The 57,671-nt window shown below is 62.8% G+C and carries 52 protein-coding genes and 1 pseudogene (2 of these 53 only partly in view); 38 read left to right on the top strand and 15 right to left on the bottom strand.

Annotated features, from left to right (window positions below; translation table 11 throughout):
• From accB to P3T22_RS15185, 4 genes are all read right to left on the bottom strand, one after another.
• Nucleotides 1–313, bottom strand: partial view of an acetyl-CoA carboxylase biotin carboxyl carrier protein gene (gene accB, locus P3T22_RS15200; RefSeq protein ID WP_063497373.1) — the 5' portion only. The gene continues 158 nt to the left of window position 1, outside the view; only the first 313 of its 471 coding nucleotides appear in the window; it begins with the start codon at nt 311–313; the stop codon falls past the left edge of the window.
• 69 nt (nt 314–382) lie between these two features.
• Complete coding sequence (gene aroQ / locus P3T22_RS15195) at nt 383–838, bottom strand: type II 3-dehydroquinate dehydratase (protein WP_063497372.1); 456 nt, start codon at nt 836–838, stop codon at nt 383–385.
• Nucleotides 839–1,032: 194 nt separating this feature from the next.
• Nucleotides 1,033–1,581: a TlpA family protein disulfide reductase gene (locus P3T22_RS15190; RefSeq protein ID WP_429325364.1), complete on the bottom strand. Its 549-nt coding sequence runs from the start codon at nt 1,579–1,581 to the stop codon at nt 1,033–1,035.
• Between the two features lie 11 nt (nt 1,582–1,592).
• Nucleotides 1,593–2,246 (bottom strand): hypothetical protein, encoded by a 654-nt coding sequence (locus P3T22_RS15185; protein WP_063497370.1) that lies wholly within the window; start codon nt 2,244–2,246, stop codon nt 1,593–1,595.
• Between the two features lie 212 nt (nt 2,247–2,458).
• Between P3T22_RS15185 and mpl the strand changes: the two genes are divergently transcribed.
• The 15 genes from mpl (at nt 2,459) to pyrF (ending at nt 19,712) form a co-directional block, all read left to right on the top strand.
• Entirely contained in the window at nt 2,459–3,853 is a 1,395-nt protein-coding gene (gene mpl, locus P3T22_RS15180; RefSeq protein ID WP_063497369.1) for a UDP-N-acetylmuramate:L-alanyl-gamma-D-glutamyl-meso-diaminopimelate ligase, read from the top strand.
• Nucleotides 3,850–4,452, top strand: coding sequence for a YqiA/YcfP family alpha/beta fold hydrolase (locus P3T22_RS15175; protein WP_429325363.1), 603 nt, complete (start codon nt 3,850–3,852; stop codon nt 4,450–4,452). Before mpl ends, P3T22_RS15175 begins: the two co-directional genes overlap by 4 nt.
• 181 nt (nt 4,453–4,633) lie before the next feature.
• Nucleotides 4,634–6,742, top strand: a complete 2,109-nt coding sequence (locus tag P3T22_RS15170) for a ribonuclease catalytic domain-containing protein (protein ID WP_429325362.1) — start codon at nt 4,634–4,636, stop codon at nt 6,740–6,742.
• On the top strand, nt 6,739–7,602 hold the full coding sequence (aroE, locus tag P3T22_RS15165; protein ID WP_429325361.1) for a shikimate dehydrogenase: 864 nt from the start codon (nt 6,739–6,741) through the stop codon (nt 7,600–7,602). The genes P3T22_RS15170 and aroE overlap by 4 nt, the downstream gene beginning before the upstream one ends.
• Before the next feature lie 88 nt (nt 7,603–7,690).
• Nucleotides 7,691–8,413, top strand: coding sequence for a monofunctional biosynthetic peptidoglycan transglycosylase (gene mtgA / locus P3T22_RS15160; RefSeq protein WP_429325360.1), 723 nt, complete (start codon nt 7,691–7,693; stop codon nt 8,411–8,413).
• A gap of 755 nt (nt 8,414–9,168) precedes the next feature.
• Entirely contained in the window at nt 9,169–10,164 is a 996-nt protein-coding gene (locus tag P3T22_RS15155; protein WP_429325359.1) for an IclR family transcriptional regulator, read from the top strand.
• On the top strand, nt 10,161–11,222 hold the full coding sequence (locus P3T22_RS15150; protein WP_429325358.1) for a 2-dehydro-3-deoxygalactonokinase: 1,062 nt from the start codon (nt 10,161–10,163) through the stop codon (nt 11,220–11,222). Before P3T22_RS15155 ends, P3T22_RS15150 begins: the two co-directional genes overlap by 4 nt.
• Before the next feature lie 36 nt (nt 11,223–11,258).
• The gene (locus P3T22_RS15145; RefSeq protein WP_429325357.1) at nt 11,259–11,939 is read left to right on the top strand and encodes a 2-dehydro-3-deoxy-6-phosphogalactonate aldolase; all 681 of its coding nucleotides are present in this window, start codon (nt 11,259–11,261) and stop codon (nt 11,937–11,939) included.
• On the top strand, nt 11,936–12,862 hold the full coding sequence (locus tag P3T22_RS15140; protein ID WP_429325356.1) for an SDR family oxidoreductase: 927 nt from the start codon (nt 11,936–11,938) through the stop codon (nt 12,860–12,862). Before P3T22_RS15145 ends, P3T22_RS15140 begins: the two co-directional genes overlap by 4 nt.
• Before the next feature lie 235 nt (nt 12,863–13,097).
• Nucleotides 13,098–14,096: an arabinose ABC transporter substrate-binding protein gene (locus tag P3T22_RS15135; protein WP_429325355.1), complete on the top strand. Its 999-nt coding sequence runs from the start codon at nt 13,098–13,100 to the stop codon at nt 14,094–14,096.
• A 228-nt stretch (nt 14,097–14,324) separates the two neighbouring features.
• On the top strand, nt 14,325–15,866 hold the full coding sequence (araG, locus tag P3T22_RS15130; protein WP_429325354.1) for an L-arabinose ABC transporter ATP-binding protein AraG: 1,542 nt from the start codon (nt 14,325–14,327) through the stop codon (nt 15,864–15,866).
• Between the two features lie 54 nt (nt 15,867–15,920).
• Entirely contained in the window at nt 15,921–16,937 is a 1,017-nt protein-coding gene (gene araH, locus P3T22_RS15125) for an L-arabinose ABC transporter permease AraH (RefSeq protein ID WP_063497359.1), read from the top strand.
• A gap of 52 nt (nt 16,938–16,989) precedes the next feature.
• A complete protein-coding gene (locus tag P3T22_RS15120; protein WP_429325353.1) occupies nt 16,990–17,790 on the top strand; it encodes an SDR family NAD(P)-dependent oxidoreductase in 801 nt (266 codons plus the stop codon).
• A complete protein-coding gene (locus P3T22_RS15115; RefSeq protein WP_429325352.1) occupies nt 17,787–18,761 on the top strand; it encodes an aldose 1-epimerase in 975 nt (324 codons plus the stop codon). Before P3T22_RS15120 ends, P3T22_RS15115 begins: the two co-directional genes overlap by 4 nt.
• A 135-nt stretch (nt 18,762–18,896) precedes the next feature.
• Nucleotides 18,897–19,712 carry an orotidine-5'-phosphate decarboxylase gene (pyrF, locus tag P3T22_RS15110; RefSeq protein ID WP_063497356.1) on the top strand — a complete coding sequence of 272 codons (816 nt, stop codon included), beginning with the start codon at nt 18,897–18,899 and terminating at the stop codon, nt 19,710–19,712.
• 98 nt (nt 19,713–19,810) lie between these two features.
• On the opposite strand, the gene P3T22_RS15105 is transcribed toward pyrF, so the two are convergent.
• The 4 genes from P3T22_RS15105 to thiL all read right to left on the bottom strand — a co-directional run bounded on the left by P3T22_RS15105 (nt 19,811) and on the right by thiL (nt 22,485).
• Nucleotides 19,811–20,332 (bottom strand): cupin domain-containing protein, encoded by a 522-nt coding sequence (locus P3T22_RS15105; RefSeq protein ID WP_429325351.1) that lies wholly within the window; start codon nt 20,330–20,332, stop codon nt 19,811–19,813.
• A gap of 43 nt (nt 20,333–20,375) precedes the next feature.
• Entirely contained in the window at nt 20,376–20,876 is a 501-nt protein-coding gene (locus P3T22_RS15100) for a CinA family protein (protein WP_063497355.1), read from the bottom strand.
• A gap of 84 nt (nt 20,877–20,960) precedes the next feature.
• Complete coding sequence (locus tag P3T22_RS15095) at nt 20,961–21,497, bottom strand: phosphatidylglycerophosphatase A family protein (RefSeq protein ID WP_429325350.1); 537 nt, start codon at nt 21,495–21,497, stop codon at nt 20,961–20,963.
• Nucleotides 21,487–22,485: a thiamine-phosphate kinase gene (thiL, locus tag P3T22_RS15090; RefSeq protein ID WP_063497354.1), complete on the bottom strand. Its 999-nt coding sequence runs from the start codon at nt 22,483–22,485 to the stop codon at nt 21,487–21,489. Before thiL ends, P3T22_RS15095 begins: the two co-directional genes overlap by 11 nt.
• 207 nt (nt 22,486–22,692) lie before the next feature.
• On the opposite strand from thiL, the gene P3T22_RS15085 reads away from it, so the two are divergent.
• From P3T22_RS15085 to P3T22_RS15075, 3 genes are all read left to right on the top strand, one after another.
• Nucleotides 22,693–25,032 carry an NADP-dependent malic enzyme gene (locus P3T22_RS15085; RefSeq protein ID WP_429325349.1) on the top strand — a complete coding sequence of 780 codons (2,340 nt, stop codon included), beginning with the start codon at nt 22,693–22,695 and terminating at the stop codon, nt 25,030–25,032.
• A gap of 416 nt (nt 25,033–25,448) precedes the next feature.
• Nucleotides 25,449–25,865, top strand: a complete 417-nt coding sequence (locus P3T22_RS15080) for a ribonuclease (RefSeq protein ID WP_028196427.1) — start codon at nt 25,449–25,451, stop codon at nt 25,863–25,865.
• 7 nt (nt 25,866–25,872) lie between these two features.
• The gene (locus P3T22_RS15075) at nt 25,873–26,442 is read left to right on the top strand and encodes a barstar family protein (protein WP_181448381.1); all 570 of its coding nucleotides are present in this window, start codon (nt 25,873–25,875) and stop codon (nt 26,440–26,442) included.
• 101 nt (nt 26,443–26,543) lie between these two features.
• On the opposite strand, the gene P3T22_RS15070 is transcribed toward P3T22_RS15075, so the two are convergent.
• From P3T22_RS15070 to speE, 3 genes are all read right to left on the bottom strand, one after another.
• Nucleotides 26,544–27,284, bottom strand: coding sequence for a 16S rRNA (uracil(1498)-N(3))-methyltransferase (locus P3T22_RS15070; protein ID WP_063497352.1), 741 nt, complete (start codon nt 27,282–27,284; stop codon nt 26,544–26,546).
• A 19-nt stretch (nt 27,285–27,303) separates the two neighbouring features.
• On the bottom strand, nt 27,304–27,717 hold the full coding sequence (locus tag P3T22_RS15065; RefSeq protein ID WP_063497351.1) for a VOC family protein: 414 nt from the start codon (nt 27,715–27,717) through the stop codon (nt 27,304–27,306).
• Nucleotides 27,718–27,831: 114 nt separating this feature from the next.
• Nucleotides 27,832–28,929 (bottom strand): spermidine synthase, encoded by a 1,098-nt coding sequence (gene speE, locus P3T22_RS15060; protein WP_429325348.1) that lies wholly within the window; start codon nt 28,927–28,929, stop codon nt 27,832–27,834.
• Nucleotides 28,930–29,416: 487 nt separating this feature from the next.
• Here speE and tkt point away from each other — a divergent pair, with 487 nt between their 5' ends.
• A complete protein-coding gene (gene tkt, locus P3T22_RS15055; protein ID WP_063497350.1) occupies nt 29,417–31,438 on the top strand; it encodes a transketolase in 2,022 nt (673 codons plus the stop codon).
• Between the two features lie 95 nt (nt 31,439–31,533).
• Nucleotides 31,534–32,544, top strand: a complete 1,011-nt coding sequence (gene gap, locus P3T22_RS15050; RefSeq protein WP_063497349.1) for a type I glyceraldehyde-3-phosphate dehydrogenase — start codon at nt 31,534–31,536, stop codon at nt 32,542–32,544.
• Between the two features lie 86 nt (nt 32,545–32,630).
• On the opposite strand, the gene P3T22_RS15045 is transcribed toward gap, so the two are convergent.
• Nucleotides 32,631–33,323 carry a FadR/GntR family transcriptional regulator gene (locus P3T22_RS15045; protein WP_063497348.1) on the bottom strand — a complete coding sequence of 231 codons (693 nt, stop codon included), beginning with the start codon at nt 33,321–33,323 and terminating at the stop codon, nt 32,631–32,633.
• 228 nt (nt 33,324–33,551) lie between these two features.
• Between P3T22_RS15045 and P3T22_RS15040 the strand changes: the two genes are divergently transcribed.
• The 3 genes from P3T22_RS15040 (at nt 33,552) to P3T22_RS15030 (ending at nt 36,550) form a co-directional block, all read left to right on the top strand.
• Entirely contained in the window at nt 33,552–34,880 is a 1,329-nt protein-coding gene (locus P3T22_RS15040; protein ID WP_063497347.1) for a C4-dicarboxylate transporter DctA, read from the top strand.
• A 133-nt stretch (nt 34,881–35,013) separates the two neighbouring features.
• Nucleotides 35,014–36,024 (top strand): allantoicase, encoded by a 1,011-nt coding sequence (gene alc, locus P3T22_RS15035; RefSeq protein ID WP_429325347.1) that lies wholly within the window; start codon nt 35,014–35,016, stop codon nt 36,022–36,024.
• 13 nt (nt 36,025–36,037) lie between these two features.
• A complete protein-coding gene (locus P3T22_RS15030) occupies nt 36,038–36,550 on the top strand; it encodes an ureidoglycolate lyase (RefSeq protein WP_063497345.1) in 513 nt (170 codons plus the stop codon).
• Nucleotides 36,551–36,720: 170 nt separating this feature from the next.
• Here P3T22_RS15030 and fur read toward each other — a convergent pair whose 3' ends face one another.
• The gene (fur, locus tag P3T22_RS15025) at nt 36,721–37,155 is read right to left on the bottom strand and encodes a ferric iron uptake transcriptional regulator (protein WP_063497344.1); all 435 of its coding nucleotides are present in this window, start codon (nt 37,153–37,155) and stop codon (nt 36,721–36,723) included.
• Nucleotides 37,156–37,313: 158 nt separating this feature from the next.
• On the opposite strand from fur, the gene bamE reads away from it, so the two are divergent.
• From bamE to P3T22_RS14970, 11 genes and pseudogenes are all read left to right on the top strand, one after another.
• Nucleotides 37,314–38,150 (top strand): outer membrane protein assembly factor BamE domain-containing protein, encoded by an 837-nt coding sequence (bamE, locus tag P3T22_RS15020; protein WP_063497343.1) that lies wholly within the window; start codon nt 37,314–37,316, stop codon nt 38,148–38,150.
• 203 nt (nt 38,151–38,353) lie between these two features.
• Entirely contained in the window at nt 38,354–39,151 is a 798-nt protein-coding gene (gene dapB / locus P3T22_RS15015) for a 4-hydroxy-tetrahydrodipicolinate reductase (protein WP_429325346.1), read from the top strand.
• A gap of 96 nt (nt 39,152–39,247) precedes the next feature.
• Nucleotides 39,248–39,976, top strand: a complete 729-nt coding sequence (locus P3T22_RS15010) for a MotA/TolQ/ExbB proton channel family protein (protein WP_429325345.1) — start codon at nt 39,248–39,250, stop codon at nt 39,974–39,976.
• Between the two features lie 24 nt (nt 39,977–40,000).
• Nucleotides 40,001–40,438, top strand: coding sequence for an ExbD/TolR family protein (locus P3T22_RS15005; RefSeq protein ID WP_429325344.1), 438 nt, complete (start codon nt 40,001–40,003; stop codon nt 40,436–40,438).
• A 270-nt stretch (nt 40,439–40,708) separates the two neighbouring features.
• Nucleotides 40,709–43,303: a leucine--tRNA ligase gene (gene leuS / locus P3T22_RS15000; protein ID WP_429325343.1), complete on the top strand. Its 2,595-nt coding sequence runs from the start codon at nt 40,709–40,711 to the stop codon at nt 43,301–43,303.
• A 92-nt stretch (nt 43,304–43,395) separates the two neighbouring features.
• On the top strand, nt 43,396–43,947 hold the full coding sequence (gene lptE / locus P3T22_RS14995) for an LPS assembly lipoprotein LptE (protein ID WP_063497338.1): 552 nt from the start codon (nt 43,396–43,398) through the stop codon (nt 43,945–43,947).
• Between the two features lie 85 nt (nt 43,948–44,032).
• Nucleotides 44,033–45,154 (top strand): DNA polymerase III subunit delta, encoded by a 1,122-nt coding sequence (gene holA, locus P3T22_RS14990; RefSeq protein ID WP_429325342.1) that lies wholly within the window; start codon nt 44,033–44,035, stop codon nt 45,152–45,154.
• A 282-nt stretch (nt 45,155–45,436) separates the two neighbouring features.
• Entirely contained in the window at nt 45,437–46,708 is a 1,272-nt protein-coding gene (locus tag P3T22_RS14985) for a glutamate-5-semialdehyde dehydrogenase (RefSeq protein ID WP_429325341.1), read from the top strand.
• Nucleotides 46,709–46,833: 125 nt separating this feature from the next.
• Nucleotides 46,834–47,250, top strand: coding sequence for a CopD family protein (locus P3T22_RS14980; protein WP_429325340.1), 417 nt, complete (start codon nt 46,834–46,836; stop codon nt 47,248–47,250).
• A gap of 553 nt (nt 47,251–47,803) precedes the next feature.
• Nucleotides 47,804–47,914, top strand: a pseudogene (locus P3T22_RS14975) (ESPR domain-containing protein); the annotation flags it as partial.
• A gap of 6 nt (nt 47,915–47,920) precedes the next feature.
• Nucleotides 47,921–51,118: a YadA-like family protein gene (locus tag P3T22_RS14970; protein ID WP_429325395.1), complete on the top strand. Its 3,198-nt coding sequence runs from the start codon at nt 47,921–47,923 to the stop codon at nt 51,116–51,118.
• Between the two features lie 194 nt (nt 51,119–51,312).
• Here the strand turns inward: P3T22_RS14970 and P3T22_RS14965 are convergent, their stop codons facing one another.
• Nucleotides 51,313–52,158 (bottom strand): MurR/RpiR family transcriptional regulator, encoded by an 846-nt coding sequence (locus P3T22_RS14965; RefSeq protein ID WP_429325339.1) that lies wholly within the window; start codon nt 52,156–52,158, stop codon nt 51,313–51,315.
• Between the two features lie 291 nt (nt 52,159–52,449).
• On the opposite strand from P3T22_RS14965, the gene edd reads away from it, so the two are divergent.
• The 4 genes from edd to P3T22_RS14945 all read left to right on the top strand — a co-directional run bounded on the left by edd (nt 52,450) and on the right by P3T22_RS14945 (nt 57,178).
• On the top strand, nt 52,450–54,354 hold the full coding sequence (edd, locus tag P3T22_RS14960) for a phosphogluconate dehydratase (RefSeq protein ID WP_429325338.1): 1,905 nt from the start codon (nt 52,450–52,452) through the stop codon (nt 54,352–54,354).
• Between the two features lie 26 nt (nt 54,355–54,380).
• Nucleotides 54,381–55,022, top strand: coding sequence for a bifunctional 4-hydroxy-2-oxoglutarate aldolase/2-dehydro-3-deoxy-phosphogluconate aldolase (eda, locus tag P3T22_RS14955; protein WP_063497331.1), 642 nt, complete (start codon nt 54,381–54,383; stop codon nt 55,020–55,022).
• Between the two features lie 256 nt (nt 55,023–55,278).
• Entirely contained in the window at nt 55,279–56,664 is a 1,386-nt protein-coding gene (locus tag P3T22_RS14950) for a gluconate:H+ symporter (RefSeq protein WP_063497330.1), read from the top strand.
• Between the two features lie 10 nt (nt 56,665–56,674).
• On the top strand, nt 56,675–57,178 hold the full coding sequence (locus P3T22_RS14945) for a gluconokinase (RefSeq protein WP_429325337.1): 504 nt from the start codon (nt 56,675–56,677) through the stop codon (nt 57,176–57,178).
• Nucleotides 57,179–57,287: 109 nt separating this feature from the next.
• Here the strand turns inward: P3T22_RS14945 and purB are convergent, their stop codons facing one another.
• A protein-coding gene (gene purB / locus P3T22_RS14940; protein WP_063497328.1) for an adenylosuccinate lyase crosses the window boundary here: on the bottom strand, nt 57,288–57,671 show its end. Its footprint extends 1,005 nt past the window's final position; only the last 384 of its 1,389 coding nucleotides appear in the window; its start codon lies beyond the right edge, outside the window; the stop codon is at nt 57,288–57,290.

The raw sequence follows: 57,671 nt of genomic DNA, 5'->3' as shown, positions 1-57,671 counted from the left end.
CCTGGACGAACGGCTCGGCGCCCGGCGAAGGCGCGCGGTAGAAGGTGCCGACCATCGGCGAGGTCACCACGTGGCCTTGCGGCGCGACGGCGGCCGGCGTAGCCGGGGCGCCCACAGCAGCGGCCGGTGCTTCGCCGCCCGGCAACGGGGCCGGCTGGGCATATTGCGGGGCATACGAAGCGGACGGTTGTACGTAAACCGGCGGCGCATTCTTGACGATGCGGACCTTGCCTTCGCCTTCGGTCACTTCGAGTTCGGAAATACCGGACTCCGAGACGAGGTCGATCAGAGTTTTCAGTTTACGTAGATCCATTAGAAGCCCCTTTCAATGCGTAAGGTGCCGGCGCGTACGCAGCCGGCGCAAATTAGACGTGTTTTGGAATCAGCCGCGCGACGAGCCAGCGGACAGCCGGTCGAGCGCGAATTCGAGCGCGTACAGATATCCCTTCCAGCCGAGGCCGCAAATCACGCCCTCTGCCTGGTCGGAGAAATACGAGTGATGCCGGAACGGTTCGCGGCGATGTACGTTCGACAGATGAATCTCGACGAACGGGATGCCGACCCCCGCCAGTGCGTCCCGAATGGCCACGCTGGTGTGCGTGTACGCGGCGGGATTAATCAGTATGAAATCGGTTTTTTCAGTTCGTGCGGATTGGATACGATCGACGAGAGCGCCTTCATGATTGCTCTGGAACGACGCGAGTTCAACGCCTGCGTCCGCTGCGCGATCCGCCAGTGCCTGATCGATCTGCGGTAACGTCACCCGGCCGTAGACCTCAGGTTCCCGGGTGCCGAGAAGGTTGAGGTTGGGGCCGTGCAGTACCAGCAGTCGCGTCATGGTCGCTTCTTTTTCCGTGGAATTGGGCGCACTTTAGCGCTGATTAGAGAAACTTGTCTAGTTTCCTGCGCGTTGGAAACGATCCTGGCGACCTTTTGCCGCTTCTCCGGACGCCCATCTTCTCTCAAATTCGAGCAAATTGCGCGCAATTTCGCGCCTTTTGCCCCTATCTGATCGTCAAGAGAATGTGAAACTTAGAGCGCGTCGAGCGTCTGTTTCAGCGCTTGCGGGTCGATTTGCCCTAATTTTGTCGAGCGAATGTTGCCCTTTGCGTCGATTACTACGGTAAAGGGCAGGCCACCGGCCGTATTGCCGAACGCGCGAGCGAGGTCGGCGCCGCCGAACCCGGTTACGTAGACCGGGTAGGCTACTTTCACCTTCTGCAGGAACGCCTGAACGTTTTTATCCGAATCAACGCCAAGTCCCACGAACTGGATCCCTTTCTTCGCATATTCGCGCTGAAGCTGCGAAAGAGCCGGCATCTCTTCGACGCACGGTCCGCACCACGACGCCCAGAAGTTGACGACGACCGGATGACCTTTAAGCAAACTGAGCGATTGCGGCTTGCCGTCGACGTTCGTGACGGGCGCGGCCCAAAGTTGCTCAACCGGGTTTTGCGTGAAACCGGGTTGCGACGCGTGGGCGAGTTCCGGGCCGCCATTTAGCCAATGATTGGCCAGCACCCCGCCGCCCGCAGCGGCGATCGCGACAAGCGCGCCGGCCAGAATCCGTTTCGTATTCATTCCAGGTCTGTCTAATTGGTTGAAGGGGTGACGTCGCTACTGTCGAGCAGCGCCTGAACCGCCTGCTGATTCGCCCGGGCAGTGCGGCCGCGCGCATCGGCCCGTACCGCGCCGCGCAAGTCGTCGGTCTCGTACAAGGCGACGTGGATGCCGGCCGGCTCCGCATCGCGCCCTTCGTTTGTGGGACGCCAGAGGAAGCTCAGCGTCTCGACGTAGCCGCGACCGGCAAAATGCCGCGTTTCCGAAACGTCATACTGAATGTTGGCGTTCAGAAAGTAGATCGCGACTTCTTTCGGGTTGTCGCAGAACACCTGAAGGTGAATATCCGAATGTTCGCCGGCTGTGCCGCCGAGCACCGCGCCGGTCAGATACGGGTTGAACGGCGCGAGCCGCTCCATCCAGTCGATCGCAATGCGGCGTAGGCGCCGTAACAGCGCCGGCTGGCTGTCACCCTGGAAAAGCGATTGATATTCACGGATTTCTTCTTCGATCTGGTCGTTATCCGGCAGCCATTCGCCGGCAACACGACTCTCGCCGACTACCTGCCGTGCCGCTTTACGCTTGGCCGTTGCGTAGTCCAGACCGTCTTCAGCGATCATCCGGGCAGCCGCGATGGCGATTTCCTCGCGCACGCGCTGCGGATCGAAATGTGATTTGCGAACCATCTCTCAATCATACTAGAGATTGATGACAGTCCTTTCCGGGCGGCGCGCGCCCGGTGCTTTGCGTGGGCGAGGCGGGCGGCCATTCTGGCGGCCCCGTTCATAGGGCGATTCGGAGGCGTCGGTTACAATAGCGTCCTTTGCAGACGGTCGTTTCGACCGCTCCTCTGCGCTCCCATCCCTCGCAAAATACGCCCGCGCGGCACGACAGGCTTATGCACATCCACATCCTCGGTATCTGCGGCACGTTCATGGGCGGACTCGCGGTCCTTGCGCGCGGCGCGGGCCACACCGTGACGGGCTGCGACGCCGGCGTCTATCCGCCGATGAGCACGCAGCTCGAGGCGCAAGGCATCCGTCTGATCGAAGGTTATGGCGCCGAGCAGTTGAACGGCCTCAACGCCGACCTGTTCGTGATCGGCAATGTGGTCTCGCGCGGTAACCCGCTGATGGAAGCCATTCTCGATCGCGGCCTGCCTTACGTCTCCGGTCCGCAGTGGCTCGGCGAGCATGTGCTGAACGGCAAGTGGGTGCTGGCGGTGGCCGGCACGCACGGCAAGACCACCACCAGTTCGATGCTGACCTGGCTGCTCGAAGACGCGGGTCTCAATCCGGGCTTCCTGATCGGCGGTGTGCCGCTGAATTTCGGCGTCTCGGCGCGGCTGACCGATTCCAGCTTCTTTGTGATCGAAGCCGACGAGTACGACACGGCCTTCTTCGACAAGCGTTCCAAATTCGTGCACTACCGGCCGAAAACCGCGGTCCTGAACAATCTCGAGTTCGATCACGCCGATATTTTCCCTGATCTGGCGGCGATCGAAACGCAGTTCCATCACCTGATCCGCACGGTGCCGGGCATCGGCCGCATCGTCACGAACGGTCGTGAAGACGCGCTGGAGCGCGTGCTGACGCGCGGTTGCTGGAGCGAAGTCGAGCGCTTCGGCGTGCAAGGCGGCTGGGAAACCTTGCCGGCGGAAGATGGCGTGCCGGTCGACGAGCGTTTCGCCGTGTATCACAACAGTGAGCGCGTCGGGGTAGTCGACTGGCAGGTGCAGGGCGAGCACAACCGCATGAACGCGCTGGCCGCGATCGCCGCCGCGCGCCATGTCGGCGTGCCGCCGGCGCAGGCCGCGAAATCGCTGGCGAGCTTCCGGAATGTGAAGCGCCGCATGGAAGTGCGCGGCAGCGTCGACGGCGTGACCGTCTACGACGATTTCGCCCATCACCCCACGGCGATCGAGACTACGGTGGGCGGACTGCGCGCACGCGTCGGCCACGACAACACGCGAATCCTGGCCGTGCTGGAGCCGCGCTCGAACACCATGAAGCTCGGCGTGATGAAAGCGCAATTGCCGACCAGTCTGGCCGACGCCGACCTGGTGTTCGGCTACGGCGCGCCGGCCGGCCGCGACGCACTCGGCTGGGATCTAGGCGAAGCGCTCGCGCCGCTCGGCGGCAAAGCGCAGGCTTTCGACAATATCGAGGCGCTGGTCAAGGCTGTGGTTCACGCAGCGCGCCCCGGCGACCAGGTTCTGGTGATGAGCAACGGCGGCTTCGGCGGCGTGCATCAGAAGCTGCTCGACGCACTTTCCGCACGAGGCGATTTGTGATCCTTTATCTGCACGGTTTCCGCTCGTCGCCCGATTCGTTCAAGGCGCGCGTGCTGGCGGCACGCCTTGCCGAACTCGGCCGCAGCGACGAATGGTGCTGCCCGATGCTGCCGGTCTCGCCGTTTGAGACCGTGGCGCTCGCCGAATCGCTGGTGGCGGCCGCGCAACCGAACAACGTGACGGTGATCGGCAGTTCGCTCGGCGGCTACTTCGCCACGTATCTTGCCGAGAAGCACGGCTGGCCGGCGGTGCTGCTGAACCCGGCGGTCGTGCCGCAGCGCGATCTGAGCGCCTATCTCGGCGAACAGCCGTTATGGCATGGCGGCGGCAGCATTACGGTCGAGCCCCATCATCTGGACGAGCTCCGCGCGCTCGGCGTCGCGTCGATTACGCGGCCTGAACGCTATTATTTGATGGCCGCCACCGGCGACGAAGTGCTCGATTACCGCGAAATGCTTGCGCACTATCCGGGCGCGCGCACTACGCTGATCGAAGGGAGTGACCACGCGATCAGCGAATTCGCACAATACGTCGACGAAGTGCTGGCTTTTTGCGATGCCGAAGACGTCGAGCCGCCGGCGCCGCGCGAAGCGGCCTGAAGACCCCGACCGACGATCCAGCGGCGAGACTGTTGCGGATCACCAGATTCATGCCGCTGGCGCGCGCGTATCGCGCTGCGGATCCACCACCACGAACACGTTGCCGTGCCGCGCACGCAGTGACCGATAGCTGAACCCAATCGGGCGCGCCGGCGGATGCAAGTCAGAACGAGAGTATTGAGTGAACGTTTTCTTCGAGGAATCGGGCAGTTTCAAGGCGGGCAGCGTGCTGTCGCGCCAGGGCGATGCTTTTCAGGTCGAGTTGCCGGGCGGCCGGCGCGCCAAGGTGCGCGCGAAAGATGTACTGATCGAATTCGAAAAGCCGACCGCCGGCGAGTTGATGCAGCAGGCCGACGCCGCCGCGCAGGACATCGATCTGGACTTCCTGTGGGAATGCGCGCCGGATGACGAGTTCCCGTTTGCCACGCTGGGCGCCGAGTACTTCGGCGAAGCATTCGGCGCCATCGAGCGGGCGGCGCTGGTGCTGCGCATGCACGGCGCGCCGGTGTACTTCCGCCGCAAGGGCCGCGGCATGTACCAGCGCGCGCCGCAGGAGCAACTCAAGATGGCGCTCGCCGGGCTGGAGCGCAAGCGTCAGCAGGCGCTGGTGCAGGCCGGTTACGAAGATGAGCTGAAGGCGGGCCGTCTGCCGGAAGGCTTCAGCGGCAGCAAGGCACTGGCTTTGCTGACCAAGCCGGACAAGAACACGATCGAATACAAGGCGCTCGAAGGCGCGGCAGCGGCGCGCGGCATTTCGCAGGCGCGGCTGATGCTCGAATGCGGCGGTATTCCGTCGGCCCGCGCGTTGCACGAAGCGAAATTCCTCTCCGAGTTTTTCCCGCACGGCACTGGTTTTCCACCGGTGACGGTCGGCGCGTTGCCGGAAGATCTGCCGGAAGCCGATGTCGAGGCGTTCTCGATCGACGACATCACCACCACTGAGATCGACGATGCGTTCTCCGTCGAGCATCTGGCCGATGGCCGCGTGCGGATCGGCGTGCACATCGCCGCGCCGGCACTCGGCATTGCGCGTGGCGACGATGTCGATGCGATCGCGCGCACGCGGTTGTCGACCGTCTATATGCCGGGCGACAAGATCACGATGCTGCCCGATAGCGTCGTCGAAGCGTTTACGCTGGCTGAAGGCGGCTTGCGGCCGGCATTGTCGCTGTACGTGATCATCAATCGCGAAACGCAGGAAATCGTGGCGAGCGAAACGCGCGCCGAGCGCGTGTTCGTGAAGAACAATTTGCGCCACAACACGTTGGACGAACTGGTCACCGAAGAGGCGCTTGCCGCCGGCACGGGCGACTATCCGCACAAGGAAGACATCGCCGTGCTGTGGCCGTTCGCGCAGGCGCTGTTTGAAAAGCGTCAGACCGCGCGCGCCGGTTACGGCCTGCGGCGCGAAGTGCAGCGCAACACCGATTTCAATTTCTATGTCGAGGGCGAGCACATCACGATCACGCCGCGTCGGCGCGGGTCGCCGCTCGACACGATCGTCGCGGAGCTCGCGATTCTCGCCAACTCGTCATGGGGCGCGTTCCTGCACGACCATGGCGTGCCGGGCATCTATCGTTCGCAACGCGCGTTCGGCGCGCCGACCGGCCCGAAGCGCACCCGCATGCAGACCAACGCCGCGCCGCATGAAGGCTTGGGCGTCACGCAATACGCGTGGAGCACATCGCCGCTGCGCCGCTATGTCGACCTGGTGAATCAGTGGCAGTTGCTCGCTTGCGTCCAGCATGGCGTGACCGCGAAACTGGCTGCGCCGTTCAAGCCGAAGGACGCCGATCTGTTCGCCGTCGTGCAAGGTTTCGACGACACCTACACCGCGTATGCCGATCACCAGCGCCGCATGGAGTACTTCTGGTGTCTGCGCTGGCTGAAGCAGGAGAACAGGAAGCAGGTGGTGGCGTCGGTGGTGAAGGGCGATCTCGTGCGTCTCGAAGAGATTCCGCTGCTGTTGCACGTGCCGGGTCTCGGCGTGCACGCACGTGGCACCCGCTTGCAAATGGAAGTGATGTCGATCGACGAACTGACCGTCGAAGCGTCCGTGCGCCTGTTGCACGTGCTCGACGCACCGGCCGTGGCGAGCGGCGGCGAGCCTGAAGAAGCCGACGAGGGCGAAGAGGAAATCATCGACGTGGCGGATGAAAGCGCCGAAGGCGAAGCCGAGGCCCAGGCGGAAGCCGATCTCGACGGCGGCGCGGCTGAACCGGGCGACGCAGAAAATGGCGCCGGCGACGCGGCACCCGATCAGCAGCATGTCGCGGAGCCAGGACGATGAGCGCCAACGAATCACGCGACCGCTACGCGGTCATCGGCAATCCGGTCGGCCATAGCAAATCGCCGTTCATTCATGGCCGCTTTGCTGCGCAGACCGGCGAGCCGATCGCGTACGGCCACCTGTTGGCACCGGTCGATGCCTTTGTGCCGCACGTGCGGGCTTTTATCGAAGCGGGCGGACGCGGCATGAACGTCACCGTACCGTTCAAGCTTGACGCGCACGCTTTTGCCGACGTGCTGTCGCCGCGCGCGGCGGCTGCGGGCGCGGTAAACACACTGCGGTTCGACGCGAGCGGTGTCTACGGCGACAACACGGACGGCTTTGGTCTGGTGCGCGATATCGAAGTGAATCTCGGCGTTTCGTTGAAGGGGGCGCGGATTTTGCTGCTCGGTGCTGGCGGTGCCGCGCGCGGCGTCGTGCTGCCGATGCTGGACCGCGCGCCACATACGCTGACCATCGTCAACCGAACGGCGGCGAAGGCCGACGTGCTCGTCGACCAGTTCGCGCAAGCCGCGCGCGACGCCGCTTGCCGTCTGACCGGCGGCAGCGCGCGAGCGATCGAAGCAGGCACGTACGACGTGATCGTCAATGCGACGGCGGGCAGTCTGGATGCTTCGTTGCCTGAGTGCGACGACCGCGCGTTCGGCAGCGGCACACTCGCTTACGACATGATGTACGGCGCGCATCCGACGGTGTTCATGGAACACGCACAGAAGCTGGGTGCGCGCGGCGCCGATGGTCTCGGCATGCTGGTCGAGCAGGCGGCCGAATCGTTTTACGTATGGCGAGGCGTGCGGCCCGACGGCGCGCCGGTGCTGGCGGAATTGCGAGCGTTGTTGACGGCGCCGTCGCACGCCTAGACTGCTTTCTGCTTTCCGGAACACACCGACTCACCGATTCACCGACTCACCGACTCACCGATTCACCGACTTGAGGACTCCAGGCACGATGACAGCAACGCGGCGCGCGAGCCGGCCAGGTCCGGGGCGATGGGTGTTCTATCTGGGCGCTGTGGGGGCGATTGCGTGGCTTGCGACGCAGGCGTTTTACTTCGCGCAGATCGCGGTGTGGAATTACGTGAATCCTCAGTCGACGGCATTTATGCGGTCGGATGCGTGGCGGTTGGCGCAGGATCGGCCTGATCTTTCGGTGCAGCATACGTGGGTGCCGTATGAGCAGATTTCACACAATCTGAAGCGCGCGATTATCGCTTCCGAAGACGCGAACTTCGTCAATAACAATGGCTACGAGACGGATGCCATTTTGCAGGCGTGGGAGCGGAATAAGGCCAAGGGCAAGATTGTTCGCGGCGGTTCGACGATTACCCAGCAGTTGGCGCGGAATCTGTTTTTATCGCGGGAGAAGAGTTATATCCGGAAGGGTCAGGAATTGATCATTACGTGGATGCTCGAGACTTTGATGGATAAGCAGCGGATCTTTGAGATTTATCTCAACTCCGTTGAGTGGGGGAATGGGGTTTATGGCGCTGAGGCGGCCGCGCATTATTACTACAAGACTTCTGCGGCTAAATTGACTGCGGGGCAGTCGGCCCGGCTGGCTGTGATGCTGCCGCAGCCCAAGTATTTTGATGAGCACAGGGGATCGGGGTATCTGGCTCAACGGTCGCGCGTGATTGCACGGCGGATGGGGGCGGCGGAATTGCCCGAATAAGGTTCTTTTTGCCTACGGCGTTGGGGTTTGCCTGGGTTGGTTGCCTGCTCGGCGCTTGTTTGTCTGTTTGCCTGCGGTATTGGCTCTTCCTTGATCTGGCTTTGGTGCCTTTCCTTGATCTGGCTTTGGTGCCTTTCCTTGATTTGTTAGTGGTTTATTAGCGTTCGCCCCTGTGCGGGGCAGGCACTTACTTTCTTTGCCGCCGCAAAGAAAGTAAGCAAAGAAAGCGGCTCAAACCGCTAATGCTAAGCGGGCGCCGTGGTTTGCAAAGGGTCGTGGTGCATCTGGAATCGGTGTTCGCGCACCCTCAAGCGTCAGTGACAAGGGCGTCATATTTCCGGCGGCGCTGCGCGCGCCGAAGAGTACTTCACAAAACCGATCACTACGTTTCCGCACTTGCATAAACAAGGCAAAGACCAGCGGCTATAGGCAAACAAACAAAAACCACCCCATGGGGCAATCAAACCCAGCCCCCGGTAGGGCCAAATCCCATTATATGAATCAAGCATTCACATATTGGAGCTTTCCCAAAAGCCGCCCTACAATCGAATCCAACACGCACCGTGAGCCAGAAAAACTGCCCGCGACCAGCGAAAGCAAGTAAAAAACCGGAGACAAGCCAAACCATGCCCAAGCCTCAAAGGCAGCACCCGCGTGCCCGCGCCACCGGCAACACGCACTGCGCCGCACGCAAAGGAAGCCTCCTCTCCGGCCCCGCGCTGTAAGCGCAAAAAACCACCGAAAAGCCAATCGCCATGAACAAAGCGATGCCTACTCACGCCGCCGGCGCGTCCGAAACCGATCTGGCGCCGTCAGCCGATCACGCGACCCGCGCAGCGCCGCAACCGGCCGCGAACGCCGTCAATAGTGCGAACGCCGCCAAAACCCCCCGCGCCAGCGCGCAACTGCCGGTGACCGACGAAATCGCGCTGCCAAGCACGCTGCTAGACATCACGCCGCAACAAGCCGGCACGCAAACGCTCCTGCGCGGCCTGGCAATTCTGGAAGCCGCCGCCGCCGGCGTGCGCGATCTGCGCACCTTCGGCGCCGCGCTCGGCACGACCCGTAGCACCACGCACCGGCTAGTGAGCAGCCTCGTGCAGGCGCGCTATTTGCGGCAAGTGCAAGGCGGCTATCTGCTCGGCCCGAAGCTGATCGAACTCGGCACCATCGCGCTCGAGCAGATGCCGCTCACCGCCGTCGCGCGCCCGCATCTCGAATCGCTCGCTGAACAGACACTCGATACGATCCACCTCGGCGTGCGAGACGGCGATGACGTGCTGTACATCGACAAGATCCCCGGCACCCGTGGCCTCGAAATGCGCTCGCGCGTCGGTCACCGGATGCCGCTGGCGTCGACGGGTATCGGCAAAGCCATGATGCTCGACCTCGCGCTGGACGCATGGCAATCGCTTTTCGAGGCATCGCGGCGCGCGCTCGCCAGCGTCAGTTTCAAGCCGGATAACCGCCCCGACGCGCAGACCTTCATGCAGCGCATGACCAACTACGCCGCGGGTGGCTACACCTTCGACCTCGAAGAAAACGAAGCGTCGATCCGTTGCGTCGCGGCGCCGGTGCGCGATGCGTCAGGCGCAGTGGTGGCGGCGCTGTCGGTGGCGAGCACGATTCCGTATATGCCGCTCGAACGCATGGATGAACTGATTCCGGTCGTGCAGCGCGAGGCGCGTGCGATCTCGGAAGAACTCGGCTGGCGTGCCCCGCAACCGGCAACCCGCAGGATCAAGCGATGAAGCAAGCGGGTTCTCGCACGCGAGCGGTCAATCCGGTGAACCCTGCCGCGGCCGCCGACGCCGGCATCCAGCACGCAGCGCTCATTGCGCTCGACTGGGGTACGACGTCGCTGCGCGCATATCTGTACGACGCGGCCGGCGAAGTGCTGGCGACGCGGGCGTCGACGGCCGGCATCATGAATTTGCCGAATAGCGACGTCGAGCAAGGCGGCTTCGACGCCGCTTTCGACGACGCGTGCGGCGCCTGGCTGAAACAGGCGCCCGCTGTGCCGGTGATCGCGGCCGGCATGGTCGGCAGCGCGCAAGGCTGGGTCGACGCACCGTATGTCGAGGCACCGGCGAATGCCAATGCGCTGGTGGCTGGCATCGTGCGCGTCAAAGCTGCCTGCGGCGCGACGCTGCACATCGTGCCAGGCGTCCTGCAGCGCGGCGACCTGCCGAATGTGATGCGCGGCGAAGAAACACAGATCTTCGGTGCACTCGGTCAGGAGACCGGCGCCGTGGAGGGCGGCAAGCGTGCGCTGATCGGTTTGCCGGGTACCCACGCGAAATGGGCCGTCGTGCAGGCGGGCCGCATCGAACGTTTCCATACTTTCATGACCGGTGAAGTGTTCGCGGCATTGCGCGAGCACACCATCCTCGGCCGCACGATGGTCACGCCGGATCGTCCGGACACCGATGCATTCCTGCACGGCGTGAAGATCGCCCGCGACAAAGGTCAGGCGGGAATGCTGGCCACGGTATTCAGCGCTCGCACGCTTGGGCTCACCGGACAACTTTCGCGCGAACAGCAGCCGGACTATCTGTCGGGCTTGCTGATCGGGCACGAACTGGCCGGTCTCGAAGCCTTGCTCACGCAACAGCAAAACTCGCTCGCCGGGCAGCACTTGCGCCTGATCGGCAATGAAGCGCTGTGCGAGCGCTATCGCGTGGCGCTTGCGCAATTTGGCTGCACTCACGCGGAGCTGGTGAAGCACGCCACCGAGCGCGGCCTGTGGCGCGTCGCCACCCAGGCGGGGCTTGTCAATCCCGCGCCCCAAGCGGTGCACGCCGGCTAACGCGAAGCGCCGCTGCTCACGAAACAAGGAACCGACATGCAACCTCACATCAATCTGCCCGCCCCGTACATGCCGCACGCGGGTCTGATCGCGGCGTTCGAGGTCTGTCCACTGATCGCGATCATGCGCGGTGTGACACCCGCGGATGCCGCCGAGCACGGTCTGGCGCTGTACGAGGCCGGCTTTCGCATCGTCGAAGTGCCGTTGAATTCGCCGCAGCCGTTCGACAGCATCGCGGCGATCCGCAAGGTGTTGCCGGCCGATGCGATCGTCGGTGCGGGCACGGTGCTGCATGCGAGCTTTGTCGACGACGTGAAGTCGGCGGGTGGCGAATTGATCGTGATGCCGCATAGCGACCCGGAGGTCGTCGGCGCCGCGAAAGCACAAGGCATGGCCTGCGTACCGGGCGTGGCGACGCCGAACGAAGCCTTCATCGCGCTGAAAAACGGCGCGGATGTGCTGAAGATGTTCCCTGCGGAACAACTCGGCTGCCAGGTTGTGAAGGCGTGGCGCGCGGTGATCGCGGCGGAAGTGCCGCTGGTGCCGGTCGGTGGGATCACGCAGGACAACATGGGACCGTTTCTGAGTGTCGGCGCGAACGGTTTCGGCCTCGGCTCGGCGCTGTACAAGCCGGGGCAGAGCGTGGCGGCGACGGCCTCGCATGCGAAGGCGTTCATCAACGGGTTGCGCATCGCCCGAGCAGGCGCGAAGAAATGAAACGGCTCGCCGGCAAAGTCGCGTTGATCACCGGTGCCGGGCGCGGCATCGGTGCGGCGATCGCGTTCGCCTTTGCGCGCGAGGGCGCGGCGGTCGTACTCGCGGAGCTGGATATCGAAACGGCCGAGCGCACCGCGCGCGAAATTCGGGCCGCGCTCGGTGCCAGTGCAGATGAAGGTGCAGGTGCAGGTGCAGATGCCGGTGCAGGTGCAGGTGCAGGTGCCGGTGCAGGTGCAGGTGCAGGTGCCAGTGCCAGTGCCAGTGCAGGTGCAGGTGCAGATGACGCGCGTGCACCGCACGGATCCAGCGGAGCAAAAGTGCTCGCGGTGCAAACCGATGTGACGCAGTCAGCTTCGGTTCAGCACGCGGTGAGCGAGGCGGAACACGCGTTCGGCGCGCTCGATGTGCTGGTCAACAACGCCGGCATCAACGTGTTCTGCGACCCGCTGACGATGACCGACGACGACTGGCGCCGTTGCTTCGCGGTCGATCTCGACGGCGTATGGAACGGGTGTCGCGCGGTGTTGCCGGGCATGATCGAACGCGGGGCGGGCAGCATTGTGAATATCGCGTCGACGCATGCATTCAAGATCATCCCGGGATGTTTTCCATACCCGGTGGCGAAGCACGGCGTGCTCGGATTGACGCGTGCGCTCGGCATCGAATACGCGCCGCGCAACGTGCGGGTCAACGCGATCGCGCCAGGATACATCGAAACGCAATTGACGCACGACTGGTGGAACGAACAAGCCGATCCGGCCGCAGCGAAACAGGCGACGCTCGATCTGCAACCGATGAAGCGCATCGGCCGCCCGGAAGAAGTGGCGATGACGGCGGTGTTTCTCGCCTCGGATGAAGCACCGTTCATCAACGCCACCTGCATCACCGTGGATGGCGGCCGCTCGGCGCTGTATCACGACTGAACGTAGTTGTCGGCCAGTGGATCGGGCCCGTAACGCAAGGCGCTACGGCAAGGAATTAGCGGCGGCGTCCAGCTACGGTTGAGCAGCACGCAACAGGAAGCAGGACCGGCAGCAAGAACGAGCAATAACTGGTAGTCAGGTTTCGCCGGACGACGCGCTGGCCGCGTGTGTCACAACCGGTACAAGAAGACGCGGCCGACACCTTCTCGTATCAATTAGTCAGGAGACACGCATCATGAATCGAAGAATTTTCCTCACGCTGGCAGCAGCGGCGGCGGGTGTGCTCTTCAACGCACCGGTGGCGCAAGCCGCGGATCCGGTCAAGATCGGCTTTCTCGTGAAGCAGCCGGAAGAGCCATGGTTCCAGGACGAATGGAAGTTCGCGGAAATCGCCGCCAAGGAGAAGGGCTTCACGCTGGTCAAGATCGGCGCGCCCTCGGGCGAGAAGGTGATGAGCGCCATCGACAACCTGTCGGCTCAGAAAGCGCAAGGTTTTGTGATCTGCACGCCTGACGTCAAGCTCGGACCGGGCATCGTCGCCAAAGCCAAGGCCGACGGCCTGAAGATGATGACGGTCGACGACCGCCTCGTCGACGGCGCGGGCAAGCCGATCGCATCGGTGCCGCATATGGGCATCTCGGCCTATAACATCGGCAAGCAAGTGGGCGACGGCCTGGCTGCGGAAATCAAGAAGCGCGGCTGGGACATGAAGGACGTCGGCGCGATCGACGTGACCTACAACCAGTTGCCCACCGCGGTTGACCGCACCACCGGTGCAACCGACGCGCTCGTCGCCGCCGGTTTCCCGAAGGCGAACATCGTCGCCGCGCCGCAAGCGAAGACGGACACGGAAAACGCCTTCAATGCCGCCAACATTGCGCTCACCAAGAACCCGAATTTCAAGCACTGGGTCGCTTACGGTCTGAACGACGAAGCCGTGCTCGGTGCGGTGCGCGCAGCGGAAGGCCGCGGCTTCAAGGCGGACAACATGATCGGTATTGGCATCGGTGGTTCGGACTCGGCATTGAACGAGTTCAAGAAGCCGTCGCCGACCGGCTTCTACGGCACGGTCATCATCAGCCCGAAGCGTCACGGAGAAGAAACCTCGACGCTGATGTACGACTGGATCACGCAAGGCAAGGAACCGCCGATGCTCACGCTGACGACCGGCATGCTGGCCACGCGCGACAACGTGGGTGAAGTGCGCGAGAAGATGGGCCTCGCATCGAAATAAGCCGCTGTTTTGCCGCGGTGCAGTGAAATGAACGGCCGGTGCGTCATTGTCCATGGAGTGGACGCACCGGCAGCAGCAATATCGGAGTAGCGCGCTAAAGCGCTAACTCCGGTCGATAACTTTGTATGGGACGGGAGTAAGTGCTTTGCATGGGATCGGAGTAGCGCGCTAAAGCGCGAACTCCGATCGACAGCTAAAGCGCTAACTCCCGTCGACACGGGAGGCGAAGTGTCAGCGACGCTACGTTTTGACAATATCGGCAAAGTCTTTCCAGGCGTGCGCGCGCTCGACGGTGTGTCCTTCGACGTCAACGTCGGCCAGGTGCATGGCCTGATGGGCGAAAACGGCGCAGGGAAATCGACCCTGCTGAAGATTCTCGGCGGTGAATATCAGCCCGACTCCGGCCGCGTGATGATCGACGGCAACGAGGTGCGCTTTGCGAGCGCGGCGGCGTCGATCGCGGCGGGGATCGCGGTGATTCACCAGGAACTGCAATACGTGCCCGATCTGACGGTCGCGGAAAACCTGCTGCTCGGCCAGTTGCCGAATTCACTCGGCTGGGTCAACAAGCGCGAAGCCAAGCGCTTCGTGCGTGAACGCCTCGAAGCGATGGGCGTGGCGCTCGATCCCAACGCGAAGCTGCGCAAACTCTCGATCGCGCAACGGCAGATGGTCGAAATCTGCAAGGCGTTGCTGCGCAACGCGCGCGTGATCGCACTGGATGAACCGACCAGCTCGCTGTCGCATCGCGAGACCGAAGTGCTGTTCAAGCTGGTGCGCGATCTGCGTGCCGACAACCGCGCGATGATCTATATCTCGCACCGCATGGACGAGATTTACGAGTTGTGCGACGCCTGCACGATCTTCCGCGACGGCCGCAAGATCGCCTCGCATCCGACGCTCGGAGGCGTGTCGCGCGACACCATCGTGAGCGAGATGGTTGGACGTGAAATCGCCGATATCTACAACTATTCAGCGCGTCCGTTGGGCGACGTGCGCTTCGCGGCGAAAGCGATCGAAGGCCATGCGCTCGCTCAGCCGGCCAGCTTCGAAGTGCGCCGTGGCGAGATCGTCGGCTTCTTCGGTCTGGTGGGCGCAGGACGTAGCGAACTGATGCACCTCGTGTACGGCGCCGATCACAAGAAGGGCGGCGAAATCGTGCTCGATGGCAAGCCGATCAAGGTGCGCAGTGCGGGTGAGGCGATCAGGCACGGCATCGTGCTGTGCCCGGAAGACCGCAAGGAAGAAGGCATCGTCGCAATGGCGACCGTGTCGGAGAACATCAATATCAGTTGCCGCCGTCACTATCTGCGCGCGGGGATGTTCCTCGACCGCAAGAAGGAAGCGGAAACCGCCGACCGCTTTATCAAGCTGCTGAAGATCAAGACGCCGAGCCGCCGGCAGAAGATTCGCTTTCTGTCGGGCGGCAATCAACAGAAGGCAATTTTGTCGCGCTGGCTGGCCGAGCCTGACCTGAAGGTGGTGATTCTCGACGAGCCGACGCGCGGGATCGACGTCGGCGCGAAGCACGAGATCTATAACGTGATTTATCAGCTTGCCGAACGCGGCTGCGCGATCGTGATGATTTCGTCTGAATTGCCGGAAGTGCTCGGCGTGTCCGACCGGATCGTCGTGATGCGTCAGGGCCGGATTTCCGGCGAACTGTCACGCAAGGACGCAACGGAACAAACGGTGTTGAGCCTCGCGTTGCCGCAAAGCTCGACCGCACTGCCGGGAGCCGGAACCGCAGCCACCGGGCAAGCGGCCTGAACATTATCTGGACGAAAGTCCGGCAACCCGTGGGGAACGGGAGGAGTCTTCAAAATGCAAGCCAGAGAAAACCTCGCGCAACAAGCCGCCAAAGGCGCGGCCGAAGCGCTGATCCCGCAGTCGAACGACAAGGCGAAATGGTGGCAGCAGATCACCGAGTACAGCCTGATTCTGATCTTCATCGTGATGTTCATCACGATGTCGCTGACGGTCGATCACTTCTTCTCGATCGAGAACATGCTCGGTCTCGCGCTGTCGATCTCGCAGATCGGCATGGTCGCGTGCACGATGATGTTCTGTCTGGCCTCGCGCGATTTCGATTTGTCGGTGGGTTCGACGGTCGCGTTCGCGGGGGTGCTGTGCGCGATGGTGTTGAACGCGACCGGTAACACGTTCATCGCGATCGTCGCCGCGGTGGCGGCAGGCGCCGTAATCGGATTCGTCAACGGCGCGGTGATCGCGTATCTGCGCATCAACGCGCTGATCACGACGCTCGCGACGATGGAAATCGTTCGCGGTCTCGGCTTTATCGTGTCGCACGGGCAGGCCGTGGGCGTGTCGTCGGATACGTTTATCGCGCTGGGCGGCTTGAGCTTCTTCGGCGTGTCGCTGCCGATCTGGGTCACGCTGCTGTGCTTCGTCGTGTTCGGCGTGATGCTCAATCAGACCGTGTACGGCCGCAATACGCTGGCAATCGGCGGTAATCCGGAAGCTTCGCGTCTTGCCGGTATCAATGTCGAACGCACGCGCGTTTATATCTTCCTGATTCAGGGCGCCGTCACTGCGCTGGCCGGTGTGATTCTGGCTTCGCGGATTACGTCGGGTCAGCCGAATGCGGCGGAAGGCTTCGAGCTGAACGTGATTTCGGCTTGCGTGTTGGGCGGCGTGTCGCTGCTCGGCGGCCGCGCGACGATCTCCGGTGTCGTGATCGGCGTGCTGATCATGGGTACGGTCGAGAACGTGATGAACCTGATGAACATCGACGCGTTCTATCAGTACCTCGTGCGTGGCGCGATTCTGCTCGCCGCTGTGCTGCTCGATCAGTTGAAGAACCGCGGATCGCGGGACTAATCCCGCGGCTCGATCCGCGACTTATTCACTTTGCTCTAGAAGGAATCGAACGATGTCGTCTCCGGCCAATGCAAACGACCGTCTCGCGGACAACGCGTTTGCCCGCTATCCGAGTCTTGTCGACCGAACCGTGCTCATTACGGGCGGCGCGACCGGTATCGGCGCATCGTTCGTCGAGCATTTCGCGGCGCAGGGTGCGCGCGTCGCGTTCTTCGATATCGATGCGACCGCGGGTGAAGCGCTTGCCGACGAACTCGGCGATTCGAAACACAAGCCGCTGTTTTTGCCGTGCGATCTGACCGACATCGACGCGCTGCAGAAAGCGATCGCCGACGTGAAGGCTGCGCTCGGCCCGATTGAGGTGCTGCTGAACAACGCGGCGAACGACAAGCGCCACACGATTGGTGAAGTGACGAGCGAGTTTTTCGACGCAGGCATCGCGGTGAATATTCGTCATCAGTTCTTCGCGGCGCAAGCGGTGATGGAAGACATGAAAGCGGCCAACAGCGGCTCGATCATCAACCTCGGCTCGATCAGCTGGATGCTGAAGAACGGCGGCTATCCGGTGTACGTGATGTCGAAATCGGCAGTGCAGGGTTTGACGCGTGGCCTCGCGCGCGACCTCGGTCACTTCAACATTCGCGTCAACACGCTGGTGCCGGGTTGGGTGATGACCGAAAAACAGAAGCGTTTGTGGCTCGACGACGCGGGCCGCCGCTCGATCAAGGAAGGCCAGTGCATCGACGCTGAACTGCTACCTGCCGATCTTGCCCGCATGGCGCTGTTCCTCGCCGCCGACGACAGCAGGATGATCACCGCGCAGGACATCGTTGTCGACGGAGGCTGGGCGTGAATACCCCCAGTACGTCGGCGGTTGCGCTCGGCGAGACAAGCGGCGGCGAGCTCGCGTGCATCACGCTTGCCAACGCGCATTTGCGCCTCGACGTCGCGCCGACGCTCGGCGGTGGCGTCACCCGTTTCGACTGGCGCAACGACGGTGCGCTCACGCCGATTTTCCGGCGCTGCCGCCACGTCGCGGCCGATACTCAGCCGAACCAGCTGGCCTGCTATCCGTTGCTGCCGTATTCGAACCGCATCGGCGGCGGTCATTTCAACGTGGCGGGGCGGCGTGTCGAGGTGCCGCAAAATCGCGCCGACGAACCCTTGCCGATTCATGGCGACGGTTGGCTCTCTGCCTGGCAGGTCGCGGAGGCGGACCGTGAGAATGTCCGTCTGACGCTCGATCGCCATGACGGCAAACCCTATGCGTTCCGCGCGACGCAAACCTATGCGCTGGACGGTCCCACGCTCGTCATCACGCTGGAAATCGAGAATGCCGGCCGTGAGGTGTTGCCTTTCGGGCTTGGCGTGCATCCCTTTTTCGTGCGTGATGCGGACACCGAACTGTCGGCGGCGGCCGGCGGCCTGTGGCTCTCAGGCGGCGACTGGCTGCCGGTGCGTCACGTGCCGGCACCGCCCGCGTGGCAATTCGGCGTGGCGTATCCGCTGCCGGAAGCCATCGTCAATCACGCATTCACGGGCTGGAGCGGGCAAGCGGCGGTGGTGTGGCCGAAGCGGCGCCTGTCGCTGAATATCGCCGCCGACACCGACTACTACGTGCTGTATACGCCGCCGGGCGAAGACTTCTTCTGCTTCGAGCCGGTCGATCATCCGATCAACGCGATGAATCTGGCGGGCGGCGCGTGCGAGAACGGCATGACGATGCTGAAACGCGGCGAGTGCCTGACGCGCATGTTCCGCTTCAGCGTCGAGCGTACCGGTTTGCGCTCGATGCCGGGTGCGCGTGGGTCGCGGCGGCAGTAGCCGGCGAGCCGGGCGGAGCGGCACGGCGCACCCGTCACGCCCCGGCCCAAGCCGGTATGACGCCTGGCCGCGGGCTGCGGCACAGGACGGGTAAAATACGCGCCTCTTCCGTTATCGGCTCGCCGCGAGCTCACCATGTCCAATTTCATCCAGACACTCAACGACGCCTGGCAGCGCACGAACTCGCTGCTGTGCGTCGGCCTCGATCCCGAGCCCAGCAAATTCCCGGGCGCGCTCGCGGGCCGTCCCGAAGCGATTTTCGACTTCTGCCGCACCATCGTCGATGCGACCGCGCCGTACGCGTCGTCGTTCAAGCCGCAGATCGCGTACTTCGCCGCTCATCGCGCGGAAGACCAACTCGAGCAGCTGATCGCGCATATCCATGCGAACCATCCGGGCTTGCCGGTGATTCTGGACGCGAAGCGCGGCGACATCGGCAGCACCGCCGAGCAGTACGCGCGCGAGGCGTTCGAGCGCTATCAGGCCGATGCGGTGACGGTGAATCCGTATATGGGTTTCGACTCGATCGAGCCGTACCTGGCGCACGCGGGCAAGGGCGTGATTGTGTTGTGCCGGACTTCGAACGCGGGCGGCTCGGATCTGCAGTTTCTGGAGACGGGCGGGCGTCCGCTGTATCAGGTCGTTGCACAACTGGCGGCGGACAAGTGGAACGCGAGCGGCCAATTGGGTCTCGTGGTCGGCGCGACCTTCCCGAAAGAGATCGAAGCGGTGCGTGGCATCGTCGGCGACATGCCGCTGCTGATTCCGGGTATCGGCGCGCAAGGCGGCGATGTTCAGGCGACGGTCAACTCTGGCCGTACGGCGAACGGCACGGGCATGCTGATCAACTCGTCGCGGGCGATTATTTACGCCGGCAAGGACGATGATTTCGCTGAAGCCGCAGCGAAAGCCGCGATGGAAACGCGTGACCGGATCAATGCATTCCGGTGATGGAGGGGGGCCGTTTTGAACGACGGCCTGTGAATCGGTTTCTGCTTTTGTTCCGGCTGGTCAAACGTTGCCTGAATCTTTGCCTCTGTCGAGGCCGGTCAGGCAAACGGTCCCAGCCGCTCAATCAACGCCGCATGCTGTGGATGTTGCGCCTTCAGCGCATGCATATCCGCCAGCTCGAATTCGCTGAATTCAAACCCCGGCGCCACCGTGCAGCCCACCAGCGCGAACGCAGCCGGGTCCGCGCATTCCGCGGCAAACCACAGACCTGCGGGCACCACCGCCTGAAACACTGCGTCCGAATGCGTCAGCGCATTGCCCAACTTGTGCGTAGTCAGCGAACCCGCTTCGTCGAGCACGTGGACGTTCAACGGCTCGCCGGCATAGAAATGCCAGACTTCGTCGGACTTGATCCGATGCCACGCCGAATGCGCGCCGTCGCAGAGCAGGTAGTAAATCGCAGTGGACGCCGAGCGCGTCTGCGTTGAACCGTCATCGCGGCGGACGGCCTCCGCCGACCGATACGTCTCGCTGAAAAATCCGCCTTCCGGATGCGGCTTCAGATCGAGGCGACGGATCAGCTCGTCTTTGGCTGAGTGTGGCGTAGACGTGTCGGGCATCGTGGGCGGCACTTCAGGTTTTGAACCGCAAGTTAACCGAACGTTAATGTTCGCGCTCGTCGAGCAGGGCCAGCATGCCGCGCAACGCGTGTGCGGCGGCCTGCACGCGGATCTTCTCGCGGTCGCCCTTGAAGACCTTGGTTTCTACCGACGTATGCAACCGATTGCTCCAGCCGAACGACACCATGCCGACCGGCTTGGTTTCAGTGCCCCCGCCCGGGCCGGCGATGCCGGTAATCGACAGCGACACCTGCGCACGACTGTTGCGCAGTGCGCCCTCGGCCATCGCGCGCGCCACTTGCTCGCTAACGGCACCGTGCTTGTCGATCAGGTCGGCCGGCACGCCGATCATTTCGGACTTCGCCTGATTCGAATACGTAACGAAGCCGCGTTCGAACCAGCCGCTGCTGCCGGAAATATCGGTGATCGCGGTCGCTACCATGCCGCCTGTGCAGGATTCGGCGGTGACGAGCATCAGGCGCTCGTCGCGCAGACGGTTGCTCACGCGAATTGCGAGCTGGTGAACCACGGAATCGGTAGGCATGACGTCAATCCGGAAAACGAGGAACTGCTGCGGAGGCGGCCGGCTGCTGGCAGCGGTTGGCCCGCACCGGCGAACCGGCGACGGCTAAACCGACATGCGCCAGAGCGCAATCACGAGCAGTGTGAAAAACGCGGCGACCAGGTCATCGAACATGATGCCAAAGCCACCTTTCAGTCGGCGGTCGAAATAGCCGATCGGCGGCGGTTTTACCATGTCGAAGAAGCGGAACACGATGAACGCGGCAAACTGCCCGGTCAGCGTGACCGGCGTGACCATCAGCAGCACCAGCCAGAACGCGATGATTTCGTCCCAGACGACCGGCGACGGATCGTCGATGCCCAGTTTCTTCGCGGTAAAGCCGCAAATCGCAATGCCGCCGAAAAAGCCGGCGACGATCAGCACGCCCCACTCGACCACGGTCAGATAGCGGCTCAGGACGGCAAACGATGCCCATGCGAACAGCGTGCCGATCGTGCCCGGCGCAACCGGCGACAGGCCGCTGCCAAAACCCAGCGACAGAATATGCAGCGGGTGCGACAGCATGAAGCGCGCGGTGGCGCGGCGCGGCTGCGGATGGCCGATGAGGTCGTCGGCGGGGACCAGCGGGGGATCAGTCGGCATGGAAATGATCGAAGCCTTGCAACGTCAGAGTAAGGGGCGCGCCGGCGGCATTCTGCCAACCGATCGCCGGGCGGTCAGCCGCCGATTGAAGAGCGCTTATTGTACCGATGCGGGTGACCGGTATCGCGACCTCGCGGCCGGCTGCTTCGACCTTGGCGCGCGCCGCAGCTGGCGCGGTGAAGCACAACTCGTAGTCGTCGCCGCCGGTTAGCGTGCAACGTTGCTGGATCTCGGGTGGGAGGCGGCATAGCGCGGCTGAACGCGGTACGGCGTCGACGTCGACACTGGCGTGCACTTTCGAACGTTCCAGGATGTGCAGCAGGTCGCCGGCGAGCCCATCCGACAGATCGAGCGCTGCATGCGCGATGCCCCGCAACGCGAGACCAAGGGAGACGCGCGGTTCTGGACGTTCGAGGGCGCGACTAAATGTCGCAGTGTCGCTCGCATCGGCGGACCACTCGCCGCGCTGCACGCCTAGCCCTGCACGTGCGTCGCCGAGCGTGCCGGAAATCCAGATGTCATCGCCCGGTTGCGCGGCGTCGCGGCGCAGCGCAACTTGCGGCTGCACGCTGCCGAATACGGTGATGCACAGATTCAACGGCCCTCCGGTCGTGTCGCCGCCGATCAGATCGCAGCCGTAGCGCTCAGCCAGCGCGAAGAGGCCGTCGCTGAAGGCGGCGAGCCATGCCTCGTCGGCCTTCGGCAAGGAGAACGCCAGGGTGAACGCCTGCGGCCGCGCGCCCATCGCAGCCAGGTCCGACAGGTTCACCGCCAGCGCCTTGTGACCGAGTGCCTCGGGATCGATATCAGGAAAGAAGTGACGGCCTTCCACCAGCATGTCCGTCGATATCGCCAGCATTTCTCCGGGGCGCGGCGCGAGCAGGGCGCAGTCGTCGCCGATGCCAAGCTCGCCTTCAGCCGCAGGGGATGACGCAGCGGCTGCGCGGCGGGCGAAGAAGCGATCGATCAGCGAAAACTCGGAGAGCATGGTGGCAATGGGTGAACGGATAAGTGCAACGAAAAGCCGCTAACGGCGGGCATTGTACGGGGATGTTCGCGGGTAAACGCTCTATTCGCACTCAACCCCGATTCAACGAGTAGTTGGCCTGGAGCGTGCCACATCTGCCTTTCGCTATGTTTCAGTCGCGGCAGTTGTACCCGTATTGAAGGAATTGCGCCGGCAATTGGGGCTACAATGCCGTCGAACATCTATTCTAATCCGCCCTTCGAAGCCCGCCTTATGTCGACTCCCGTCAATAGCAAACTCCGCGAAGCCGCCCTCGATTATCACGAGTTCCCGACCCCCGGGAAGATCGCGATCGCCCCCACCAAGCAGATGATCAACCAGCGCGACCTCGCGCTGGCGTACTCGCCGGGCGTCGCGTTCGCGTGTGAGGAAATCGTCGAAAACCCGCTGAACGCCGCCCGTTTCACCGCGCGCAGCAACCTGGTCGGCGTCGTCACGAACGGCACCGCGGTGCTGGGTCTCGGCAACATCGGGCCGCTCGCCTCGAAGCCGGTCATGGAAGGCAAGGCCGTCCTGTTCAAGAAGTTCGCCGGCATCGACGTGTTCGATATCGAGCTGAACGAGTCCGATCCGCACAAGCTGGTCGAGGTGATCGCCGCGCTGGAGCCGACCTTCGGCGGTATCAACCTCGAAGACATCAAGGCGCCGGACTGCTTCATCGTCGAACGCGAATGCCGTAAGCGCATGAAGATTCCGGTTTTCCACGACGACCAGCATGGCACGGCCATCGTCGTCGCGGCGGCCATCACCAACGGTTTGAAGGTGGTCGGCAAGGACATCAAGAAGGTCAAGCTGGTGGCGTCCGGCGCGGGTGCGGCAGCGCTGGCGTGTCTGGATCTGCTGGTCGACATCGGCCTGCCGCTCGAAAACATCACCGTCACCGACCTGGCCGGCGTGGTCTACAAGGGCCGCGTCGAACTGATGGACCCGGACAAGGAACGCTTCGCACGCGAAACCGACGCTCGCACGCTCGCTGAGGCGATCGGCGGCGCGGACATTTTCCTTGGCCTGTCGGCCGGCGGCGTGCTGAAGCAGGACATGGTCAAGCAAATGGCTGACAAGCCGCTGATCCTGGCGCTGGCTAACCCGACTCCGGAAATCCTGCCGGAACTGGCGCTCGAAGTGCGTCCTGACGCCATACTCTGCACGGGCCGCACGGACTACCCGAACCAGGTGAACAACGTGCTGGTGTTCCCGTTCCTGTTCCGCGGCGCGCTGGATGCGGGCGCGACGACGGTGACGCGTGAAATGGAAATCGCCGCGGTCAATGCGATCGCCGAACTGGCCCGCCAGGAACAGAGCGATATCGTCGCGACCGCGTACGGCATCCAGGATCTCTCGTTTGGTCCGGCCTACCTGATTCCGAAGCCGTTCGACCCGCGACTGATCGTCAAGGTCGCGCCGGCAGTGGCGAAGGCCGCGATGGATTCGGGCGTTGCCGAGCGTCCGATCGAGGACATGGAAGCGTACGAACAGCATCTGCAGCAGTTCGTGTATCACAGCGGCACGACCATGAAGCCGATTTTCCAGCTGGCGCGTGGCGTCGAGCCGGAGAAGAAGCGCATTGTGTTCGCGGAAGGCGAAGAAGAGCGCGTGCTGCGCGCCATGCAGATCATCGTCGACGAAAAGCTCGCAAAGCCGATCCTGATCGGCCGTCCGGCGGTGATCGAACAGCGCATCGCGCGTTATGGCCTGCGTCTGGTCGCAGGGCAGGACTACACGGTCGTCAATACCGACCACGACGAGCGTTACCGCGCTTTCTGGCAGGAATATCACAAAATGATGTCCCGCAAGGGCATCACCGCGCAGATGGCGAAGCTCGAAATGCGCCGCCGCACCACGCTGATCGGCGCGATGATGGTGGAAAAGGGCGAGGCGGACGGCATGATCTGCGGCACGGTGTCCACCACGCATCGCCACCTGCACTTCATCGATCAGGTGATCGGCAAGAAGGAAGGCGCGAAGGTCTATGCGGCGATGAACGCGCTGGTGTTGCCGAATCGCCAGATTTTCCTGGTCGACACGCACGTGAATGTCGATCCGACGCCGGAACAGCTCGCTGAGATTACGATCATGGCAGCCGACGAAGTGCGCCGCTTCGGTATCGAACCAAAGGTCGCCCTGCTGTCGCATTCGAACTTCGGCTCGAGCAATGCGCCGACCGCGCAGAAAATGCGCGACACGCTGGCGATCCTGCGCGAGCGCGCGCCGGAGCTGCAAGTGGACGGCGAAATGCACGGCGACCTCGCGCTCGACGCGAATCTGCGCCGCGAGGTGCTGCCCGACTCGACACTCGAAGGCGACGCGAACCTGCTGGTGCTGCCGAACATCGACTCCGCCAACATTTCGTACAACCTGCTGAAGACCGCCGCGGGCAACAACATCGCGATTGGTCCGATGCTGCTCGGCGCGGCCAAACCGGTGCATGTGCTGACGGCTTCGGCCACGGTTCGCCGCATCGTCAACATGACGGCGCTGCTGGTGGCAGACGTGATCGCCGCCCGCTGATCCTTGATCCGGGACTGAAGCGTGGCGTTGTGACTAAAGCGCCATGTAAAAAAAAGGCGTGCCCGCAACGGGCACGCCTGCGGGTGAACAGGGGATAGCCACCCTAAAAAAGGCTGAATGAGACCATTCCGCCTTCGAGAGACCGCCGGAACCGCAAGGCTTTCACTACAGGGAATGGGCTGCGCAATGGGTGGCCCGTGGGTTTGGGCCCGCCAAATTTGCTTCGTTAGGTTAATTTTAGCTTACACGAGATAAATATTCTGTCAAAAGTCGTCAAAGCCTGTTCCGTGGCTCTTTCCCGCGCGATTGGAAGCTTTTGCCTGTCCGGTGAACGTTGATTCTGTGGGGTTTTAGCGATACCCTTACGACTTTCATGGTCGTCAAACTCGTGATCTAACAGCGGGGAACCTTGATTCATGGCACGCAAGTGGCAACGCATCAAAGGCGTGCTGATCGGTGCTTTGACGCTCTGCGCTTTGTCTGGCTCCGTGCCTGGCGCGTTTGCGCGCGACTACACGGCACCCGCCGATACACAAGCACAGGTGCAGGGCACCATCGCGGCGGCGCAGTTGCCGCGCGAAGCGGTCAATACGTTGAACTTGATTGCCGCGGGTGGGCCTTACCCGTATGAGAAGGACGGCATCGTATTCGGCAATCGCGAACGGTTGCTACCGCCGCATCGGCGCGGCTATTACCACGAATACACCGTCCCCACGCCTCGCTCACGAAACCGCGGGGCGCGTCGCATCGTCTGCGGAGGTCCGCTACAGCGGATCGACAACTGTTACTACTCGGACGACCATTACACCAGTTTTAATCGTATTGTTGAATGACATCGGGATGAACGGCATGAGCGACAACGTCTACGCGCACGACACCGGAGTCGCGACGGATCTTTTCGCGGCTGGCGAGGGCAATTTGTTCCAGCGCGTCATGCGGATGCGCGCCGGCGACCAGGACCGGGATAACCAGAGCGAAGCTGGCACTGTGCTTTCTTCGAACGAGGAGCCCATGAGTCTTTTCAAGACCGTACGACCGAACATCGTACAGTCGATCCGCGCGTTTCGCGTGCAGGATCTAGCTGACGAGGCCCATCAACTCGGCCAGCATTTTCTGTATGCGTACTGTGCGAATGCGCAGTCCAAACAGGAAGTGCTGGAAACCATTGCTACGTCGTTCCTGTTTCCGAAACATTTCGGCAAGAATTACGACGCGCTCTACGATTGCCTGACGGATCTGGTCCAAAAGGCAGGCGCGCAACCCGGGTTCGTGATTGTTCTCGAGCAACTGCCGGTCGCACAAAAGTTCGACAAGGAAGGGCGCGAGACGCTCCTGGACGTGTTCCGCGAAGCGTCCGAGTTCTGGGCCGAGCGCAAGGTCGCGTTCCGGGTGTTTTATTCGTTTGCGTAAGGCATGCCTGAAAGGTTGCCCGAGCGGTTTCCCCGAACCCACTGCCAGCCGTAGCAAAACAAAGAGAAAGGCCCGCCGATCGGCGGGCCTTTGCTTTTGGCTTACCAGCCGCCCCAGCGTGCTGCCAGCGCCGAAAGTACGGCGATGCCCGCGGTTTCAGTGCGCAACACACGCGGACCGAGACCGACTGCGGCAAATCCGTGATCGGTCGCAGCGGCTTCTTCCGCGGCCGAAAAGCCGCCTTCCGGGCCGACCAGCACGGTCACGCGCCCGAACGGCGGATTGGCGGGCAGCGCGGAAAAACTGATACTGGCGCGCGGCGACAGCAGAATGCGCATTTCGCCTTCTTCAGGCGTGCGAGGCAGCGCGCCGAGCCAGGTGGCGATCTCACGCACCGGCATCACTTCCGGCAGGCGATTGCGCCCGCATTGTTCGCACGACGCCCGCACGATGCCCTGCCAGTGCACATGACGCCGCTGCGCGCGGTCGCCGGAAAGGCGCACGACGCTGCGCGTGGTGGTCAGCGGCACGAAACACGAGGCTCCGAGTTCGACTGCCTTCTCGATGAGCCAGTCCATCTTGTCACCGCCGGCAATGCCCTGCGCGAGGGTGAGGTGGTACGGCGCTTCTACTTCGATATTGCGAAATTCGTGAATTCTCACCTTGGCTGAGCGGCGCTCGACCTCGACGAGTTCGGCGCTGTATTCGCCGCCTTCGCCGTTGAAAAGCACGATCGAATCGCCGGGCTGCAAACGCAGCACGAGGATGTGGCGCGTGACGTCATCGGGCAACTGCATGATGTCGTCGGGCTTGAGAGGCGTACCGACGAAGAAGCGAGGCATCAGAAAAATACTCATTGGTTCAGGAAAGGTGGCGAGCGAGCGCCCAACGGTAGCCGTCCAGATCTTCGACCTGGGCGAACCGGTCGCCCCAGAACTGATCCTGTGGCTCGCTCAGCGATTTTGCGCCGGCGGCTAGTGCCCGCGTGTAAACCGCGTCGACATCGTCGACATAGACATAGAACGATTGCGGCGCAATCGCGCCCGCGCTTTTGGGTGTTTTCGCCGCCGAGCCGAACGCGCCTTCCGGCGCGAACATCACGATCAGCTGGCCTTGATAGGTCATCTCGACATGCATGACGACACCGTCGTCCTGAACGCTATCGCGTACCTCGAAGCCGAATGCCGCTTCGAAGAACGCGGTCGCGGCACGTGCGTCGCGCACCGTCAGATAGGGGGTCAACCAGGGCACACCGGCTGGGCGGGGGGCGGTCATGGGGTTCTCCGGATCTATTGGGTTTGCGGGATGCATGCTGCGAGGCCAGGTGGTCGGTCGCGTATCGATGCACCGATAGCGCGCGCCGACCGAGCCGTGCATTTTGCCCACGCGTTAGCTTGATGGCTTTAAGAATTGACTTAGTTTATCGCGCACGGAGCGGGAAGCCGAGAACAGTCCGGCGTGCAGGGCTGGGTCGTAATGCTTCAGCGAGGCGATTCGGCGCGCGGCAAGGCGCTCAGCGAGTGTTTCGACGGCGAGGGCGGCGGGGTCGAGCGTGTCGCTGGCGGTCGCCATCATCCAGAGTGAGCCATAGAGCGGGATGAAGGTGTGCATCGTGCGCACGACGGCGAATGTGTCGCGCAGATCGTCGAGCAGGCCGGCGACGCGTTCAGCGTGGAAATACGGCGAGCCGAGATGCAGGGAGAGCACGGTGGCCGGACTCATGACGCGTTTGAGCTGCATGTAGAAGTCGGGTGTGTATAGGCCTGCGGCGGGCGAGTCAGGCGGCGTCAGGTCGAAGACGACCAGATCGAACTGCATAGTGGCCGTGGCCGCCGCCGAAGCCGCCGCCGAAGCCGCCGCCGCCGAAGCCGAAGCCGAAGCCGAAGCCGAAGCCGAAGCCGAAGCCGAAGCCGAAGCCGTCGTCGCCGCGTGTGCCTGTGCCACAGCCTGTCCTGCCGCGTGAGCCGAATCCGATGCCCTTGCGGTCTCCGCAGTTGCCAAGGCGGTCGTCGCATGGGCGGTCCCTGCTTGGGCAGCCCCCCCTTGGGCGGCCCCCGCGACATAATGCGCAGCGTCGCCGATCACCAGCTCGACGCGCGGATCGTCGAAAGCACCTCCCTGTACCTCGGGTAGATACTCGCGGGTCATGCGCACGACTTCGGCGTCGAGCTCCGCCACCACGATCCGCTCAATGCTGGGGTGCTTCAGCAATTGCCGCACGGCGCCGCCATCGCCGCCGCCCAGCACCAGCGCTGTTTTCGGCGAAGGATGCGCCAGAGCGGCGGGATGCACCATGCATTCGTGGTAGATGAACTCGTCACCGGTCGAGGTCATCGGGCGGCCATCGAGTGTGAATAGCTGGCCGAGCTGCGGCGTGTCCCACACCTCGATACGCTGGTAGGGCGAATCGACGCGCGCAAGCAGCCGCGCGTTCGGAAATCCGTAGACTGCGTCGGCGGTTGGTTGGAACAGCAGGGGAGCGCTCACGGATGGCGGGCTCCTTTCGGAGCGCGGTGGGTTGGTGTCGCTCAATTGTAAAGGCGCATGCGCGGCGTGACCCCCGTCCGCATGCAGCGCCGGCTCGAACTGGCGCGGCCACCCAAGAACCAGCGTGCGGCCACCCCAGAACCAGCTCGCAGCCAGCCAGGACCCAGCGCAGACCCAGCTAGGGCCCAGCCCGGACCCAGCCCGGACCCAGCCCGGACCCAGCCCGGACCCAACCCGGACCCAACCCGGACCCAACCCGGACCCAACCCGGACCCAACCCCGACCCGGCCACGAACCAGGCAGCGAGGCTGGCGTCCCCGCGAGGGGGCCGGTGAACGTTCTGTTAGAATGTCACGCTTTCAGCCTTGTCCGTTTGCTCTGCCCGCCTCGCGTCTCCCGGCGCCGCACCGTGCGCCGAAGTGGACTGGCATTCGAGCAGCCGGGCCTCAAGCGCGTACCGCTTTCTGACTCTGTCTCCGGACTCGACATGACGACCCCGTCTCCCGCACCCACTTCCCTGATGGCCAACGCAATCCGCGCGTTGTCCATGGACGCTGTTCAAAAAGCGAATTCCGGCCACCCCGGCATGCCGATGGGCATGGCCGAAATCGGCGTGGCGCTGTGGTCGCGCCATCTGCGCCACAATCCGAAGAACCCGCAGTGGGCCGATCGCGACCGTTTCATTCTGTCGAACGGCCACGGCTCGATGCTGCTGTATTCGCTGCTGCACCTGACCGGCTACGACCTGCCGATGGAAGAGCTGAAGAACTTCCGCCAGATGCATTCGAAGACGCCGGGCCATCCGGAATACGGCATCACGCCGGGCGTCGAAACGACCACCGGCCCGCTCGGCCAGGGGCTGGCAAACGCGGTCGGCATGGCGCTCGCCGAGTCGCTGCTCGCCACCGAATTCAACAAGCCTGACGCGACAATCGTCGACCACCACACGTACGTGTTCGTCGGCGACGGCTGCCTGATGGAAGGCATCTCGCACGAAGCCTGCTCGCTCGCGGGCGTGCTGAAGCTGAACAAGCTGATCGCGTTCTACGACGACAACGGCATCTCGATCGACGGCGAAGTGGTCCACTGGTTCCACGACGACACGCCGAAGCGCTTCGAAGCGTACGGCTGGAACGTGATCCCGAACGTGGTCGGCCATGACGTCGACGCGGTGGACGCCGCGATCAAGCAAGCCAAGCTGTCGGACAAGCCGACGCTGATCTGCTGCAAAACCGTGATCGGCGAAGGCGCGCCGACCAAGGCCGGCAGCCACGACTCGCACGGCGCGCCGCTCGGCGACAAGGAAATCGCAGCAACGCGTGAAGCGATCGGCTGGAAGTGGGAGCCGTTCGTGATTCCGCAGGAAGTCTACGCAGCATGGGACGCGAAGGAAGCCGGCGCGCGCATCGAGTCCGACTGGGACAAGGCGTTTGCAGCGTACGCAGCGAAATACCCGCAGGAAGCCGCGGAATTCAAGCGCCGCGACGCGAAGCAATTGCCCGCCGACTGGAAAGAAAAGGCCAAGGCCATCATCGCCGGTGCGAACGAACGCGCGGAAACCGTCGCGACACGTAAGGCTTCGCAACAAGCTATCGAAGGTTTGTCGGCCGTGTTGCCGGAACTGCTCGGCGGTTCCGCCGACCTGACCGGTTCGAACCTGACCAACTGGAAGGCCGCCAAGCCGGTGCGGGTGAACGCTGAAGGCAAGGCAGCCGGCAACTACGTGAACTACGGCGTGCGCGAGTTCGGCATGAGCGCTGCGATCAACGGCATCGCGCTGCATGGCGGCTTCAAGGCCTTCGGCGGCACGTTCCTGACGTTCTCCGACTACAGCCGCAACGCGCTGCGCGTCGCCGCGCTGATGAAGGCGCCGTCCATTTTCGTGTTCACGCACGACTCGATCGGTCTGGGCGAAGACGGCCCGACCCACCAGTCGATCGAGCACGTCGCGAGCCTGCGTCTGATTCCGAATCTGCAAGTGTGGCGCCCGGCCGATACGGTCGAAACGGCGGTGGCCTGGACCCACGCGGTCGAGCACCACGGCCCGTCGTGCCTGATCTTCAGCCGTCAGAACCTGCCGTTCTCGGAGCGTACCGACGCGCAGATCGCCAACATCGAGAAGGGTGGTTACGTGCTGCGCGACTGGAACGACGAGATCGTCGCGCGCAAGGTCATCCTGATCGCCACCGGTTCGGAAGTCGAACTGGCGTTGAACGCGGTCGAGCCGCTCGCTCGCGAAGGCATCGCGGCACGCGTCGTGTCGATGCCGTCGACCACCGTGTTCGACAAGCAGGACGCCGAATACCGTGAACGCGTGCTGCCGCATGGCGTGCGCCGCGTCGCGATCGAAGCGGGTGTCACGGATTTCTGGCGCAAGTACGTGGGTCTGGAAGGCGGCGTGGTCGGCATCGACACGTTCGGCGAATCGGCCCCGGCTGGCGTGCTGTTCAAGCATTTCGGCTTCACCGTCGAGCACGTGGTAGCGACGGCCAAAGCCGCCTTGGGCTGATCTGCATTCGCGGCTGCCGCGCGGACCCCACGCGCGGCAATCCCCGCAAATCAGACCCACATGGAAGATTTTTTTCAGCCATCAGGAGATAGACCATGACGATTCGCGTCGCAATCAACGGCTACGGCCGGATCGGCCGCAACACGCTGCGCGCCTTCTATGAAAACGGCAAGAAGCACGATATCGAAATCGTCGCCATCAACGATCTTGGCGATGCCAAGACCAACGCTCACCTGACGCAATACGACACCGCGCATGGCAAGTTCCCGGGCGAAGTCTCGGTGGACGGCGACTACCTGGTCGTCAACGGCGACAAGATCCGCGTGCTGGCTAACCGCAATCCGGCAGAACTGCCGTGGGGCGAGCTGAACGTCGACGTCGTGATGGAATGCACGGGCTTTTTCACGACCAAGGAAAAGGCTAGCGCGCACATCAAGGGCGGCGCAAAGAAGGTCATCATCTCGGCGCCGGGCGGTAAGGACGTCGACGCAACGATCGTCTACGGCGTGAACCACAACGTCCTGAAGGCATCGGACACGGTGATCTCGAACGCATCGTGCACGACCAACTGCCTGGCGCCGTTGGTGAAACCGCTGAACGACAAGATCGGGCTGGTGAACGGCCTGATGACGACGATTCACGCTTACACGAACGACCAGGTTCTGACGGACGTGTACCACGAAGACCTGCGCCGCGCGCGCTCGGCCACGCACAGCCAGATCCCGACCAAGACCGGTGCTGCCTCGGCAGTGGGTCTCGTGCTGCCGGAACTGAACGGCAAGCTGGACGGCTACGCGATCCGCGTCCCGACGATCAACGTGTCGGTCGTCGACCTGTCGTTCATCGCCGCGCGCGACACGACGGTCGAGGAAGTCAACGCGATCATGAAGGAAGCGTCGGAAGGCTCGCTGAAGGGCATCCTCGGTTACAACGACGCACCGCTGGTCTCGATCGACTTCAACCACAACCCGGCTTCGTCGACGTTCGACGCGACGCTGACCAAGGTGTCGGGCCGTCTGGTGAAGGTGTCGAGCTGGTACGACAACGAGTGGGGCTTCTCGAACCGCATGCTGGATACGGCTGTGGCGCTGGCCAACGCGAAGTAAGCTTGGTCTAGCTTCGTGTGCCTCTGCTGCTGGTCTTGGGCCGGTGGCAAGGCAACTGCAAAAAACCGCTCCTCGGAGCGGTTTTTTTACGCCTGCGGCGTCGGGAAATAGACGCCGGCGCGCTGCGCGGCGTTCGAAATATGGGTTTCGATCGCCTTGCCGGCGGCTGCGGAATCGCGTGCCTTGAGCGCATCGAGAATCGCCCGATGCTCGGTGTACGTGGACAGCACCAGTTCACGCCGGTAAAACGGCATCCGCTGGCTTTCCTTCATGATTTCCGCGGCGCTGCTCAGGATCGACTCGATCGCCGCGTTGCCGGCAATGCTCACGATGCGCATGTGGAAGTCGTAGTCGAGGCGGGCGGCTTCGTCGAGTTCATCGCAGGCGAGCGCCGTTTGCATGGCCGTGATGTTGTCTTCGAACCAGGCGAGGTCGGAATCGGTGACAGCCAGCGCCGCCATGCGCGCGATAAAGCCTTCCAGTGCGAAGCGCATCTGGTACGTATCCGGCAGCGACGACTGCGCCGCGAAGCGCCACGGTTGCGCCGCCGCGGCCTGCGCACTCTCAACATAAACGCCCTTGCCAGGACGGATCATCAGCAGACCGAGCGCTTCGAGCGTTGAGAGCGCCTCGCGCAGCGAGGCACGGCTGATCGCCAGTTCCTCGGAGAGCTGGCGCTGCGCCGGCAGCAAACTGCCCACCGGATAGACGCCCCCTTCGATCCGTTCGCGGATGGTCGCAATGGCGGCATCGGTGACGGTATGCGGAACGTTTTTCATCGTGGCTCACCTGGGTGTTTGCGGTCTGACCAGCATTGTAATACGCGTTCTGAACGCCCGTACGGGCGTCGTGACACGCGCACAATCCGGCCCCGGAACGCTGGGAAAGGAACGGGTAAACACCGTGATTAGAATCCTTGACGCCAGTATATCGGCTTCCTACTATTCGAGATAACAGAACTGGTCGGACCAGTCTGAACAGATGTGTATCGTAACCAGGAGGAAGCCGTGTTGAAATTCTTCAATTCGCTGTTTGGCCGGGTCGTCATAGCGCTGGTGGCAGGTATCGTGGTCGGCGCCGTGTTCCCGCATTTCGCCCAATCGCTGCGCCCGCTCGGCGACGGCTTTCTCAAGCTGATCAAGATGGTGATCGGTCCGATCGTCTTCTGCGTGGTGGTGAGCGGTATGGCGCATGCCGGCGATCTGCGCAAAGTCGGCCGCGTCGGCCTGAAGGCGGTGATCTACTTCGAGGTCATGACGACGATTGCGCTCGTGATCGGCGCGCTGCTGGCCTACGCCACGCGGCCCGGTGTCGGCATGAACATCAACCTGCATTCGCTCGACCCCGCTTCGCTGTCGACCTATACGGAGCACGCGAAGAGCCTCAAGGACACGGCCGGCTTTCTGCTGAAGATCATCCCCGACACGGCGATCAATGCCTTCGCGACCGGCGACATCCTGCAAATCCTCGTGTTTTCGGTGCTGTTCGGCTCCGCGCTATCGCTGTTGGGCAATAAAGCGCAGCGCGTCAGCAGCCTGATCGACGAGCTTTCGCAGGTGTTCTTTCGCGTGATGGGTTTCATCATCAAGCTCGCGCCGCTCGGCGTGCTCGGCGCGATCGCGTTCACGACCGGCACCTACGGTGTCGAGTCGCTCAAGCAACTCGGCATGCTGGTGCTGGTGTTCTACGCGAGCTGTTTCGTGTTCGTGGCGGTCGTGCTGGGCATCGTGATGCGTCTGGCCGGTTTCAGCGTCTTCAAGCTGATCCGCTATCTGCGCGAAGAGCTGTCGATCGTGCTCGGTACGGCTTCTTCAGATGCCGTGCTGCCGCAGATCATGCGCAAGCTCGAATGGATGGGCGTCAAGGATTCGACTGTCGGGCTTGTCATTCCGACGGGTTACTCCTTCAATCTCGATGGCTTCTCCATCTATCTGACGCTCGCTGTGATTTTCATCGCGCAGGCGACCAACACGCCGCTGTCCATCCATGACCTGATCGTGGTGGTGCTGGTGTCGCTGGTGACGTCGAAGGGCGCGCACGGCATTCCCGGCTCGGCCATCGTGATTCTGGCCGCGACACTGTCCGCGATTCCTGCGATCCCCGTGCTCGGCCTCGTGCTGATTCTGCCGGTCGACTGGTTCGTCGGTATTGCCCGCGCGCTGACCAACCTGATCGGCAACTGCGTGGCGACGGTGGTGGTTGCCGTGTGGGAAAACGATATCGACCGGGCGCGCGCTCATCGCGTGCTGAATGGTGACAAAGCGCTGCGCTACGTGCCCGCGGGCGAAGACGTGGGCGTCGAGTCCACTGCCGGCGAACACGTACCGGCCGTCTGACCCGCCGCGAGCACGTTGCACTGTCGCCAGATTCATTGCTATTCAATAGCGCGCCAACGCGGCGTGCGTTATGCCCCGGCGGATGCGCTGACTCCGCCGGCTCTCCCTCACTTTTCGTTGCCTGACCGAGACTATGGCCAATCCGATCCTCGACCCCAACGCACCCGCCTTCACCCGTCGCTACATGAACCTCGCCGACCCGCGTCTGGGCGCGCAGGCGCTCTACGCGAGCGATGAATTCTTCGCGCCGAAAGAACGCATGCTCGAGCCGCAGCCGGCGGTGTTCATTCCCGGTAAATACGATGACCACGGCAAATGGATGGACGGCTGGGAAACCCGCCGCAAGCGCACCACCGGCCACGACTACTGCGTGATCCGGCTCGCTCGGCCGGGCGTCGTGTACGGCGTCGATCTGGACACGAGTCACTTCACCGGCAACTTCCCGCCGGCCGCGTCGATCGACGCGTGCTACGTGGACGGCGACGTTCCGCCCGACAATGCCGACTGGCAAACACTCGTGCCGGCCACCACGTTGCAGGGCAACCAGCACCATTACATCGAAGTGAACGACGCCCGCGCCTTCACCCATCTGCGCGTGAATCTGTATCCGGACGGCGGTCTCGCGCGTCTGCGTGTGTACGGCCAGCCGAAGCGCGACTGGGAGCTCGTCGAGCGCGGCACGCTGCTGGATCTCGCCGCGATCGAAAACGGCGCATACCTTGTCGCCGCGAACAACCAGCACTTCGGGCCGGCCTCGCAGATGCTGATGCCGGGCCGCGGCGTCAATATGGGCGATGGCTGGGAAACGCGACGCCGCCGCGAGCCGGGCAACGACTGGGCGATCGTCGCGCTCGCGCGGCCGGGCGTGATTCACAAGATCGAAGTGGACACGGCGCACTTCAAGGGCAATTACCCCGATCGCTGTTCGCTTCAGGCGGCCTCGGTGACGGGCGGCACGGACGATTCGCTCGTCACGCAGGCGATGTTCTGGCCGGTGCTGCTCAGCGAACAGAAGCTGCAGATGGACCACGTGCACACATTCGCGGATGGCATCGCGTCCCTCGGGCCGGTGACGCACGTGCGTTTCAACATCTTCCCGGACGGTGGCGTGTCGCGCCTGCGCTTGTGGGGCGAGCTCGCATAACGGAGTTGCATCGATGAAGACCTTGCATGTGGAACGTCTGACGCGCGCGGCCTTCGCGCCGTTCGGCGACGTCATCGAACTGGCCGGCGCGCGCCATTTCCCGATTAACGGCGGCACGACCGAGCGCTATCACGACCTCGCGAACGTCGACGTGACGGAGAACGGCGGCCGGCCGCTGATCAATCTGTTTCGGGCGCAGCCTCGCGCGCTGCCGATCGAAATCACGATGATGGAGCGGCATCCGCTGGGCAGTCAGGCTTTCATTCCCTTAACGGCGCGCCGCTATCTGGTGGTCGTCGCGCCGGCGGGCGAGCTCGATTCGGCGCGAATGCGTGCCTTCTGGAGCGACGGCTGGCAGGGCGTGAACTACGCCAAAGGCGTTTGGCACCATCCGCTGCTTGCGCTCGATCAGGTGAGCGATTTTGTGGTGGTGGATCGTGGCGGCGAGCAGCCCAACTGCGATGAATTGTCGTTAGCCGAGCCGTGGCGGCTGCTGTTTGAGGCGAGTGTCGAGTTGGCGGAGTAGGCTGGAGTCGCAACGCGGCGGCAAAGCAACGCCGCACATGCAAAGAGGCGCTAGCCTCCCGGCGCGGCCGCAGCGCCGCACACATAAAAAAACCCGGCCGATTTTCATCGGCCGGGTTTTCTCGTTGCCCACCGAACCGCGCACCCCGACGCGGCCGGCATTGCATCAATTCAACGTTGGTGCTTACGATGCGGGCAATCCTCCTTGGTGCACGCGCCGTACAGCGCCAGCGCGTGTTCCTGCAGCTTGAAGCCGCGTTCCTTCGCGATGGATTGCTGACGGCTCTCGATTTCGGAGTCGAAAAACTCTTCGACGAGCCCGCAATCGAGGCAAACGAGGTGGTCGTGATGCGACCCTTCGTTCAATTCGAACACCGCTTTGCCCGATTCAAAATTGCTGCGCGACAGCAGGCCGGCCTGTTCGAACTGCGTCAGCACGCGATACACGGTTGCGAGGCCGATATCGAGTTCTTCGTGCAGCAGGTTGCGGTAGACGTCTTCTGCAGTCAGATGGCGCACCGCACTGTGCTGGAAAATCTCAAGGATTTTGAGGCGCGGAAGGGTCGCCTTGAGCCCGATATTCTTGAGATCGGTTGGATTGGTCATGACAAGGGATCCCTAGAGTACAATGCTGGGCTCTCATAGTAATGTGTTTTTGCCGTTCTGGTCATCTTCGATGGAATGAAACTCGCGCGGCTCGTCAGCGGGCCCGCACGGTGAGTGAAATGATTTCAAAATCTCAATTGATCTACCGGGGGAGCCGCATGCGGGGTACCTTGATCGCTGTTGCGACTGTCGCGGTTCTTGCCGGATGTTCCACCTACGACAGCCTGACGCAGCGCGTTGCCCAGAGCATTACGCCGTACCGTATTACGGTGGTGCAAGGCAATTTCGTCTCGAAAGAAGCGGCTGCACAGCTGCAGGTCGGCATGTCGCGCGCGCAGGTGAAGCAGTTGCTCGGCACGCCCTTGCTGACCGACATGTTCCACGCGGACCGCTGGGACTACGTGTTCTATTTCAAGCGCGGTTCGACTAACGTCGTGCAACAGCGCGACTTCGTGATCATATTCGCGGGCGACCGCGTCGCCAGCTGGTCGGGTGGCGACGATCTGCCTTCCAACCTCGAGTTGCTGGCGGAAATCGACGGTGACAAGCTCGGCAAGAAGAAGGCTGCCGTCCCGAACGTGGCAAGCGCGGCAACTGGCGCTAGCGCGCCGGTAGCCGCGGCGCCGGCTGCCGTGGACACCACGCCTTCGCCGTCCGTCGACGCCGCCGCAGCAGCGGCCGTGCCGTCAACGGACGCCAACGCCGAAGCCGCGCAGGCCGCGAATCGGCTGACCAACGCCGTGCAAGCGCCGTCGGGCAATAGGCAGTCGTCGGTGCGTTCTACCGCGCCGACCGCCAACGGTGGCGGGGTTCCGCCGCAAGGCCCAACGGCCGCCGGGCAGCCGCAGTTCCAGTTCCATCGTCCGCCGCCGCCGCAGGTTCCGGGTACGCAGGAAAACCCGGTGGGACCGACGGGCCCGCAAAGCAATAACGGCGGCCCGACGCATAACGCGCCGTTGACGTCTACTTCGTCCACTACGGGAACGGGCGGCTAAGCACGCTGTCCTTCTCTTGGGACGGTTAAGACGGGCGCTGCGTCGGAATGCACCGTGCGCAGCGCCCGTCAGCCTTTCTGCTGTACCGGTGCTGGCCGTTGCTGTTCCAGTAGGCGTGGCGCCGGGGCGTGCTGCCCGCCGCCGCTTTTGCCCGCGTTTGCCGGGATTTGCCGCGTTTTACCCCTTTTCGAACCCTCGTAGCCATGAAAATTGCCATTGCTGGCGCATCGGGCCGGATGGGCCGGATGCTCATCGAAACCGTCCTCAACCACCCCGAAGCTACGCTGTCCGGCGCGCTCGACCGTGCGGGCTCCCCGCAACTCGGTCAGGACGCCGGCGCGTTTCTCGGCAAACAGACGGGCGTGCTGCTGACGGACGACGTCGAGCGCGTGTTCGCCGAATCCGATTACCTGATTGACTTCACGCGGCCCGAAGGCACGCTGATGCATCTGGAAGCCGCGCAGCGCCACAACGTCAAAATGGTGATCGGCACGACCGGTTTCGATAGCGAGCAGAAAGCGCAACTGCGCGCCGCGGCGGACAAGATCGCCATCATGTTTGCGTCGAACATGAGCGTGGGCGTCAATGTCACGCTGAAGCTGCTCGAATACGCCGCGAAGCATTTCGCGACCGGCTACGACATCGAAATCATCGAGGCGCATCACCGTCACAAGGTCGACGCGCCGTCCGGCACGGCGTTGACCATGGGCGAAGTGATCGCCCATGCGCTCGGCCGCGATCTCGACGACTGCGCGGTCTATAGCCGCGAAGGCGTGACGGGCGAACGCGATCCGTCCACGATCGGCTTTTCGGCGATTCGCGGCGGCGACATTGTCGGCGACCATACGGTGCTGTTTGCCGGCATCGGTGAGCGTATCGAAATCACGCACAAATCGGCGAGCCGACTGTCGTACGCGCAAGGCGCGCTTCGTGCTGTGCGTTTCCTCGAAGGCCACGATACGGGTTTCTTCGACATGCAGGACGTGCTCGGCCTGCGTTGAGCGTGTCACGGGGCCGGTTGCGGCCCCGCTTTGCTCCCCTGAACGTCCGTTCGCGCAACGCGCAACCCTTTAAGCACTTTCCAACGGCGAGGTCAGATGGCAGGCAGCAGCGGCATCATCCATTACCTGGAAACCAGCGACGCGATCACGCATGGCGTCGCGTATGTGTTGCTGGCTATGTCGATTGCGAGCTGGTGCTTTCTGATCGTCAAAAGCTGGATCCTCACACGCGCCAGGCGTCAGGCCGTGCCGGCGATTGCGCAGTTCTGGCAGGCGTCGACCTTGTCGGACGGTGTCGCGGCAATGAGGCGCGTGGACCGGGAGCGCGTCTTCACGCCGCTCGCCGAGGCCGCGCTGCACGCGGCTGAAGTGGACATTCCCGGCGCGCTGCTCGCCCGCGTCGAGCGCGGCGAGCGGGTATTGCGGGCGCTGCGTCAGGCGCTCAACGCGTCGCAGCGGCGGCTCGAGTTCGGCCAGGTGCTGCTGGCCTCGGTGGGCAGCACGGCGCCGTTCGTCGGCCTGCTCGGCACGGTTTGGGGCATTTATCATGCGCTCGGCAGCATCGCGGCGAGCGGCCAGGCGCAGATCGAGAACGTCGCGGGACCGGTCGGCGAGGCGCTGATCATGACGGCTTTCGGCCTCGTGGTTGCGATTCCGGCGGTGCTTGCCTATAACGTGCTCGGGCGGATGGTGCGGCAGTTGTCGGAGGAACTCGACGGCTTCGCGCACGATCTGCACGTCTACGTGTGCGCGCCGGCGGATCAGCCCCGCCCCCAGCCGCAGCCTCAGCAAGCCCCCGCCCGCACCCACCAGACGCACCGCTGAGACTGGAAGACGGAAGGAGGCGACATGGCATTCGGCGGACTCGAGAAAAAGCAGACGGCCGCGCCGATGGCCGAGATCAACATGACGCCGTTAATCGACGTGATGCTCGTGCTGCTGGTGATTTTTATCATTACCGCGCCTTTGTTCACGCACGCGATCCGGCTCGATTTGCCCAAAGTCGCGGCAGCGCCCGCGCGGCAAACGCCGCAAACCATTTCTCTTTCAATCGACGCCGCCGGCAAGCTGTACTGGAACGGCAATGTCATCACGCTGCAGCAGATGCGTGCGCGATTCGTGGAAGCGGGCAAGGCAGGGCAGGCCGACCAGCCGGAGATCCAGTTGCGCGCCGAGCGCTCCACGCGCTATGAGGTGATCGCGCAGGTGATGGGCGCAGCGCAACAGGCCGGGCTCGAGCGGATCGGTTTCGTGACGGACCCGCCGCCGCCCGCGGCAAGCAAATAGCAACGCTCGCATCGTGTCACCGGGCACGAGCCAGTTGGGTCGCCGTTACTGCTGCCGTTACCGTTACCGCACCGAGCCAGACGGTAACGTCACCGCATCGGCCCCGCTCCGGCTCAACCCTGCCGCCCCCGCGCACCGCGCACCGCGGCGCACCCGTCCGCGAACGGTATAATCAGCCCTTTCCCCTGCAGAAGGGGAAACGACGCCATTTCATCCAGCAGAGCACCAGGCCCGGTGCGAAAGCACCGAACCCAGCGATCCCATCACACCATGCACGAAAAATACGTTCCCTCCGACGTCGAAGCCGCTGCGCAAGGGCAATGGCGCGCCATCGACGCGTACAAGACGTCGGAAACCACAGATAAGCCCAAGTTCTATTGCGTCTCGATGCTGCCGTACCCGTCGGGCAAGCTGCACATGGGGCACGTGCGCAACTACACGATCAACGACGTGATGTACCGCTATCTGCGGATGAACGGCTACAACGTGCTGATGCCGATGGGTTGGGACGCGTTCGGCATGCCGGCGGAAAACGCCGCGATGGCGAACAACGTGCCGCCGGCGCAGTGGACCTACGACAACATCGCTTACATGAAGAAGCAGATGCAGTCGATGGGCCTCGCGATCGACTGGTCGCGCGAAGTCGCAACCTGCAGCCCCGATTACTACAAGTGGAACCAGTGGCTGTTCCTGAAGATGCTCGAAAAGGGCATCGCGTACAAGAAAACCGGCACCGTCAACTGGGACCCGATCGATCAGACCGTGCTCGCCAACGAGCAGGTGATCGACGGCCGCGGCTGGCGTTCGGGCGCGCTGATCGAAAAGCGCGAAATCCCGATGTACTACATGCGCATCACGCAGTACGCGGATGAGCTGCTGAACGACCTCGAAGGCCTCGGCTGGCCCGAGCGCGTCAAGATCATGCAGCAGAACTGGATCGGCAAGAGCTTCGGCGTGAACTTTGGCTTCCCGTATGAAATCGACGGCGAACAGAAGCTGCTGCGTGTGTTCACCACGCGTGCCGACACGATCATGGGCGTGACTTTCTGCGCGATCGCCGCCGAGCATCCGCTTGCCACGCGTCTCGCCAAAGACAAGCCGGAACTGCAAGCCTTCATCGAGGAATGCAAGCGCGGCGGTGTGGCTGAAGCCGATGTCGCGACGATGGAAAAGAAGGGCATGGGCACCGGCTTCTACGTCACGCATCCGCTGACGCAGGAACAGGTCGAAGTATGGATCGGCAACTACGTGCTGATGAGCTACGGCGAAGGCGCCGTGATGGGCGTGCCCGCGCACGACGAACGCGACTTCGCGTTCGTGAAGAAATACGGTCTGCCGATCAGGCAGGTGGTGGCGATTGAGGGTAAGGAATTCTCCACCGAAGCCTGGCAGGAATGGTACGGCGAGAAGGAAGGCGGCGTCTGCATCAACAGCGGCAAGTACGACGGCCTGAACTACACGCAGGCGGTCGACGCGATCGCCGCCGATCTGAAAGAACTCGGCCTCGGCGACAAGCAGATCACGTGGCGTCTGCGTGACTGGGGCGTGTCGCGCCAGCGGTACTGGGGCACGCCGATCCCGATCATCCACTGCCCGACCTGCGGCGACGTGCCGGTGCCGGAAAAAGATCTGCCGGTGGTGCTGCCGGAAGACCTCGTGCCGGACGGCACGGGCAATCCGCTCGCGAAGTCTGAAGCGTTTGTGAACTGCACCTGCCCGACCTGCGGCGGCGCGGCCAAGCGCGAAACCGACACGATGGACACCTTCGTCGATTCGTCCTGGTACTTCTACCGGTACGCGGCGCCGGACGCGAAGACCATGGTCGACGAGCGCACCGATTACTGGGCGCCGATGGATCAGTACATTGGCGGCATCGAGCACGCGATTCTTCACCTGCTGTACTCGCGTTTCTGGGCGAAGGTGATGCGCGACATGGGTCTGGTCAACTTCGGCGAGCCGGCCAAGAACCTGCTGACGCAGGGCATGGTGCTCAACGAAACCTATTACCGCGAAAACGAAGCGGGTAAGAAGACCTGGTACAACCCGGCCGACGTCACCGTCTCGTTCGACGACAAAGGCCGCCCCGTCGGCGCCGTGCTGAACTCGGACGGCCAGCCGGTGGTGCTTGGCGGCGTCGAGAAGATGTCGAAGTCGAAGAACAACGGCGTCGATCCGCAATTGCTGATCGATCAACACGGCGCGGACACCGCGCGTCTGTTCGTGATGTTTGCCGCACCGCCCGAGCAGCAGCTCGAATGGTCCGGTTCGGGCGTGGAAGGCGCGAGCCGCTTCCTGCGCCGCGTGTGGAGCTTTGGTCACGCGAACGAAGCTGCGCTGCGCGCCGGCGGTAAGTTCGACGCCGCGCAACTTGGCGAAGTCGACAAGGTGCTGCGCCGCGAGATCTACAGCGTGCTGAAGCAGGCCGACTTCGACTATCAGCGTTTGCAGTACAACACGGTGGTGTCGGCGGCGATGAAGATGCTCAACGCGCTCGACAGCGCGAAGGGCGCGCAACCGGCAGTGCTGCGCGAGACGTACAGCGTGATGCTGCGCGTGCTGTACCCGGTCGTGCCGCATCAGACGTTCCAGTTGTGGCAGGAACTGGGTTACGCCGACGAATTCGGCTCGCTGCTCGACGCAGCATGGCCGAAGGTCGACGAGCAGGCGCTCGAACAGGCCGAAATCGAGCTCGTGCTGCAGGTGAACGGCAAGGTGCGCGGCGCGCTCACGGTGGCGAAAGACGCGACGCGTGAAGCGATCGAACAGCTCGCCGCTGCGCATGAGGCGGTCGAGAAGTTCAGCGAAGGCAAGGCACCGAAGAAGATCGTCGTGGTGCCGGGCCGTCTCGTGAACGTGGTCGTTTGACAGCCCACCGAAACATGACAGCAGGCAGGACGCCGTCGCGCATGGCGGCGCTTGTCTCTCGCCGCGGAATTTACTGCGAACCAGGAGCCAACGTGACTCGCAGATCGTTATTGACGCTGGTGTGCAGCGTGCTGATGTTGTCCGCCTGTGGCTTCCAGCTGCGCGGCCAGCAGGACTACGCATTCAAACGACTCTATATCTCCGGCGGTTCGGCAGCGGCCGGCGCGCGGCTGACCCGCCTCGTGCAGGGCGGCAGCGACACGGTTGTGGTCACTTCCGTAGCGAATGCGGACGCAACGTTGCAGATCACCGAAGGCCGCGGTGTCAGTACGCTTACGCTGAACTCGCTGGGTGTCGTCGAAGAATATGCAATGAATCTCTCGATGACCTATACGCTGGTTGGCAAGGACGGTACGGTGCTGATTCCGGCGAGCGTGATCGCGCTGAACCGCGCGATGACCTACAGCGACCAGTTCTCGCAGGCCAAGGCTGCGGAAGCCGACCTTCTGTTCGCGGACATGGAAAACGACGCGATCGACCAGCTGACGCGCCGTCTGTCGCTGGTGCGCTCGCTGCATCCGGGGCCGGGTCAGCAGGTGCCGTCGGTTGCGCCGCGCGCGCCGTTGCCGCCGCCGCCGCTGTGAGCGTCGCGCTGTGTCGTCGTTTTTGTTTGCAGCACTTGCTCATGCATTCGCTTATGCACTCGTTTAACCTCGCCGATCGGTAGCCATGCAACTGCGACTTGACGCGCTCGAAGCGCATCTCGCGAAGGGACTCGCCGGACTGTACGTCGTGTACGGCGACGAGCACCTGCTCGCGCAGGAAGCGTGCGACCGGATTCGGGCGACGGCGCGTGCAGCCGGTTTTACCGACCGCTCGGTGTTCACCGTCGAGCGTGGTTTCGACTGGAGTTCGCTGCTTGGCGCGAGTCAGTCGATGTCGCTGTTCGGCGATCGTCAACTGGTCGAATTGCGCGTTCCGTCCGGCAAGCCCGGCAAGGAAGGCGCGGAGACGTTGAAGGCGCTGGCCGCCGCCGTGAATGACGACGTGCTGACGATGATCACGCTGCCGAGGCTCGATGCGGCCACGCAAAAATCGGCATGGTTCACCGCGCTGTCCGATGCCGGCGTCGCGTTGAAGATCGATCCGGTCGAGCGCGCGCAGTTGCCGAATTGGGTTGGTCAACGGCTCGCGGTTCAAGGCCAGCGGGTTGTTGCCGGTGAAGAAGGGCGCCGCGCGCTGGCGTTCATCGCCGAACGTGTTGAAGGCAACCTGCTGGCGGCGCATCAGGAAATCCAGAAGCTCGGGCTGCTTTATCCGGCTGGTTCGCTGAGCTTCGAACAGATTCAGGACGCTGTGCTGAACGTCGCCCGTTATGACGTTTTCAAGCTGAACGAGGCGATGCTGGCGGGCGATGTCGGTCGCTTGTCACGCATGCTCGACGGCCTGCGCGGCGAGGGTGAGGCAGCGGTGCTTGTGCTGTGGGCGGTGGTTGAAGAAGTGCGGACGCTATTGCGGATCAAGCGCGGCGTGGCGGCGGGCAAGCCGCTCGCGATGCTGGTGCGCGAGAACCGTGTGTGGGGGCCGCGTGAGCGGCTGATCGGGCCGGCGCTGTCGCGTGTCACGGAAAGCGCGCTTGAAAAGGCGCTCGCTTTGGCGGCGCGGCTGGATCGGCAGGTGAAGGGATTGTCCGGCGGCACGCCGGGCAATCATCGCAACGATCCGCCGCCCGATCCGTGGGCCGGCTTGTTCGAACTGGCGATGACGGTGGCGTCGCCGGCAAAGGCGGCGCCCGTGCCGCCGCCGCGACCTCGCTCTGCGGTGGCCGCACCAGCACGAAGGCCAGTCTGATCTGGACTATCGGCGCAGCTGAAGTCGCTGATGAGGTTGACAGGTTGACGAGGGGCCGGCGAGGTTTTCCCAACTAGCAGCAGGCATCCAGACGCGTCACAGTCTATGTCGGCGCAGTACCAGGTCCCGCAGCGTCGACGTTGGTGGCGCAAAGGATTTCACCTCAGCCACTCCGGCCACCGCGTCAAGCAAAGCTCCGCCACCCGACTTACAATCGTTTGATCTATCGCTAATTTTGCCTGTCCGCCGCACCTCGACGTGCGCGGCGCTATGAGAATCACCATGGATATCGACCAGTACATGACCGACCTCGGCCGCCGCGCCCGCCACGCATCGCGTGCGATGGCGCGGGCGTCGACGGCGGCGAAGAACGCCGCGCTTGCGGCCGTCGCTCAGGCAATCGAACGCGATGCTGCGTTGCTCAAGGATGCCAATGCGCGCGACGTCGCGCGTGCACGCGAGAAAGGGCTCGACGCTGCGTTCATCGACCGTTTGACGCTGTCGGACAAGGCGCTGGGGACGATGGTCGAAGGCTTGCGGCAAGTCGCCGCGCTGGCCGATCCGATTGGCGAGATCAGCAATCTGAAGTATCGGCCGAGCGGCATTCAGGTCGGTCAGATGCGCGTGCCGCTCGGTGTGATCGGCATCATCTACGAATCGCGTCCGAACGTGACGATCGACGCGGCCGCGCTGTGTTTGAAGTCGGGCAATGCGACGATCCTGCGCGGCGGGTCGGAAGCGCTGGAGTGCAATACGGCGCTGGCCAAGCTGATCGGCGAAGGGCTGGAAGCCGCCGGCTTGCCGCAGGACGCAGTGCAAGTTGTGGCCACGTCGGACCGCGCCGCGGTCGGCAAGCTGATCACGATGACCGAATACGTCGACGTTATCGTGCCGCGTGGCGGCAAGAGCCTGATCGAGCGGCTGATGAACGACGCGCGCGTGCCGATGATCAAGCATCTCGACGGCATCTGCCACGTATATGTCGACGATCGCGCGGATGTGGCGAAGGCGTTGACCGTCTGCGATAACGCCAAGACGCACCGCTACGGCACCTGCAACACGATGGAAACGCTGCTGGTAGCGCGTGGCATTGCGGCTGAAGTGCTACCGCCTTTGGGCAAGCTGTATCGCGACAAGGAAGTCGAGTTGCGCGTGGACGCGGCAGCGCGCGCGGTGTTGTCGGATGCGGGCGTGGGCCCGCTCGTCGAGGCCACCGAAGAAGACTGGCGCACCGAATATCTCGCGCCGGTGCTGGCGATCAAGGTGGTGGACGACCTCGATGCGGCCATTGACCATATCAACACCTACAGCTCGCAGCACACCGACGCGATCGTCACCGAAGACCATGACCGCGCGATGCGTTTCCTGCGCGAAGTCGACTCGGCGAGCGTGATGGTCAATGCGTCGACGCGCTTTGCCGATGGCTTTGAATTCGGTTTGGGTGCGGAGATCGGCATCTCGAACGACAAGCTGCATGCGCGTGGGCCGGTGGGGCTGGAAGGGCTGACGTCGCTGAAATACATTGTGCTGGGGCATGGCGAGGGCCGGCAATAACGTGGTTCGTTGCCGACGCACTGTCGACGCGCTGCCGCCATCTCTCGGACGGACCCAGGCTTTCCCTTCAGCGCCCTGGTGGCCCCTGTTCATTTCCACGCTGACAAGCAGTACGAGGACCGCTGATGCTTTGGGTAAAGACGTTTCACATCGTTCTGATTGCTTCCTGGTTTGCCGGCCTGTTCTATCTGCCGCGCATCTTCGTCAATCTGGCGATGGAGACGGAACCCGCCGCCACGGCGCGCCTTTTGACGATGGCGCGCAAGCTGTTCCGCTTCATGACGTTTATCGCGGTGCCGGCGCTCGCTTGCGGTCTGTGGCTGTGGCTCGCGATCGGCATCGGACGCGGGCAGGGCTGGATTCACGCGAAGGTCGGCGTGGTGGTGTTGCTGATCATCTACCACGCGTACTGCGGCGTGCTGCTGCGGACGTTCGAGCGTGGCGAGAATCGCCGCTCGGATAAGTGGTATCGGATGTTTAATGAACTGCCCGTGTTGGGGATGCTGGCGGCAGTGGCGTTGGTTGTGATTAAGCCATTTTAATAAATAGGAATTCTCCTATTTATTTTTTCTGATGGGATTTGTTTATCCGCCTGCGCGGTGTTTAACATCGTGCGGGATGCGATTCAATAATCGAATGTTGGGTGGTTGGCATTCATCAAGAAGTGTTGATTTAATTTGGCTGTTTTTGCGCCAATCTCTTCCCGTCAAAGTGCTTCCGTAGTAGGTGATTCGTTCAGGTTATTCTTAATCTGAGCGTGACATCGCTCGTGCACTTGCGCTGAGTCCCTCCGTGTGTCCATTGTCTGCCAGCCATACGCAGTAGACAGCTTCCTGTTCGTGAGTCCTATTTTTGTCAATTTGTCGTAGGTGCATTCCTATCATCACATCAGGATTTAAGAGCTGTCCTATTAATTTGAGAATTGCCCGGTCATATAGTGGTTTCATTCCAGAAGGATTAATGGGATGGCCAAAAAATGCCAATTGCGACGGCCCTATTTTTAATCCTTCTGCTACTCAGTGACGCGCGCAGGACTTCGGTAAGACACCTCCCGCGACATCAAAACCCATAACTGATATTCAGAAGGATGAAATCATGAACAAGTCGTACAAGAGCGTATGGAATGAAAGCACCGGGACGTATGTCGCCGCGTCTGAAGTGACAAGGAGCCGCGGCAAGTCGAGCGTGAGCAAGAAGGCTTTGGTGATCGCCATGTTGGTGACGGGCTCTGGAGCGTCATTGGATGCTACGGCTACCGGTAGGGGGACAGAGCTCGGTGCGTGTGCCAGTACCAGCACCATTGAAGTCTCTGGTATCGCAATTGCAGGCCAGTCCGACACTAGCTGCGCCTCAGCCCAAGGGGCGAACTCGATCGCGATCGGGAATCGCAGCACATCCAGTGGCATTGGTATTGGCACCTCCGTTTCCGGGAAAAAAACGAGTGGTTATTCAGATGGGTACGGTCAGGTTGCAATCGGTTTGAACAGCAGCGCAACCGCGAGCTATGCCGTGGCCTTCGGTCCTAACGTAGTGGCAGGCGGAATTGCCTCGGTCGCACTTGGACAAGGGTCCAATGCGTCCGGCAATTCGTCGTTCGCTGGCGGTGATGCGGCCAATGCATCGGGTCTGGGTGCCATCGCCTTGGGCGCCTTGACTAGCGCCAGTGGCGCCAGCGCTGTTGCCCTTGGCACCTCGTCCGTTGCGAGCGAAGAGAATGCGATGGCACTTGGCGTTTCGACCACTGCCAGCGCCACCGGCGCTGTCGCCCTTGGCGCGAATGCCCTCGCAGACCGCGCCAACACAGTGTCCGTGGGCTCCACGAGCGCGAAACGCCAGATCGTGAACGTCGCAGCAGGTACGCAAGGCACCGATGCAGTGAACTACGCGCAATTGCAGGCAGCCGGCCTGAAAATCGACACGGACGGCAATGCGACGAACTCATTCGTCGCCTACGACGATACGACGAAGGACAAGATCTCGCTCGGCGGCGCATCGGGTACGACGCTCACGGGCGTCAAGGCTGGTGAGGTGTCGGTATCGAGCACGGACGCAGTGAACGGCTCGCAGCTGAACAAGACGAACCTGGACGTGGCGGCGAACGGCGAAGCGATCACGAAGAACACCAACGACATCGCGCAGAACGCGAGTGATATCGAGAAGAACGCAGGCGACATCACGAAGATCGATTCGCGTGTGCAGACGGTTGAAGGCTCGGTGACTGAGATCACGAACCAGATCAACAACGGCGAACTTGGTCTGGTGCAACAGGACCAGACCACGCGCAACCTGACGGTTGGTGCGGCGACGGATGGTATGCAGATCAGCATGGCCGGCACGGCGGGCAACCGGGTGGTGACGGGTGTAGCAGCCGGTGCGCTCAATGCAAAGAGCGGCGATGCGGTGAACGGCTCGCAACTGTTTGCGACGAACGAGACCGTGGAGCAGAACACCAGCAACATTGCAAAGAACGCAGATGACATCGCCCAGAACAGCGACGCGATTGCGCAGAATACCGATGCAATCACGAAGAACGCTGACGCGATCGATAACGTTGCCGCCTCGGTGAGCGACATCACGAAACAGCTCGACAGCGGCGCAGTGGGCCTGGTGCAACAGGATCAGACCACGCGTAACCTGACGGTTGGTGCAGCGACGGACGGTCTGCAGATCAGCATGGCCGGCACGGCGGGCAACCGCGTGGTGACGGGTATTGCAGATGGCACGCTGAGCGAGACGAGCAGCGACGCGGTGAATGGCTCGCAGCTGAACAAGACGAACCTGGACGTGGCGGCGAACGGCGAAGCGCTTACGCAGAACACCAGCGACATCGCAAAGAATACAGGCGACATTGCCCAGAATTCGAGCGACATTGCAAAGAACGCAGACGACATCGCCCAGAATTCGACTGACATTGCAAAGAACGCTGGCGACATCACGAAAATCGATTCGCGGGTGACGAACGTTGAAGGTTCGGTGAGCAACATCACGAACCAGCTCAACAACGGCGAACTGGGCCTGGTGCAACAGGACCAGACCTCACGTGACCTGATGGTTGCGAGCGACAAGGACGGCGCGCACGTCAACTTTGCGGGTACCGCAGGCGCACGTGAACTGCTCGGTGTTGCTGCTGGCACGACGGCTGGCTCCGCGGTCAATCTGGGGCAGTTGAGCCCAGTTGTCGCGTCGCTCGGCGGCGATGCTCAGGTGAATGCGGACGGTTCGATCACCGGCCCGACGTATCACGTCCAGGGCGGCACGCAGAACACGGTCGGCGGTGCACTCGATTCGCTCGACAACGGTCTTTCGTCCCTCCAGACGCAGATTAGCAACGGCAGTATCGGCGTGGTCACGCAAGATCAGACCTCGCGCGACATCCTTGTCGGTGCGGCGACGGACGGCCTGCGAGTCAATATGGCCGGCACGGCGGGTAACCGTGTCGTGACGGGGGTAGCGGCAGGTGCGGTCAATGCGTCAAGCAGCGATGCAGTGAACGGCGAGCAACTGCATGCAAACGCCAAGAGTACGGCAGACGCCTTGGGCGGCGGTTCGACCGTCAATGATGACGGCACGATCTCGATGCCAACGTACAGCATGGGCGGCACGACCGTGAACGGCGTCGGCGCAGCAATCGCAAATGTCGACGGTCGTGTAACGCAGAACACCTCGGACATCGCTAGCCTGCAGACTACCGTCGGCACGATGACCGGCTCGGTGGCGAACGCGGTGTCGTACGACAATGCGGCGCACAACCAGGTGACGTTGGGCGGTTCGGCCAGCGCGCCGAAGGTCAAGCTGACCAACCTGCAGGATGGCGAACTGTCGGCGACCAGCACCGACGCGGTGACCGGCTCGCAGTTGTGGACGACCAACCAGCAATTGTCCGATCTGAACCAGGCGGTGCAAAACCAGCAGTCGACTGGCAGCAGCGCGCTGGCGATCGACACGTCCGGTGCTCCGGCCCCTACGGCGACCGGTAGCGGTGCGATCGCGATGGGTGGTGGTGCGCAGGCGAGCGGCGACAACTCGGCGGCGATTGGCGCGGGCTCCGTGGCCGATCAGGCGAACACCGTATCGGTGGGTTCGCTGGGCAACGAACGCCGTATCACGAACGTCGCTGACGGCCAAGGCCCGACCGACGCCGTGAACATGCGTCAATTCCAGTCGGGCTTGGGCTCGGTCGCGCGTAACGCTTATAGCGGTGTTGCAGCTGCTACCGCGTTGACGATGATTCCGGAAGTCGATCCGGGCAAGACGCTCGCAGTCGGCGTTGCCGGGGGCAGCTACAAGGGCTATCAGGCCGTGGCACTGGGCGCGTCGGCGCGTGTAACCGCGAACCTGAAGGTCAAGGTCGGCGCGGGGATCAGCGCGGCGGATACGACCTACGGCGCAGGCGCGTCGTATCAGTGGTAAGCATTGGGTGATGGTCGCGAAAAGCGCTGCGGTTTGGGTGCTTTTCGTGAACCGATCTTAGGTAGGTGGTTTGAACGGCGGGCTCTTTTCGGGGAGCCCGCCTTTTTTGCGCCTCGGCACATCGATGCCTGGCAAGCGCATTTTCCTCGCATGCACCGCTCGCGGAGGAATGGTCAGGCGCGCAGGGTCACCCGTTATCCGCGGGGATCGATCCTTCGGCGGTTGATCACTTCCTTCGCCTGCGCCAGCTTCTCGACCAGTTCCGGTCCCCGGCTCAGCGCCACCCCTACTGCCAGAATGTCGCCGATCGCCAGATGGGAGACGCGCGAGGTCATCGGCGAAAAGATATCCGTATCTTCATCGACGTTCGCAAACAGACCCACCGTCGCGAGCCGCGCGAGTGGCGAATTGCCGTGCGTGATCGCAATCACCTTCGCGCCGCTTGCCAGCGCCGACTTCGCCGCGTCAACGATATCGCGGGTGCGCCCGGTGTTTGAAATCGCCACCACCACGTCGCCTTCGCCCAGCAGCGCCGCCGACATCAGAAACGTATGCGGATCCGAATACGCAACGCTCGGCATACCGAGGCGAAAGAACTTGTGCTGCACGTCCAGCGCAGCAATACCCGAGCCGCCCGCGCCGTAGAACTCGATGCGCCGCGCCTGCGCAAGCAGCGTGATCGCCGCCGCCACGCTGTCCGACGACAGATTGTTGCGCACCTGGATCAGCGCGCCGATAGTCCGGTCGAGCACCTTCGCTGCGACGCCCGGCGTCGGCTCGTCCGGCCGCACGTCCCGATAGACGGCCGGCACTTCCGCCGCAATGCCCTGCGCCAGACGGATCTTGAACTCGCGAAAGCCTGAAAACCCGAGCGCATGACAGAAGCGCGCGATGGTCGGCTGGCTGACGCCGGCGCGCGCGGCCACCTCGGTCATCGAGAGATCGAGCACCTCGCGCGGCGCTTCGATCACGTAATCGGCCAGCTTGCGCTCGGACGGGCGCAACTGGTCGCGCATCTCTTCCACCTGGGACAGCATCATTGAAAAACTCGCACTATGCTGAAGAATGCATGGACTATATCTGATTGCAAAATAAGGTACAAAAACTACATATATGGCGGTAGGTGTATTCCCTAGGTTTTGATGCCTATACCGCTAAGGTAAAGCCAGTAAGGCGGTACAGCTATTCAAAGATGCGGCGACGCAACGGTAGTCGTGATTGCGATCATGTAGTTTTTCTACTAACATTGCGACGTCGACCGTTTCGACATCCCCGCGATACCTGCCTGGCATAGTGCGCCTACGCCTCACGCCAGCGACGAAGGAGCTCCGATGGTTTCCCCGCATTCGCAATTGTTGAAGGTCACGCAACGCGTGGTCGAGCGCAGCAAGCCCACTCGCGAGGCGTATCTGGCCCGTATCGAGCACGCTCAGGGCAAATTCCCGGCACGCGGCGCGCTCTCGTGCGCCAATCTGGCTCACGGGTTTGCGGGTCTCGAGGGCCACGACAAGCTCGTCATCAAGCAGATCCGCCAGCCGAACATCGGCATCGTGTCCTCGTACAACGAGATGCTGTCCGCGCACGCGCCGTACAAAAACTACCCGGACATCATCAAAGAGGCTGCGCGTGAAAACGGTGGTGTCGCGCAATTCGCCGGCGGCGTGCCGGCCATGTGCGATGGCGTCACGCAAGGCAACGCGGGCATGGAACTGTCGTTGTTCTCGCGTGAAGTGATCGCGATGAGCACAGCAGTCGCCCTCACGCACAACATGTTCGACGCAGCGCTGTGCCTCGGCATTTGCGACAAGATCGTGCCGGGTCTCCTGATCGGCGCGCTGCAATTCGGCCATCTGCCGACGATTTTCGTGCCGGCTGGCCCGATGGGCAGCGGCCTGTCGAACGACGACAAAGCCAAGACCCGTCAGCTCTTCGCCACCGGCCAATGCGGCCGCGACGCGCTGCTCGAAGCGGAAGCCGCCGCGTATCACAGTCACGGCACCTGCACGTTCTACGGCACCGCGAACAGCAACCAGATGCTGATGGAAGTGATGGGCCTGCATCTGCCGAGCTCGGCGTTCGTGCACCCGCATACGCCGCTGCGCGACGCGCTAACCGCGCAGGCCGCGCGCCGCGTGCTCGATCTGACGGTGGATCGCGGCAACTACATGCCGATCGGTCACGTGGTCGACGAGAAAGCGATCGTCAACGGCATCGTCGCATTGCTGGCAACGGGCGGTTCGACCAATCACACGCTGCATCTCGTCGCGATTGCACGGGCGGCCGGCATCGTGATCGATTGGGACGACTTCGACACGCTGTCGCAAGCCGTGCCGCTGCTCGCGAAGATCTATCCGAACGGCAAGGCCGATGTGAACCATTTCCATGCTGCGGGCGGCGTCGCGTTCCTGGTCCGCAATCTGCTGGAAGGAGGCTTGCTGCATGAAGACGTGAACACCGTCGCCGGCAAGGGTCTCCATCACTACACCGAAGAACCGAAGCTGATCGACGGCAAGCTGCAATGGGTGCCGGGTGCGGAAAAGAGCGAAGACACGGCGGTGTTGCGAGGCATCAAGGAACCGTTCCAGCCGGACGGCGGCTTGCGTCTGATGCAGGGCAAGCTCGGTCGCGGCGTGATCAAGATTTCCGCGGTGGCAGCGCAGCATCGCAAGGTGAAGGCGCCGGCCATCGTGTTCGATTCGCAGGAAGCAGTTCAGGAAGCATTCGACAAAGGGGAACTGAAACGCGACTTCATCGCCGTGGTGCGCTTCCAGGGCGCCCGCGCAAATGGCATGCCCGAGTTGCATCGTTTGACGCCGTTGCTCGGTGTGTTGCAGGATCAAGGTTTCCACGTTGCACTGGTTACCGACGGCCGCATGTCCGGCGCGTCGGGCAAGGTGCCGGCGGTGATTCACCTGTCGCCGGAAGCCTTGCTGCAAGGTCCGATCGGCAAAGTCCGCACCGGCGACATGCTAGTGATCGATGCGGACGCGGGCGTGCTCGACATCGAAATCGATGCGGCCGAATGGGCGGCGCGGCCAGAAGCGTTGCCGCAGCATCAGGCGGAAAACGAAGTCGGCTTCGGCCGTGAACTGTTCGGCGTGTTCCGCGCGGCGGCAGCGCCGGCGGAGCAGGGCGCCTCGGTGTTCGGTCCGATGGTGGGCGAGCACGCGGCGCACCACGGCGAGCGGGCCAAAGCACACGCCAAAAAACACACAAGCACCACTCAAGCCAGCTAAACGCTGCAGAAACAAGGAGTCTGACTATGACAGCGAAAACAGTAAGCGATATCGTGCGCCTCGGTCCGGTGATTCCGGTGCTCGCGTTCGACTCGGTCGAGCAGGGTGAGCACGTGTCGCGCGCACTGCACGCGGGTGGCGTGAAGGTGCTGGAAATCACGCTGCGCACTGCAGCCGGCCTGGAAGCGATCGAGCGCGCGAGTCAACTGGCGGAAGACATCGTGGTCGGCGTCGGCACAATCACGAAGCCGGAGCACTGCGCTCAGGCGAAGAAAGCTGGCGCGCAGTTCGGCGTTTCGCCGGGTCTGACGAAAGACATGCACAAGGCAGCGCAGGACGCCGGCTTGCCGCTGCTGCCGGGCGTAATGACACCGACCGACATCATCACCGCGCTGGAACTCGGCTACGAGATCGTGAAGTTCTTCCCGGCGCAGCAAGCCGGCGGTATCCCGATGCTGCAGGCGTTTTACGGCCCGTTCCCAACGCTAAAATTCTGCCCAACCGGCGGTATCACTGCCGAAAGCGCTATCAATTTCCTCGCACAACCGAACGTGGTGTGCGTCGGCGGTTCGTGGCTCACGCCGAAAGCCGCGCTCGCCGCGCAAAACTGGGACGAAGTCACGCGCCTCGCGCGTGCCGCCAGCGAGCTCGTCCCATCTGCTCACTAAGCTGCATCGGCGCACGATACGATAATTCGCTAGCCAGGTCCTACGCAAAGGGGTCTCGTCGAAACAGTCTGTCAGGCTGTCGCGGCGAGGCTCCTTTTCGATATGCGTGCCAGATTCGCGCGCTTTTAGAGACAACAAACAGTAAAATTCGGCGTCCGCGCGGCTTGCCGGGTTTTCAGGCACCGCTTCAGGTCGCAGTGAGACAGGTGCCAGCCGTGTTCCGCACCGACAATCAATAACGCAAAGGAGGCGCTTCATGGAAGCTGTCCACGGCAGCATGCTGCTGGTTTTCGCGGTGATCGCCATCGCACTGCTGATCCTGCTGATCACCCGCTACAAGGTTTATCCGTTCCTCGTCCTGATCATAGTTTCGCTGCTGTTGGGTCTCGTATCCGGCATGCCGATCGGCACGATCGTCAAATCGTTCGAAACCGGTAACGGCAATACGCTCGGCCACATCGCGATCGTGGTCGGCCTCGGCACGATGCTCGGCAAAATGATGGCCGAATCGGGCGGCGCGGAGCGCATCGCCACCACGCTGATCGAGTGGTTCGGTGAGAAGAACATTCATTGGGCGATGATGGTCGTGGCGATCATCGTCGGTTTGCCGGTGTTTTTCGAAGTCGGTTTCGTGCTGCTGATTCCGATCGCGTTCAACGTCGCTAAACGCACCAACAAGTCGCTGCTGCTGGTCGGCTTGCCGATGGTCGCGGGTCTGTCCGTCGTGCACGGTCTGATTCCGCCGCACCCGGCTGCCATGCTCGCGGTGCAGGCGTATCACGCCGACATTGGCAAGACGATTGCGTACGGTCTGATGGTGGGTGTGCCGACGGCGATCGTGGCCGGTCCGCTGTTCGCGCTGCTGATCAGCCGCTACATCAAGCTGCCGAACAACAACCCGCTTGCCGCGCAATTCCTCGGCCATGGTGACGACGCGCAAAATAACGCGAAGAGCGCGGCGCCGAAGCGCGAACTGCCGAGCTTCGGCGTCACGTTGTTCACGGTCCTCTTGCCGGTGATTCTGATGCTGATCGGCAGCTGGGCCGACCTCGTCTCCACGCCGAAGACCTTGCCGAACGATCTGCTGCATTTCGTCGGCAATTCGGACGTGGCACTGTTGATTGCCGTGCTGGTTAGTTTCTGGACCTTCGGTGCGAGCCGCGGCTTCAATCGTGAGCAGATCCAGAAGTTCTGCGGCGAATGTCTCGCACCGATCGCGGGCATCACGCTGATCGTCGGCGCGGGCGGCGGTTTTGGGCGCGTGCTGATGGATAGCGGCATTTCGAAGGAAATCGTCGCCGTCGCGATGGCCATGCACCTGTCGCCGCTGCTGTTCGGCTGGCTGGTGGCCGCGCTGATTCGTCTGGCCACGGGTTCGGCGACGGTCGCCATGACCACCGCTTGCGGCATCGTCGCGCCGATCACCGCCGCCAGCGGCGTGCAGGTCACGCCGGAATTGCTGGTGCTCGCCACGGGTTCGGGTTCGCTGATTTTCTCGCATGTGAACGACGGCGGTTTCTGGCTGATCAAGGAATACTTCGGTATGACGGTGGGGCAGACCTTCAAGACATGGTCGCTCCTCGAAACCATCATTTCACTGATGGGCTTGGGTTTGACTTTCGCGCTCGCGACGGTCGTGTAAGGAGTTTCTGATGATTCTGATCGCAATGGGCGTGTCGGGCGCCGGCAAAACGAAGATTGGCGAAATGCTGGCGGAACGCCTGCACTGCGCGTTCACCGACGGCGATGCATTTCACAGCGCCGCCAACAAGGAGAAAATGCACCACGGCATTCCGCTTACCGACGAAGACCGTTGGCCGTGGCTGCAAACCATCCGTGCGGCGATCGAAGAAAAGCAGAGGGCGGGCGAGAAGGCGGTGTTCACGTGTTCGTCGCTGAAGCGTTCGTATCGCGACGTTCTGCGCGGCGGTAGCAACGGTGATAAGGGCGTGTGCTTCGTCTATCTGAAGGGTTCGTTTGAGGTGCTGCGCGAGCGGTTGACCACGCGTACCGGTCACTTCTTCGATCCATCGCTGCTGCAAAGTCAGCTCGATACGCTCGAAGAGCCGGGCCCGGACGAGGCGATCACGGTGAGCATCGAGTTGTCGCCGGAAGAGATCGTCGAAGAGGTGTTGGTGCAGATCAAGCTTCGGTGAGCTTGTAGCGCTTGGGTCCGAATGAAAAAATGCCGCTCCGAGGAGCGGCATTTTTACGCCTCTGAAGAATACGTACCCAAAGAGGCGATGAGGCGGCGGCGATTGAAGCTTAAGCGATCCGCTTAGCCAGTTCGACTGCCTTGCCGATATACGAACCCGGCGTCATGGCGAGCAAACGATCCTTCGCATCTTGCGGAATCGCGAGACCAGTCACGAAAGTTTGCAGCGCTTCACGCGTGATCCCCTTGCCGCGCGTCAGTTCCTTCAACTGCTCATACGGGTTCTCGATGCCGTAACGGCGCATCACCGTTTGCACCGGCTCGGCCAGCACTTCCCAGCAATTGTCGAGGTCTTCGTTCAGACGCTGCGCATTCACTTCGAGCTTGTCGAGACCACGGATCAGCGAGTCGTACGCGAGCAGCGAGTAGCCGAACGCGACGCCCATATTGCGCAGCACCGTCGAGTCGGTCAGGTCGCGCTGCCAGCGCGAAAT

It is taken from the genome of Paraburkholderia sp. GAS348 (assembly GCF_050434205.1).
In the GTDB taxonomy this organism is placed as follows: domain Bacteria; phylum Pseudomonadota; class Gammaproteobacteria; order Burkholderiales; family Burkholderiaceae; genus Paraburkholderia.
This window is presented reverse-complemented; position numbering and strand designations above follow the sequence as displayed.

Coding starts and splice junctions, on each gene's coding strand:
- aroQ (WP_063497372.1), bottom strand. CDS start 838: ATGACGCGACTGCTGGTACTGCACGGCCCCAACCTCAACCTTCTCGGC.
- P3T22_RS15190 (WP_429325364.1), bottom strand. CDS start 1,581: ATGAATACGAAACGGATTCTGGCCGGCGCGCTTGTCGCGATCGCCGCT.
- P3T22_RS15185 (WP_063497370.1), bottom strand. CDS start 2,246: ATGGTTCGCAAATCACATTTCGATCCGCAGCGCGTGCGCGAGGAAATC.
- mpl (WP_063497369.1), top strand. CDS start 2,459: ATGCACATCCACATCCTCGGTATCTGCGGCACGTTCATGGGCGGACTC.
- aroE (WP_429325361.1), top strand. CDS start 6,739: ATGAGCGCCAACGAATCACGCGACCGCTACGCGGTCATCGGCAATCCG.
- mtgA (WP_429325360.1), top strand. CDS start 7,691: ATGACAGCAACGCGGCGCGCGAGCCGGCCAGGTCCGGGGCGATGGGTG.
- P3T22_RS15155 (WP_429325359.1), top strand. CDS start 9,169: ATGAACAAAGCGATGCCTACTCACGCCGCCGGCGCGTCCGAAACCGAT.
- P3T22_RS15150 (WP_429325358.1), top strand. CDS start 10,161: ATGAAGCAAGCGGGTTCTCGCACGCGAGCGGTCAATCCGGTGAACCCT.
- P3T22_RS15145 (WP_429325357.1), top strand. CDS start 11,259: ATGCAACCTCACATCAATCTGCCCGCCCCGTACATGCCGCACGCGGGT.
- P3T22_RS15140 (WP_429325356.1), top strand. CDS start 11,936: ATGAAACGGCTCGCCGGCAAAGTCGCGTTGATCACCGGTGCCGGGCGC.
- P3T22_RS15135 (WP_429325355.1), top strand. CDS start 13,098: ATGAATCGAAGAATTTTCCTCACGCTGGCAGCAGCGGCGGCGGGTGTG.
- araH (WP_063497359.1), top strand. CDS start 15,921: ATGCAAGCCAGAGAAAACCTCGCGCAACAAGCCGCCAAAGGCGCGGCC.
- P3T22_RS15120 (WP_429325353.1), top strand. CDS start 16,990: ATGTCGTCTCCGGCCAATGCAAACGACCGTCTCGCGGACAACGCGTTT.
- pyrF (WP_063497356.1), top strand. CDS start 18,897: ATGTCCAATTTCATCCAGACACTCAACGACGCCTGGCAGCGCACGAAC.
- P3T22_RS15105 (WP_429325351.1), bottom strand. CDS start 20,332: ATGCCCGACACGTCTACGCCACACTCAGCCAAAGACGAGCTGATCCGT.
- P3T22_RS15100 (WP_063497355.1), bottom strand. CDS start 20,876: ATGCCTACCGATTCCGTGGTTCACCAGCTCGCAATTCGCGTGAGCAAC.
- P3T22_RS15095 (WP_429325350.1), bottom strand. CDS start 21,497: ATGCCGACTGATCCCCCGCTGGTCCCCGCCGACGACCTCATCGGCCAT.
- thiL (WP_063497354.1), bottom strand. CDS start 22,485: ATGCTCTCCGAGTTTTCGCTGATCGATCGCTTCTTCGCCCGCCGCGCA.
- P3T22_RS15085 (WP_429325349.1), top strand. CDS start 22,693: ATGCCGTCGAACATCTATTCTAATCCGCCCTTCGAAGCCCGCCTTATG.
- P3T22_RS15080 (WP_028196427.1), top strand. CDS start 25,449: ATGGCACGCAAGTGGCAACGCATCAAAGGCGTGCTGATCGGTGCTTTG.
- P3T22_RS15075 (WP_181448381.1), top strand. CDS start 25,873: ATGAACGGCATGAGCGACAACGTCTACGCGCACGACACCGGAGTCGCG.
- P3T22_RS15070 (WP_063497352.1), bottom strand. CDS start 27,284: ATGCCTCGCTTCTTCGTCGGTACGCCTCTCAAGCCCGACGACATCATG.
- P3T22_RS15065 (WP_063497351.1), bottom strand. CDS start 27,717: ATGACCGCCCCCCGCCCAGCCGGTGTGCCCTGGTTGACCCCCTATCTG.
- tkt (WP_063497350.1), top strand. CDS start 29,417: ATGACGACCCCGTCTCCCGCACCCACTTCCCTGATGGCCAACGCAATC.
- gap (WP_063497349.1), top strand. CDS start 31,534: ATGACGATTCGCGTCGCAATCAACGGCTACGGCCGGATCGGCCGCAAC.
- P3T22_RS15045 (WP_063497348.1), bottom strand. CDS start 33,323: ATGAAAAACGTTCCGCATACCGTCACCGATGCCGCCATTGCGACCATC.
- alc (WP_429325347.1), top strand. CDS start 35,014: ATGGCCAATCCGATCCTCGACCCCAACGCACCCGCCTTCACCCGTCGC.
- P3T22_RS15030 (WP_063497345.1), top strand. CDS start 36,038: ATGAAGACCTTGCATGTGGAACGTCTGACGCGCGCGGCCTTCGCGCCG.
- fur (WP_063497344.1), bottom strand. CDS start 37,155: ATGACCAATCCAACCGATCTCAAGAATATCGGGCTCAAGGCGACCCTT.
- bamE (WP_063497343.1), top strand. CDS start 37,314: ATGCGGGGTACCTTGATCGCTGTTGCGACTGTCGCGGTTCTTGCCGGA.
- dapB (WP_429325346.1), top strand. CDS start 38,354: ATGAAAATTGCCATTGCTGGCGCATCGGGCCGGATGGGCCGGATGCTC.
- P3T22_RS15010 (WP_429325345.1), top strand. CDS start 39,248: ATGGCAGGCAGCAGCGGCATCATCCATTACCTGGAAACCAGCGACGCG.
- P3T22_RS15005 (WP_429325344.1), top strand. CDS start 40,001: ATGGCATTCGGCGGACTCGAGAAAAAGCAGACGGCCGCGCCGATGGCC.
- leuS (WP_429325343.1), top strand. CDS start 40,709: ATGCACGAAAAATACGTTCCCTCCGACGTCGAAGCCGCTGCGCAAGGG.
- holA (WP_429325342.1), top strand. CDS start 44,033: ATGCAACTGCGACTTGACGCGCTCGAAGCGCATCTCGCGAAGGGACTC.
- P3T22_RS14985 (WP_429325341.1), top strand. CDS start 45,437: ATGGATATCGACCAGTACATGACCGACCTCGGCCGCCGCGCCCGCCAC.
- P3T22_RS14980 (WP_429325340.1), top strand. CDS start 46,834: ATGCTTTGGGTAAAGACGTTTCACATCGTTCTGATTGCTTCCTGGTTT.
- P3T22_RS14970 (WP_429325395.1), top strand. CDS start 47,921: ATGTTGGTGACGGGCTCTGGAGCGTCATTGGATGCTACGGCTACCGGT.
- P3T22_RS14965 (WP_429325339.1), bottom strand. CDS start 52,158: ATGATGCTGTCCCAGGTGGAAGAGATGCGCGACCAGTTGCGCCCGTCC.
- edd (WP_429325338.1), top strand. CDS start 52,450: ATGGTTTCCCCGCATTCGCAATTGTTGAAGGTCACGCAACGCGTGGTC.
- eda (WP_063497331.1), top strand. CDS start 54,381: ATGACAGCGAAAACAGTAAGCGATATCGTGCGCCTCGGTCCGGTGATT.
- P3T22_RS14950 (WP_063497330.1), top strand. CDS start 55,279: ATGGAAGCTGTCCACGGCAGCATGCTGCTGGTTTTCGCGGTGATCGCC.
- P3T22_RS14945 (WP_429325337.1), top strand. CDS start 56,675: ATGATTCTGATCGCAATGGGCGTGTCGGGCGCCGGCAAAACGAAGATT.